We start from the raw sequence: 56288 nt of genomic DNA, 5'->3' as shown, positions 1-56288 counted from the left end.
GCAGAGATTACTGCAGCGTTGGTCAAAGAACTGCGCGAGCGCACCGGCGAAGGCATGATGGATTGCAAAAAGGCCTTGACCAAGGCCGGCGGCGACATCGAAAAAGCCATTGATGACATGCGTGCTTCGGGCGCCATCAAGGCTGCCAAGAAAGCAGGCAACGTAGCTGCTGAAGGCGCTATCGCTCTGAAAGAAGACGGTAAGTCCGCCGTTCTGCTGGAAGTGAACTCGCAGACCGACTTCCTGGCTTTGCAGGACGACTTCAAGGCATTTGTCGCATCCAGCGTTGAAAAAGCGTTCGCTGACAAACTGACTGACGTTGCTCCGCTGATCGAAGCTCAAGAAGCTGATCGCCTGGTACTGGTCGGCAAGGTTGGCGAAAACGTCAACATCCGTCGCCTGGCTCGCGTTGAAGGTGATGTTGTTGGTGGCTACCTGCACGGCAACAAAATCGGTGTTGCGGTTGTTCTGAAAGGCGGCGACGTTGAGCTGGCTAAAGACATCGCGATGCACGTAGCTGCGACCAACCCTGAATTCCTGCTGCCATCGGAAGTTTCGGCTGAAGCGGTAGAGCGTGAGAAGGGCGTGTTCCTGACCCTGAACGCTGACAAGATCGCCGGCAAGCCGGAGAACATTGTTGAAAACATGGTCAAAGGCCGTATCAGCAAGTTCCTGGCTGAAGCGAGCCTGGTTGAGCAGGCGTTCGTCAAGAACCCTGAAATCAAGGTTGGCGAACTGGCCAAGAAAGCCGGTGCTGAAATCGTTTCCTTCACCTACTTCAAGGTAGGCGAAGGCATCGAGAAGCCGGTCGACAACTTCGCTGAAGAAGTTGCTGCCCAGCTGGCCGCCGCCAAGCAATAAGACAGTTTTCAACTGTCGCCCTGAAGAGGCTGCCCGCTCACGCGCGCAGCCTCTTTTCAGATGGGGGGCCAAATTTTTAATTGGTTTCCCTTTGGAACTGGCTTACAAAGCCATGTTCCGATGGCGCTGAAGCAGCGCCAAGCTAGAGTGAACGCCAGCTGTAAACAGCTCGCAAAGAATTTTTAAAATACGCCGCAGGAGAGATTCGCAATGGCTCAGCAGGGCAGTGGTTATCAGGCTCGCTATAAACGCATTCTACTCAAGCTTAGCGGCGAGGCCCTGATGGGCTCGGAAGAGTTCGGGATCGATCCGAAAGTTCTGGATCGCATGGCACTGGAAGTCGGCCAGCTGGTTGGCATCGGTGTGCAGGTCGGTCTGGTGATCGGCGGTGGCAACCTGTTCCGCGGTGCAGCGCTGAGCGCAGCCGGCATGGATCGGGTAACTGGCGACCACATGGGCATGCTGGCCACTGTGATGAACGCCTTGGCCATGCGCGACGCGCTGGAACGTGCCAATATCTCGGCCATCGTGATGTCGGCTATTTCCATGGTAGGTGTGACTGATCATTATGATCGTCGCAAGGCCATGCGCCACCTGAACGCCAAGGAAGTGGTTATTTTCGCGGCCGGTACCGGCAATCCGTTCTTTACCACGGATTCGGCGGCATGCTTGCGTGCTATCGAAATCGATGCCGATGTCGTGCTCAAGGCGACCAAGGTCGATGGCGTCTACACTGCCGACCCATTCAAAGACCCGCATGCCGAGAAGTTCGATCATCTGACTTACGATGAAGTGCTGGATCGCAAGCTGGGTGTAATGGATCTGACAGCCATTTGCCTGTGCCGCGACCACAAGATGCCATTGCGCGTCTTTAACATGAACAAGCCCGGCGCCCTGCTGAATATCGTGCATGGCGGCGCTGAAGGGACCCTGATCGAGGAAGGCCAACAATGATCAACGAAATCAAGAAAGACGCTCAAGCGCGCATGCAGAAATCCCTGGAGTCTCTGTCCCACGCGTTTGGACAGATTCGTACCGGCAAGGCTCACCCGAGCATTCTGGGCAGCGTGATGGTGCCTTACTACGGTACCGACACCCCGTTGAGCGGCGTCGCCAACGTGACCGTCAAAGACTCCCGTACCCTGCAGGTCGTGGCGTTCGAGCGCAACATGCTCGCCGCAGTCGACAAGGCCATCCAGAGCGCCGGTTTGAACCTCAATCCGACCAACCTGGGCGAGCTGCTGCTGATCTCCATGCCGGCACTGACCGAGGAAACCCGCAAGGGCTTCACCAAGCAGGCTCGCAGTGCTGCGGAAGACGCTCGTGTTGCCGTGCGCAACATTCGTCGCGATGCGCTTGGCGACCTGAAGAAGCTGGTGAAGGACAAGGAAATCAGCGAAGACGAAGAACGTCGTGCCGCTGCCGATATCCAGAAGCTCACCGACAAGGCTGAGGCGGATATCGACGCTGCGACCAAGCAGAAAGAAGCGGACCTGATGGCCGTATAAGGGTCGCGTTTTCATGGAAAAGACTAAGCAGACTGCGCCCTTCGCGGTGCCGCGCCATGTCGCGATTATCATGGATGGTAACAACCGCTGGGCGAAAAAGCGCTTTTTGCCCGGTGTCGCCGGTCATAAGGCCGGCGTCGATGCGGTGCGTGCCGTGATCGAGGTGTGTGCCGAGGCCGGGGTCGAGGTATTGACCCTGTTCGCGTTCTCCAGCGAAAACTGGCAGCGCCCGGCCGATGAGGTCAGTGCCTTGATGGAGTTGTTCTTCAAGGCGCTGCGTCGCGAGGCCAAGCGCCTGAACGACAACAACATCAGTTTGCGCATCATTGGCGACCGTTCGCGCTTCCATCCCGAACTCCAGGCCGCCATGCGCGAGGCTGAAGCCATGACGGTGGGCGCCAATCGCCTGGTCTTGCAGATCGCCGCCAATTACGGTGGTCAGTGGGACATCGCTCAAGCCGCGCAACGCCTGGCTCGTGAAGTCCAGGCCGGGCATCTGCGTCCGGAGGACATCACGCCGGAGCTGCTGCAGACCTGTCTGTCGACGGGTGACCTGCCGCTGCCGGACCTGTGCATCCGCACCGGTGGCGAGCACCGCATCAGCAACTTCCTGCTGTGGCAGCTGGCTTACGCCGAATTGTACTTCTCCGACCTGTTCTGGCCGGACTTCAAACACGACGCCATGCGCAAAGCGCTGGCCGATTTCGCTTCGCGCCAGCGCCGCTTCGGTAAAACGAGCGAGCAGGTCGAAGCTGGAGCCCGGGCTTAATGCTTAAACAACGAATCATCACTGCACTGATCCTGCTGCCGATCGCCCTTTGCGGCTTTTTCCTGCTGGAAGGCTCCGGCTTTGCGCTGTTCATTGGCCTGGTCGTAACCCTGGGCGCATGGGAGTGGGCTCGCCTGGCGGGCTTTACCGCCCAGCCAGTTCGTGTCGGCTACGCGCTGGCCGTCGCGGTTATGCTGTTTTTCATGCATATATTGCCCGGGCTCGCGCCTTGGGTCCTGGGCGCTGCGGTGCTGTGGTGGGGCGTTGCAACCTATTTGGTGCTGACGTACCCGCGTTCGAGCGGTCATTGGTCGAGCGCCGCCTGCAAGCTGGTGATCGGCCTGCTGGTTCTCCTTCCGGCCTGGCAAGGCCTGATCCTGATCAAGCAGGAGCCTCTGGGCAACTGGCTGATCATGGCGGTGATGGTGCTGGTGTGGGGCGCGGATATCGGGGCTTATTTCTCCGGTCGAGCCTTTGGCAAGCGCAAGTTGGCGCCGCAGGTCAGTCCTGGCAAGAGCTGGGAAGGGGTCTACGGCGGCCTGGCGCTGGCGCTGGTCATTACGTTTTTCGTCGGGCTGGTTCGCGACTGGACGGTTGCAGAACTGCTCAAGGGCTTGATCGGTGCGGCGGTGATCGTATTCATCTCGGTGGTGGGCGACCTCACTGAGAGCATGTTCAAGCGCCAGTCCGGGATCAAGGACAGCAGTAACCTGCTGCCAGGTCACGGTGGGGTGCTGGATCGGATCGACAGCCTGACCGCGGCCATCCCGGTGTTTGCGGTGCTGTTGTGGATGGCGGCACCGTGAGTCGCCCACAGCAGATTACCGTGCTGGGGGCTACGGGCTCGATTGGCCTGAGCACCCTTGACGTCATTGCCCGGCACCCGGATCGCTTCCAGGTGTTTGCCCTCAGCGGGTTCACTCGTCTGAGCGAGCTGCTGGCCTTGTGTGTGCGCCATGCGCCAAGGTTTGCCGTGGTGCCTGAAGTCAACGCCGGTCGACGCCTGCAGGAAGAGTTGCGCGCGGCCGGCCTGTCGACGCAGGTATTGGTCGGCGAAGAGGGCTTGTGCCAGGTCGCAGCCGATCCGCAAGTGGATGCGGTGATGGCTGCCATCGTCGGAGCGGCAGGCTTGCGCCCGACCCTGGCGGCGGTCGAGGCCGGCAAAAAGATCCTGCTGGCTAACAAGGAAGCGCTGGTAATGTCCGGCGCCTTGTTCATGCAGGCGGTGCGCAAGAGCGGCTCGGCACTGTTGCCAATCGACAGTGAGCACAATGCGATCTTCCAATGCATGCCGCGGGATTTCGCCCAGGGCCTGGGTTCGGTCGGGGTTCGTCGTATTTTGCTCACGGCCTCCGGTGGTCCGTTCCGCCAGACGCCGCTGGCTGAGCTTCAACACGTGACGCCAGAGCAGGCCTGCGCTCATCCTAACTGGTCCATGGGGCGCAAGATTTCGGTCGATTCGGCCAGCATGATGAACAAGGGGCTTGAGCTGATCGAAGCCTGCTGGCTGTTCGACGCCAAGCCGTCCCAGGTCGAGGTGGTGATCCACTCGCAAAGTGTCATACATTCCCTGGTCGATTACATAGACGGTTCGGTGTTGGCGCAGTTGGGCAATCCCGATATGCGTACGCCGATCGCCAACGCCCTGGCCTGGCCGGAGCGCATTGACTCGGGTGTGGCGCCGCTGGACCTGTTCGCGATCGCTCGCCTGGACTTCCAGGCGCCTGATGAGGAGCGTTTCCCCTGCCTGCGCCTGGCGCGTCAGGCGGCCGAGGCCGGCAACAGTGCACCGGCCATGCTCAATGCAGCAAATGAGGTGGCGGTAGCCGCGTTTCTCGACGGAAGGATTCGTTATCTGGAAATCGCGAGTATTATCGAACAAGTGTTGAATCTTGAGCCGGTGGTTGCGGTGGAGGATCTCGATGCCGTATTTACGGCAGACGCCAAGGCTCGTGAACTGGCCGGGCAATGGCTGAGTCGCCACGGGCGCTGACACGTGTTGCAATGCGCAAGCCCATGCAGCACTGGATAGGATTGCGGAGAGAATAGATGAGCGCGCTTTACATGATTGTCGGCACCCTGATTGCGTTGGGCGTGCTGGTCACCTTCCACGAGTTCGGCCATTTCTGGGTCGCGCGTCGCTGTGGGGTTAAAGTGCTGCGTTTCTCCGTAGGCTTCGGCATGCCGTTGCTGCGTTGGCACGACAGGCAGGGTACCGAGTTCGTGGTCGCCGCCATTCCGTTGGGCGGCTACGTGAAGATGCTGGACGAGCGCGAAGGCGAAGTGCCGGTCGATCAGCTGGATCAGTCTTTCAATCGCAAGTCCGTACGCCAGCGTATCGCCATCGTGTCCGCGGGCCCGATCGCCAACTTCCTGCTGGCGATGTTTTTCTTCTGGGTGCTCGCCATGCTGGGCAGCGACCAGGTGCGCCCGGTCATCGGTGGTGTCGAGCCCGCCAGCATCGCGGCCAAGGCCGGGCTGACGGCGGGCCAGGAAATTGTTGCAATAGATGGCGAGCCGACTTCCGGCTGGGCCGCGGTTAACCTGCAGCTGGTTCGCAGGTTGGGCGAAAGCGGCGCGTTGCAGCTGGTTGTACGGGATCCGGGTTCCACCAGCGATACCCCGCGCGAGCTGGTGCTGGATAAGTGGCTCAAAGGCGCAGATGAGCCCGATCCGATTCGTTCGCTGGGCATTCGACCGTGGCGCCCGGCTCTGCCGCCGGTGTTGGCCGAACTCGACCCGAAAGGCCCGGCACAGGCTGCCGGCCTGAAGACGGGCGACCGTTTGCTGGCCCTCGATGGCAAGGCCCTCGACGACTGGCAACAAGTGGTGGATACGGTTCGCCTGCGCCCTGACAGCAAGATCGTGTTGCGGGTCGAGCGTGATGGGGCTCCAATCGACGTTCCAGTGACCCTGGCAGCTCGCGGCGAGAGCAAGGCGCCCAGCGGATACCTGGGGGCCGGGGTAAAAGCAGTCGATTGGCCACCAGAGATGATTCGCGAGATCAGTTACGGTCCGGTCGCGGCAATCGGGGAAGGGGCTCGACGTACCTGGACCATGAGCATTCTGACCCTCGATTCGCTCAAGAAAATGTTGTTCGGCGAGCTCTCGGTAAAAAACTTGAGTGGACCGATAACCATTGCTAAAGTGGCGGGCGCTTCTGCCCAGTCGGGTGTCGCTGATTTCCTGAATTTCCTTGCTTATCTGAGTATTAGCCTGGGCGTTCTGAATTTGTTGCCCATTCCAGTACTGGATGGGGGGCATTTGTTGTTTTATCTGATCGAGTGGGTGCGTGGTCGCCCCTTGTCGGATCGGGTGCAGGGTTGGGGGATACAGATCGGTATCAGTTTGGTGGTCGGGGTGATGTTACTTGCCCTGGTCAATGATTTGGGCCGTCTGTAACACTTCGCTGAATTGCGAATCTGCCGCATTTTGCGGCAGTTTGTTTATTGCCAGTTGGAATAAGAAAGGACTTCATGAAACGTCTGCTGCTAACTGCGGTTCTCACCGTATTGATGATCGCCGAAGTTCACGCCGAGTCCTTCACTATCTCTGATATTCGCGTCAATGGCCTCCAGCGGGTCTCCGCGGGTAGTGTCTTTGGTGCCTTGCCGTTGAACGTCGGCGAGCAGGCTGACGATCGTCGCCTGGTGGAATCCACTCGTGCGTTGTTCAAAACCGGTTTCTTTCAAGATATCCAGCTGGGCCGCGATGGCAACGTCCTGGTCATCACGGTAGTCGAGCGTCCGTCGGTCGCCAGTATCGAAATCGAAGGTAACAAGGCGATTTCCACTGAAGACCTGATGAAGGGCCTTAAACAGTCCGGTCTGGCCGAAGGTGAAATCTTCCAGCGCGCCACCCTTGAGGGTGTTCGTAACGAACTGCAGCGCCAGTACGTCGCTCAGGGTCGCTACTCCGCAACCGTCGACACCGAAGTGGTGTCGCAGCCGCGCAACCGCGTCGCGCTGAAGGTCAATATCAACGAGGGCACGGTTGCTGCTATCCAGCACATCAACGTGGTGGGTAACACCGTCTTCCCTGACGAAGACCTGATCGACCTGTTCGAACTCAAGACCACCAACTGGTTGTCGTTCTTCAAGAACGATGACAAGTACGCCCGTGAAAAGCTGTCCGGTGACCTGGAGCGTCTGCGTTCCTACTACCTGGACCGTGGCTACATCAACATGGACATCGCTTCGACCCAGGTGTCGATCACCCCGGACAAGAAGCACGTCTACATCACCGTCAACGTCAACGAAGGCGAGAAATACACCGTTCGTGACGTCAAGCTGAGCGGCGATCTGAAAGTCCCTGAAGACCAGGTCAAATCCCTGCTGCTGGTGCAGAAAGGCCAGGTGTTCTCGCGCAAGCTGATGACCACTACGTCGGAACTGATCACTCGCCGCCTGGGTAACGAAGGCTACACATTCGCCAACGTCAACGGTGTGCCTCAGCCGCACGATGACGACCACACGGTCGACATCACCTTCGCCGTGGACCCGGGCAAGCGCGCCTACGTCAACCGCATCAACTTCCGTGGCAACACCAAGTCCGAAGACGAAGTGCTGCGTCGTGAAATGCGCCAGATGGAAGGTGGCTGGGCTTCGACCTACCTGATCGACCAGTCCAAGACCCGTCTTGAACGCCTGGGCTTCTTCAAGGAAGTCAACGTTGAAACGCCAGCAGTACCGGGCGTCGACGATCAGGTGGACGTGAACTACAGCGTGGAAGAGCAGGCCTCCGGTTCCATCACCGCCAGTGTCGGTTTCGCCCAGAGTGCCGGTTTGATCCTCGGCGGCTCGATCACCCAGAACAACTTCCTGGGTACCGGTAACAAGGTCAGCATCGGCCTGACCCGCAGTGAATACCAGAGCCGCTATAACTTCGGTTATGTCGACCCGTACTGGACTGCTGATGGCGTGAGCCTGGGTTACAACGCTTTCTACCGCACGACCGACTATGACAATCTCGAAACTGATATCGCCAGCTATGCGGTAGACAGCCTGGGTGCCGGCGTGAGCGTGGGTTACCCGATCAGCGAGACGTCGCGCCTGACCTTCGGCCTGACCGCACAGCAGGACACGATCAAGACCGGTGTCTACACCGTTGATGAAATTTTCGACTTCGTGGACAAGGAGGGTGACAAGTACCTGAACTTCAAGGCGTCGGCCGGCTGGTCCGAGTCGACCCTGAACAAGGGCGTGCTGGCTACCCGTGGTCGTTCCCAGAGCCTGACCCTGGAAACCACTACGCCGGGCAGCGACCTGTCGTTCTTCAAGCTCGACTACCGTGGCCAGTTGTTCCAGCCGCTGAGCGAGAACTACACCATGCGCCTGCACACTGAATTGGGTTATGGCGACGGTTACGGTTCGACCGATGGCTTGCCATTCTATGAAAACTACTATGCTGGTGGTTTCAACTCGGTTCGTGGCTTCAAGGACAGCACCCTGGGTCCTCGCAGTACGCCAAGTCGTGGCACCAACCCGGGTACCGCAGAAGATCCGGACCAGGATCCACTGCCGTTCGGTGGTAACGTCCTGATCCAGGGCGGCGTGGAACTGCTGTTCCCACTGCCGTTCGTCAAGGATCAACGCTCCCTGCGGACTTCGGTCTTCTGGGACGTGGGTAACGTGTTCGACTCGCAGTGCAAGGACACTACCAATGCTGACGGCTCGGAGTCCCGCACCAAGTGCAACGACATCAGCCTGAGCAACATGGCCAGTTCCGTCGGTGTCGGTGTGACCTGGGTCACCGCACTGGGTCCGTTGAGCTTCGCTTTGGCCATGCCAGTGAAGAAACCGGATGATGCTGAGACTCAAGTGTTCCAATTCTCCCTCGGCCAGACGTTCTAAGCGTCTGACCCAAGATAACGACAATGGATTTTGTAGGAGTGCATCGTGCGTAAGTTGACTCAATTGGTTCTCCTGGCAACCGTACTGGTCGCAGGTCCGGCTTTTGCCGACATGAAAATCGCGGTCCTGAACTATCAGATGGCCTTGCTCGAATCTGACGCGGCCAAGAAGTACGCCGTGGATGCCGAGAAGAAGTTCGGTCCTCAGCTGTCCAAGCTCAAGACCCTGGAAAGCAGTGCCAAGGGCATTCAGGACCGCCTGATGGCCGGTGGCGACAAGATGCAGCAAGGCGAGCGTGAGCGCCTGGAGCTTGAGTTCAAGCAAAAGGCCCGTGATTTCCAGTTCCAGTCCAAGGAGCTGAACGAAGCCAAAGCCGTTGCTGACCGTGAAATGCTGAAGCAGCTCAAGCCAAAACTGGACAGCGCTGTGGAAGAAGTCATCAAGAAAGGTGCTTTTGACCTGGTCTTCGAGCGTGGCGCAGTGATCGATGTCAAACCTCAGTACGACATCACTCGCCAGGTTATCGAGCGCATGAATCAGCTGAAGTAATCCATGACAGCGACTATGAAGCTCGGCCAATTGGCCGAGTTCCTCGGCGCCACCCTGCGTGGCGACCCGGAGAAAGAAATTACTGGGCTAGCCACTTTGCAAGAGGCTGGCCCAGCTCAGTTGAGCTTTCTGGCAAACCCTCAGTATCGCAAGTACCTGGCTGATTGCCGGGCTGCAGCGTTGTTGCTCAAAGCCGCAGATGCGGACGGGTTTGCCGGTAACGTACTGGTGGTGCCGGATCCGTACCTGGCCTACGCGCGGATTTCCCATCTGTTCGATCCCAAGCCGAAGGCGCCTGCCGGCATTCATCCGACCGCCGTCATCGCTGCCGATGCTGTGGTTGACCCGGCAGCGAGCATCGGTGCATTCGCGGTGATCGAAAGTGCGGCGCGTATTGCCGCCGGCGTGACGGTTGGCGCACATTGCTTCATCGGGGCGCGCAGCGAAATCGGCGAAGGTGGCTGGTTGGCACCGCGAGTGACGCTGTACCACGACGTTCGCATTGGCAAACGGGTCGTGATTCAGTCGGGCGCAGTGCTGGGCGGCGAAGGTTTTGGTTTCGCCAACGAGAAAGGCGTTTGGCAGAAGATCGCCCAGATCGGCGGTGTGCTGGTCGGTGATGACGTCGAGATCGGGGTCAATACCGCGATCGACCGTGGTGCGCTCGCCGATACGGTACTTGGCAATGGCGTGAAGCTCGACAACCAGATTCAGATCGCCCACAACGTACAAATTGGCGATCACACCGCCATGGCGGCGTGCGTGGGGATCTCCGGCAGCACCAAGATCGGCAAGCATTGCATGCTCGCCGGTGGCGTGGGGCTGGTGGGGCATATCGAAATTTGCGACAACGTTTTCATCACCGGGATGACCATGGTGACCCATTCGATTACCGAAAAGGGTGCCTATTCTTCCGGTACGGCGATGCAGCCGGCAGCCGAGTGGCGCAAAAGCGCGGCACGCATCCGTCAGCTCGATGACATCGCGCGGCGTTTGCGTCAGCTGGAAAAGCGTGCAGGGGAAGTGACCCCTGACGGTAATGCTTCATCAGATGGCTGATACCATTTCCATATCAAGTGTGCACAGCCGCTAGACTGCCTCCTTGATTTGCTAGAGGGGTGCGCTTTTAGTCGCGCGCTCCCAATCTTTACATAGGCTTCCCCCCGAAATGATGGACATCAACGAGATTCGCGAATACCTGCCTCACCGTTACCCGTTCCTGCTGGTGGACCGGGTCGTGGATCTGGATGTGGAAGGCAAGCGCATTCGCGCCTACAAGAATGTCAGCATCAACGAACCGTTCTTCAACGGTCACTTCCCGGCGCACCCAATCATGCCGGGCGTACTGATCATTGAAGCAATGGCTCAGGCTGCCGGGATCCTTGGTTTCAAAATGCTCGACGTGAAACCAGCCGACGGCACCCTCTACTACTTCGTCGGTTCGGACAAACTGCGCTTCCGCCAGCCAGTGCTGCCGGGCGATCAGTTGATCCTTGAAGCCAAGTTCCTGAGCTGCAAGCGTCAGATCTGGAAGTTCGAGTGCCAGGCTTCGGTGGACGGCAAGCCAGTGTGCTCCGCTGAAATCATCTGCGCGGAACGCAAACTATGAGTTTGATTGACCCTCGCGCAATCATCGATCCGACGGCCGTACTGGCCGACGACGTCGAGGTCGGCCCTTGGTCGATCGTCGGCGCTGGTGTGGAAATCGGCGAGGGGACAGTGATCGGGCCGCATGTGATTCTCAAGGGCCCGACCCGCATTGGTAAACACAATCGCATCTACCAGTTTTCCTCGGTAGGCGAAGACACGCCGGACCTGAAATACAAGGGCGAAGAAACTCGCCTGGTGATCGGCGACCACAACGTCATTCGCGAAGGCGTGACGATTCACCGTGGGACTGTTCAGGACCGTTCGGAAACGACCCTGGGTGATCACAACCTGATCATGGCCTATGCCCATATCGGCCACGACAGTGTCATCGGCAACCACTGCATCCTGGTCAACAACACCGCGCTGGCGGGGCATGTGCATGTGGAGGACTGGGCGATCCTGTCCGGCTTCACCCTGGTGCATCAGTATTGCCATATCGGCGCCCACAGCTTTTCCGGCATGGGCACCGCCATTGGCAAGGACGTCCCGGCGTACGTCACGGTGTTCGGCAACCCGGCCGAAGCCCGCAGCATGAACTTCGAAGGCATGCGCCGCCGCGGTTTCAGTGAAGAAGCCATTCATGCCCTGCGTCGCGCCTACAAGGTCGTGTACCGCCAGGGCCTGACGGTCGAGCAGGCACTGACCGAACTGGGCGAGGCCTCGGCGCAGTTCCCGGAAGTCGCAGTGTTCCGTGACTCGATCCAGTCTTCGACCCGCGGCATAACCCGTTAATCATGGCTAACTTGCGTATCGCGCTGGTAGCGGGTGAGGCTTCCGGTGACATTCTGGGCGCGGGTCTCATGCGCGCGCTCAAGGTTCAGCACCCGGCGGTAGAGTTCATTGGCGTCGGCGGGCCGTTGATGGAGGCCGAGGGTCTCGTTTCCTACTTCCCCATGGAACGCCTGTCGGTCATGGGCCTGGTGGAAGTGCTGGGCCGTCTGCGTGAGCTGCTGGCCCGGCGCAAGAAGCTGGTCGGCGATCTCATCGCCGAGAAACCGGATGTGTTCATCGGCATCGATGCCCCGGATTTCAACCTCAATATCGAACTCAAGCTGCGTCAGGCCGGGATCAAGACCGTGCACTACGTCAGCCCTTCGGTCTGGGCCTGGCGTCAGAAGCGCGTGCTAAAGATTCGCGAAGGCTGTGACCTGATGCTCACGCTGTTCCCGTTCGAAGCCAAATTCTATGAAGAGAAGGGCGTGCCGGTGCGTTTTGTCGGGCACTCCCTGGCCGATGCGATTCCGCTTGAGGCCGATCGCGCCGCCGCGCGGGCCGAGCTCGGCTTGCCGGACGGCCCTCTGGTTGCGCTGATGCCGGGCAGTCGTGGCGGTGAAGTCGGGCGTCTTGGCGAGCTGTTCCTCGATACTGCCCAGCGCCTGCGCGCCATGCGTCCGGGTGTGCGATTTGTCATGCCGTGCGCCAGCCCGCAGCGTCGGGCCCAGCTGGAAGCGATGCTGGCCGGGCGGGATTTGCCCCTGACGCTGCTCGATGGTCAATCCCATCTTGCACTGGCCGCCTGCAACGCGGTGTTGATCGCGTCCGGAACGGCTACGCTTGAAGCGTTGTTGTACAAACGGCCCATGGTGGTGGCCTATCGCCTGGCACCGCTGACGTTCTGGATTCTCAAGCGCATGGTCAAAAGCCCCTATGTGTCTTTGCCTAACCTGCTGGCCCAGCGCCTGCTGGTGCCGGAATTGCTCCAGGATGATGCGACGGTCGAAGCCCTGGCCCAGACCTTGTCCCCCCTGATCGAAGGCGGGGAAGAGCAAACCCGCGGCTTCGACGAAATTCACCGGACCTTGCGTCTGGACGCCTCCAACCAGGCGGCAGATGCCGTGCTGAAACTGATTGGCCAAGTACAATGAGCAAGACAAGCATGCAGATGGGACTGGATTTCACCTTGGTCGCAGAAGTCGAAGAACTGGTTGCCGGCGTCGATGAAGTCGGTCGCGGTCCGCTCTGCGGGGCCGTGGTGACGGCTGCGGTAATCCTCGATCCGAACCGTCCGATCCTCGGCCTTAACGACTCGAAGAAGCTCACCGAGGCCCGTCGCGAAAAACTCTACGATGAAATCTGCGAAAAGGCTCTGAGCTGGTGCATTGCCCGGGCCGAAGTCGAGGAAATCGACGAGCTGAACATTCTTCACGCCACCATGCTGGCAATGCAGCGCGCCATCGAGGGCCTGCACATCCAGCCCAAGCTGGCGATGATCGATGGCAATCGCTGCCCGAAATTGTCCATGCGCGCCGAAGCGGTGGTGCAGGGCGACGGCAAGGTGCCTGCGATTGCAGCGGCATCGATCCTGGCCAAGGTCAGCCGCGACCGTGAAATGGCTGCTTTCGAATTGATTTACCCGGGTTACGGCATTGGCGGCCACAAAGGCTACCCGACCCCCGTTCATCTGGAAGCCCTGGCCCGCCTGGGACCAACGCCGATTCACCGGCGTTCGTTCGCCCCGGTACGCCTGGCGTATGAGGCTCGTGAGAGCCTGATCGAGAGTTAGTCGCAAGGCTGATGTTTTCGCCAAGGCCCGGTACAATCCGGGCCTTGTTGTTTTCGAGCTCACAGACAGGATCACCATGCCGGCTTCATTCGTTCATCTACGCCTGCACACTGAATACTCCCTGGTCGACGGTCTGGTGCGGATCAAACCGCTGGTCAAGACCCTGGTCGGCATGAACATGCCTGCCGTGGCGGTCACCGACCAGAACAACATGTGCTCTCTGGTCAAATTCTATAAAGCAGCCATGGGCGCAGGCATCAAGCCGATCTGCGGCGCCGACCTGTGGCTGTCCAACAAGGACCCGGACAATGCCTTGAGCAGGATCAGCCTGCTGGCGATGAACGCCGTGGGTTATCGCAACCTGACTGAACTGATCTCCCGGGGCTTCATCGACGGCCAGCGCAATGGTTCGATCATCATCGAGCGCGAGTGGGTGGCCGAGGCCAGCGAAGGCCTGATCATGTTGTCGGCGGCCAAGGAAGGCGAAATCGGCCTGGCCATGCTCAGTGGCAATCCGGCGGAAGCGGAAACCCTGGCACGGGAATGGATGGCGGTGTTCCCGGACCGCTTCTATCTGGAAATCCAGCGCACCAACCGTCCCAACGACGAAGAGCAACTGCACGGTGCCGTCGCCCTGGCCGAGAAAATCGGTGCACCGCTGGTGGCGACCAACGATGTGCGGTTCATCAAGCAGGAAGATTTTGCCGCCCACGAAACCCGGGTCTGTATCGGTGAGGGCCGGGCCCTCGACGATCCCCGGCGCTCGAAAAACTACAGCGACCAGCAGTACCTCAAAAGTGCCGAGGAAATGGCCGAGCTGTTCAGCGACATCCCCGAAGCGCTGGAAAACACCGTCGAGATCGCCCGGCGTTGCAACATCGAAGTGAAGCTGGGCAAGCACTTCCTGCCCAACTTCCCGATTCCCGATGGCATGACCATCGACGAATATTTCCGCAAGGTGTCCTTTGACGGCCTGGAAGACCGCCTCACCGTCCTGCTGCCCAGGGATACCACCGAGGACTACGAAGCCAAGCGCCAGGTGTATGTCGACCGGTTGAATTTCGAACTGGATATCATCATCCAGATGGGTTTCCCCGGTTACTTCCTGATCGTGATGGACTTCATCCAGTGGGCCAAGAGCAACGGTGTGCCGGTAGGCCCTGGCCGGGGCTCGGGTGCCGGCTCGCTGGTGGCCTATGTGCAGAAGATCACCGACCTTGATCCTCTGGAATACGACCTGCTGTTCGAACGTTTCCTCAACCCGGAACGGGTATCCATGCCCGACTTCGACGTCGACTTCTGCATGGACGGTCGTGACCGGGTCATCGAGTACGTGGCCGAGAAGTACGGACGTAACGCGGTAAGCCAGATCATCACCTTCGGCTCCATGGCCGCCAAGGCTGTGGTCCGGGACGTGGCGCGGGTGCAGGGCAAGTCCTACGGCCTGGCGGATCGTCTGTCGAAGATGATCCCGTTCGAAGTCGGCATGACCCTGGAAAAAGCCTACGAACAGGAAGAAATCCTGCGCGACTTCATCAAGGTCGATGAAGAAGCCGCAGAAATCTGGGAGATGGCGCGCAAGCTTGAAGGCGTGGTGCGTAACGTCGGCAAGCACGCCGGTGGTGTGGTTATCGCCCCGACCAAGCTCACTGACTTCTCGCCCATTTATTGCGACGAAGCCGGCGATGGCCTGGTAACCCAGTTCGACAAGGACGACGTCGAGGCCGCTGGCCTGGTGAAGTTCGACTTCCTGGGGCTACGGACCCTGACGGTCATCGACTGGGCGCTGAAAACCATCAACCGCGACCGTGCCAAGGTCGATGAAGCGCCCCTGGACATCGCCTTCATTCCGCTGGATGACAAACCGACCTACCAGTTGCTGCAAAAAGCCGAAACCACAGCGGTGTTCCAGCTTGAGTCGCGCGGCATGAAGGAGCTGATCAAGAAGCTCAAGCCCGACTGCCTCGAAGACTTGATCGCACTGGTGGCCCTGTTCCGTCCGGGGCCGTTGCAGTCAGGCATGGTTGACGACTTTATCAACCGCAAGCACGGTCGCGCGGAACTGGCGTACCCGCACTCGGACTACCAGTACGAGGGCCTCAAGCCGGTACTGGCACCGACTTACGGCATCATCCTGTATCAGGAACAGGTGATGCAGATTGCCCAGGTCATGGCTGGTTACACTTTGGGCGGGGCGGACATGCTCCGGCGCGCCATGGGCAAGAAAAAACCCGAGGAAATGGCCAAGCAGCGCGGCGGTTTCATCGAAGGTTGCGCGACCAACAATATCGATGCCGACCTGGCGGGTAACATCTTCGACCTGGTGGAGAAGTTCGCCGGTTACGGCTTCAACAAGTCTCACTCCGCAGCCTATGGCCTTGTGTCGTACCAGACCGCATGGCTGAAGACACATTACCCGGCGCCGTTCATGGCTGCGGTACTGTCGGCGGACATGCACAACACCGACAAGGTCGTGACCTTGATCGAAGAAATTCGCACCATGAAGCTGCGTCTCGACGCGCCGGATGTGAATACTTCGGAGTTCAAGTTCACGGTGAACGAAGAAGGCCGGATTATTTACGGCCTTGGTGCGATCAAGGGCGTGGGTGAGGGGCCGGTGGAAGCCATCACCGAGGCACGCCAGGATGGGCCGTTCAAGGACCTGTTCGATTTCTGCGCCCGGGTCGATCTCAAGCGCATCAACAAACGTACCCTGGACGGTTTGATCCGCAGCGGTGCGCTGGATCGCCTGGGACCGTATTTCCACGACGAGCCCAAAGCCTATCAAGCGAGCATCGACCAGAATCGTGCCGTGTTGCTCAATGCTATGGAAGGGGCTATCAAGGCGGCGGAACAGACCGCGCGCACCCACGACAGTGGCCACGCCGACCTGTTTGGTGGCCTGTTCGTCGAAGAGGATGCGGATGTTTACGCCAACCATCGCAAGGCCAAGGAACTGACCCTCAAGGAACGCCTCAAGGGCGAGAAAGATACCTTGGGCCTGTACCTCACCGGCCACCCGATCGACGAATACGAAGGCGAGATCCGCCGTTTTGCCCGCCAGCGCATCATTGACCTGAAGCCGGCACGCGATACCCAGACCGTGGCCGGCATGATCATCGCGCTGCGGGTGATGAAGAACAAAAAGGGCGACAAGATGGGGTTCATTACCCTGGACGACCGCTCCGGCCGCATTGAAGCCTCATTGTTTGCCGAGGCGTTCCATTCCGCGCAATCGTTGTTGCAGACCGACGCGATGGTGGTGGTCGAAGGCGAGGTCAGCAACGATGATTTTTCCGGCGGCCTGCGCCTGCGGGTCAAGCGGGTGATGAGCATGGAAGATGCGCGCACCAACCTGGCCGAAAGCCTGCGCCTGAAGTTGCAGACCAAGGACTTGAAGGGCGATCAGCTACGCTGGCTGGGTGAATTGTTCAAGCGCCATCGCGGCGCGTGTCCTATTACCATGGAATACACGAGCCCCGATGCCAAGGCCTTGCTGCAGTTTGGCGAGACCTGGCGAATCGACCCGGCGGATGCGTTGATTCAAGCCTTGCGTGACCAGTTCGGGCGAGACAACGTCTTCCTCCAATACCGTTGACGGCCAGGTGCCGCTCTTGCAGAAGAGAGCAGCCCTGATCTCGACCCAATTTTTAATCTCGACCTGAACGCGCCTGTCCCTTATGGTAGGGCGCGAATAGACAACCGGCCGGCCCAAGCTCACTTGGACGTCGACCCAAGACGGACGCCTATGAACCCGAATTTTCTAGATTTCGAACAGCCGATCGCCGACCTTCAAGCCAAGATCGAAGAGTTGCGCTTGGTCGGTAATGACAATTCGCTGAATATCGGCGATGAGATCTCCCGCCTTCAGGACAAGAGCAGCACCTTGACCGAGGACATCTTCGGCAAGCTGACCAGCTGGCAGATTGCACGTCTGGCGCGTCACCCGAAACGTCCATACACCCTCGATTACATCGAGCACATCTTCACCGAGTTCGATGAACTGCACGGCGACCGTCACTTTTCCGACGACGCTGCCATCGTGGGCGGCATTGCCCGTCTGGACGACCAGCCGGTGATGATCATCGGTCACCAGAAAGGCCGTGAAGTGCGCGAGAAGGTTCGCCGCAACTTCGGCATGCCGCGCCCTGAGGGCTACCGCAAGGCGTGCCGCCTGATGGAAATGGCTGAACGCTTCAAGATGCCAATCCTGACGTTCATCGATACGCCGGGCGCTTACCCGGGCATCGATGCTGAAGAGCGCAACCAGAGCGAAGCGATTGCCTGGAACCTGCGAGTCATGGCACGCCTGAAAACCCCAATCATCGCCACCGTGATCGGTGAAGGTGGTTCCGGTGGTGCACTGGCGATCGGTGTTTGCGATCAGTTGAACATGCTGCAGTATTCGACTTATGCAGTGATTTCGCCGGAAGGCTGCGCGTCGATCCTGTGGAAAACTGCCGAAAAGGCACCGGATGCTGCTGAAGCCATGGGCATCACCGCCGAGCGCCTCAAAGGCTTGGGTATCGTCGACAAGGTAATCGGCGAGCCTCTGGGCGGCGCTCACCGCGACCCGGCCACAGCGGCCGCGTCCATCCGTGCAGAGCTGAGCTCGCAACTGGCGATGTTGAAGAAGTTCGATAGCGAAGCGCTGCTGGCTCGTCGTTACGAGCGTCTGATGAGCTACGGTCTCTAAATCACGCAATACCCCTGTAGGAGCTGCCGAAGGCTGCGATCTTTTGAAAGCAACATCAAAAGATCGCAGCCTTCGGCAGCTCCTACAGGATTTGAACGATATGAGTCAGCCCATGACTGATCTGCCTGCAAGGTTGCTCCTGCACCTTACGCCCTGGCGCAATGCCGCTCGTTGGCACATCGCCTTCTCCGGCGGCCTCGACTCCACCGTCCTGCTGCACCTGCTCGCCCATCTTGCAAAAAATCACTCCCTGCCGGCGCTGAGCGCCATCCATGTCCATCACGGCCTCCAGGCTGCGGCTGACGCGTGGCCGCAGCATTGCCGGTCAGTCTGCAACGAGCTGGGTGTGCCCCTACAGGTCGTTCGGGTGCAGGTGGAACCCGGCGCCAGCCTTGAGCGCGCCGCCCGGGAAGCTCGCTATGGGGCGTTCGTGGCGGCGACTGGGGCCGACGAGTTACTGCTGACTGCCCAGCACCGCGACGATCAGGCCGAAACCCTGTTGTTTCGGTTGATCCGCGGGGCCGGGGTGCGCGGCCTGGCGGGAATGCCTTCACAGCGAACCCTGGGGCGCGGCCATCTGTTGCGTCCGTTGCTCGATGTCACTCGCAGCGAGCTTGAGTTCTACGCGGCGGAGCATCAGTTGCGCTGGATCGATGACCCTTCGAACCAGGACCGGCAGTTCTCGCGCAACTACCTGCGTCATCAGGTTTTGCCGGTCATGATCGAGCGCTGGCCGCAAGCAGTGACCACCATGGCCCGCAGCGCGGCACACCTGCGGGAAGCGCAGGACTTGCTTGATGAGCTGGCGCACATGGATCTGGCCAGCGCCCGCACGGTCAGTGTTTTCGACTGGTTGGGCGTGCCCTCGCTGGAGTTGGCAGCGCTTGCGGGACTTTCCGCCGCGCGCCAGCGCAATGCGCTGAGTGGCTGGCTTGCGGCACTCACCCAGCTGCCCGACAGCGACCATTGGTCGGGTTGGGAGAACCTGCGCGATGCCGCCCCCGATGCCCGGCCGATCTGGCGCCTGGCCCAGGGCGAATTACATCGCACGGGCGGGCGGATCTGGTGGTTGGCCGGCAGCTGGCTACGTCCGGCAACCGACGCCGTGGCCTGGAATGATCCCTCCCAGCCACTGGTGCTGCCGGATAACGGCGTGCTTAATTTCAACGGTCGGATTCCCGATGGTCCGTTGCAAATCCGCTATCGTCAGGGGGGTGAGGTCATGGCTGTGGCCGACCGAGGTCATCGCGATCTCAAGCGCCTGCTCAACGAAAGGCATGTCCCGGGGTTTGTGCGTGGCAGATTGCCGCTGCTCTACCGAGGCGAGCAATTGCTTGGGGTGGCCAACTTGCGGGACTTGAGTGGCTGCGCGCGGGACGGCTGGCATTTGCATTGGGCTCCACTAAGCGAAGATCAAGGTTTGAGCTGAAAGGGGCTTTCCGGTAGACTACGCTCCCTTCTTGATACAACTTCTGTGGATTCGCCTGAATCGCAGGAGTTGCCGATTACCAAGCAGTCTTTGCTGGGCGATTCCAAAAAATGTGTAGCGAGCAACCTACCGGTGTTTCATCTACCGGTCTGTCCCAACGCGGCGGTTTTTTTGAAAGGTGCACTGTGATTAATGCAGGTGATCGGGGGCTTCGGCCTTCCTTCGCTTTCCCCGGCGGCTCGGACCGCTTTAACGCAGACTTCTAGGGTTTTTCATGACGCGCTACATATTCGTCACGGGCGGTGTTGTTTCTTCATTGGGGAAAGGCATTGCATCGGCTTCACTGGCGGCGATCCTGGAGGCGCGGGGACTTAAGGTCACCATGCTGAAGCTGGACCCGTACATCAACGTCGACCCGGGCACCATGAGCCCGTTCCAGCACGGTGAAGTGTTCGTCACCCACGACGGCGCCGAGACCGACCTGGACCTGGGCCACTACGAGCGGTTCATCCGCACGACCATGACCCAGAACAACAACTTCACCACCGGCCGTGTCTACGAGCACGTGCTGCGCAAAGAGCGTCGTGGTGACTACCTGGGTGCAACCATCCAGGTGATCCCGCACATCACCGACGAAATCAAGCGCCGCATCATCAAGGGCGCCGGCGATGCCGACGTGGCCATGGTCGAGATCGGTGGCACCGTGGGTGACATCGAGTCGCAACCGTTCCTCGAAGCCATCCGTCAATTGCGTTTCGAAGTCGGCGCCAAGCGCGCGATGCTGATGCACCTGACGCTGGTGCCGTACATCGCCACTGCTGGCGAGACCAAGACCAAGCCAACCCAGCATTCGGTCAAGGAGCTGCGCTCCATCGGCCTGCAGCCAGACGTGCTGGTATGCCGCTCCGATCACCCGATCGACATCTCGTCGCGTCGCAAGATCGCCCAGTTCACCAACGTTGAAGAACGTGCGGTGATCGCGCTGGAAGACGCCGACACCATCTACAAGATTCCGGGCATCCTGCATTCGCAAGGCCTGGATGATTTTGTCGTCGAGCGTTTCGGCCTGCAATGTGGCGGTGCCGACCTGTCCGAGTGGGAAGCCGTGGTCGACGCCAAGCTCAACCCTGAGCATGAAGTCACCATCGCCATGGTCGGCAAGTACATGGAACTGCTGGACGCCTACAAGTCGCTGATCGAAGCGATGAGTCACGCCGGCATCAGTAACCGCACCAAGGTCAACCTGCGCTACATCGATTCCGAAGACATCGAGAACCAGGGGACTGCGCTGCTGGAAGGCGTCGATGCGATCCTCGTACCTGGCGGCTTCGGCCTGCGGGGCGTGGAAGGCAAGATTACTGCCGTTCAATTCGCTCGCGAAAACAAGGTTCCGTACCTGGGTATCTGCCTGGGCATGCAAGTGGCCGTGATCGAGTTCGCTCGTAACGTGCTGGGCTGGAAAGATGCCAACTCCACCGAGTTCGATCGTGCCAGCGGCCACCCGGTCGTGGGTCTGATCACCGAGTGGGAAGATGCCACCGGCGCCGTCGAAACCCGTACCGAAACCTCCGACCTGGGCGGCACCATGCGTCTTGGTGCGCAGGATTGCCTGCTTGAGCCGGGTTCCCTGGTGCATGATTGCTATGCCAAGGACGTGATCGTAGAGCGTCACCGTCATCGCTACGAAGTGAACAACAACCTGCTGCCGCAAATCATGGAAGCCGGTCTGAAAATCTCCGGTCGCTCCGGTGATGGCGCGTTGGTCGAAGTGGTCGAAGCTCCGGATCATCCATGGTTCGTCGCCTGCCAGTTCCACCCTGAGTTCACCTCGACGCCGCGCGACGGTCACCCGTTGTTCAGCGGTTTTGTCAAAGCTGCTTTGGCTCAACACCAGAAGAAGGCGTAAACCTGATGGCGCAGAAGATCATCCGCGTAGGCGATATCGAGATTGCCAACGACAAGCCAATGGTGCTGTTCGGTGGCATGAACGTGCTGGAAAGCCGCGACATGGCGATGCAGGTCTGCGAAGAATACGTAAAGGTCACCGAGAAACTCGGTATCCCTTACGTGTTCAAGGCCAGCTTCGACAAGGCCAACCGGTCTTCTGTGACCTCTTACCGTGGCCCGGGCCTGGAAGAGGGCATGCGCATCTTCCAGGACATCAAGCAAGCCTTTGGCGTGCCGATCATCACCGACGTCCATGAGCCTGATCAGGCTGCGGTCGTCGCTGAAGTCTGCGACATCATTCAGCTGCCGGCCTTCCTGTCGCGCCAGACCGATCTGGTCGTCGCGATGGCCAAGACCAATGCAGTGATCAACATCAAGAAAGCCCAGTTTCTCGCGCCTCAGGAAATGAAACACATCCTGAACAAGTGCGTGGAAGCAGGTAACGATCAACTGATCCTCTGCGAGCGTGGTTCGAGCTTCGGCTACAACAACCTCGTGGTCGACATGCTCGGCTTCGGCATCATGAAGCAGTTCGAATACCCGGTATTTTTCGACGTGACCCACGCGTTGCAAATGCCCGGTGGTCGTGCCGATTCCGCCGGCGGCCGCCGTGCACAGGTTCTGGATTTGGCCAAGGCGGGCATGAGCCAGTCGCTGGCGGGTCTGTTCCTCGAAGCTCACCCGGACCCGGACAACGCCAAGTGCGACGGCCCTTGCGCCTTGCGCCTGGACAAACTGGAGCCATTCCTGGCCCAGCTCAAAGCTTTGGACGAACTGGTGAAGAGTTTTCCGACGGTAGAAACCGCGTAATCCTCATTTCTCCGGTAAAGTACCGCACGATTTGTTGCTCAGGCCCTCGGGCCTGAGCCTTATCGTCCGCAAGTCTGCCCGCTGTACACCACTTGCCGACGGTAAAAGATTTCCTCTAGCTGCGTCGTTTTCGTCAACTTTGGAGTGTTTACAACAATGGCAAAAATCGTCGACATCAAAGGTCGTGAAGTTCTCGACTCCCGTGGCAATCCCACCGTGGAAGCGGATGTGCTTCTCGATAACGGCATCATCGGTAGCGCGTGCGCGCCGTCCGGTGCTTCCACTGGCTCGCGCGAAGCGCTCGAGCTGCGTGATGGCGACAAGAGCCGTTACCTGGGCAAAGGCGTTCTGAAAGCCGTCGCCAACATCAACGGTCCGATCCGTGACCTGTTGAAAGGTACAGACCCAAGCGACCAGAAAGCGCTGGATCACGCGATGATCAAGCTTGATGGCACTGAAAACAAAGGCTCCCTGGGCGCCAACGCGATCCTCGCTGTTTCCCTGGCAGCCGCCAAGGCCGCCGCACAGGACCAGGACCTGCCGCTGTACGCTCACATCGCCAACCTGAACGGTACCCCGGGTGTTTACTCCATGCCGGTTCCGATGATGAACATCATCAACGGCGGCGAGCACGCGGATAACAACGTCGACATCCAGGAATTCATGGTTCAGCCGGTCGGCGCCAAGTCTTTCTCGGAAGGCCTGCGCATGGGCACCGAGATCTTCCATCACCTCAAAGCTGTCCTGAAGGCCCGTGGCCTGAGCACTGCAGTGGGTGACGAAGGTGGTTTCGCACCGAACCTGGCTTCCAACGAAGACGCTTTGAAAGTGATCTCCGAGGCCGTGGCCAACGCCGGTTACACGTTGGGCACCGACGTGACCCTGGCTCTGGACTGCGCCGCCAGCGAGTTCTACGAAGATGGCAAGTACAACCTGTCCGGCGAAGGCCAGGTGTTCACCGCCGAAGGTTTTGCCGACTACCTCAAGGGCCTGACCGAGCGTTACCCGATCATCTCGATCGAAGACGGCCTGGACGAGTCCGACTGGGCTGGCTGGAAAATCCTCACCGACAAAATCGGCGAGAAGACCCAGCTGGTAGGTGACGACCTGTTCGTGACCAACACCAAGATCCTGAAAGAAGGCATCGATAAGAAGATTGCCAACTCTATCCTGATCAAGTTCAACCAGATCGGCACCCTGACCGAAACCCTGGAAGCCATCCAGATGGCCAAGGCCGCTGGTTACACTGCCGTGATCTCGCACCGCTCCGGCGAAACCGAAGATTCGACCATTGCCGACCTGGCCGTGGGCACTGCAGCGGGCCAGATCAAGACCGGCTCCCTGTGCCGTTCGGATCGGGTATCCAAGTACAACCAACTGCTGCGTATCGAAGAGCAGTTGAACGGCAAGGCCAAGTACAACGGTCGCAGCGAATTCCGCGGTTGATCATCTACTGATGTAAAGTCAGCGGATTGTGGTGAAAAAATCGCAACGGCGATGGATTTGCCACTAATCTGATGCCTTATCAGCACAAGCCTGGGTCTTCCAGGCTTCGTGCTATCAGATGCTTCAAGTTTTGGCATGGCTGCCTTTTTCACTGGAAACCCGATATTCGATGCGCAGTCCCAATTGGTTGTTTCTCGTCTTGCTCCTGTTGCTGGCTGGCCTGCAGTACCGCCTTTGGGTGGGTAATGGCAGCCTGGCGCAAGTGGCCGAGCTGACTCAGCAGATCGCCGATCAGCACGCTGAGAACGAAGGCTTGCTGGAACGCAATCGGGTCATGGACGCAGAAGTCAGTGAGTTGAAAAAAGGCATGGAGACCGTTGAAGAGCGGGCTCGCCATGAGTTGGGCATGGTCAAGGACGGTGAAACCCTTTACCAGTTGGCTCAATGAATTCCTCGGTACCGGCCTTCTGGGCCGTGATTCCTGCCGCGGGCGTCGGTGCCCGTATGGCCGCGGACCGTCCCAAGCAATACTTGCAACTGGGCGGGCGCACTATTCTTGAACACAGCCTTGGCTGTTTCCTTGACCATCCTGGCCTTAAGGGGTTGGTGGTCAGTCTTGCTGTTGATGATCCCTTTTGGCCCAACCTTGAATGCGCGAGCGATGCGCGCATTCAGCGAGTCGAGGGCGGTGCCGAACGTTCTGGCTCAGTGTTGAATGCCTTGTTGCATTTGCATGCGCTGGGTGCGAACGAGGAAGATTGGGTGCTGGTCCACGATGCTGCGCGGCCCAACCTGAGCCGCTACGACCTCGACAAGCTGCTAGGCGAACTGGCGGATGATCCGGTAGGTGGTCTGCTGGCGGTCCCGGCGCGCGATACGTTGAAACGGGTCGACAAGCAGGGGCGTGTGGTTGAAACCGTAGATCGCAGTGTGATCTGGCAGGCGTATACGCCGCAGATGTTTCGCCTGGGTGCACTGCATCGTGCGCTGGCTGACAGCCTGGTGGCCGATGCGGTTATCACTGACGAAGCGTCGGCGATGGAGTGGGCGGGGTTAGCGCCGCGTCTGATTGAAGGTCGCTCCGACAACCTAAAGGTTACGCGCCCCGAAGATTTGGAATGGTTGCGTCAGCGTTGGGCTCACCGGCGCTTTTGATCTTCAAGCCCTCAAACCCGATACTCCGGCCGCTTGGCCAAGCCCTCCTTCAGATAGTCCACCAGCTTGCGCACCTTCGGCGACAGATGCCGCTGCTGCGGGTACAGCGCCCACACCGCCGTGTTCGGCGGCTGATGCGCATCCAGCAGGGAAATCAGCTCGCCGTTTTTCAAATGCTCCAGCACGTAATAATCCGGCAGCTGACACAACCCGACCCCCTGTAACGCCGCGTCCAGCACCGCTTGCCCACTGTTGCAGCGCCAGTTGCCCTGCACCCGCTGGGCAAACTCCCGTCCGTTCTGCTCCAGTTGCCACAGGTCGGAACTGCCGATCAGGCAATTATGCCGGCTTAATTCAGACAGGCTGTGTGGGCGACCGTAGCGTTCCACGTAGGACGGGGAGGCGCACAGGTACATGCGCCGTGGCGCCAGGCGTGCCGCGACCAGCCGCGAATCCTGTAGACGGCCAAGACGAATGGCCAGGTCGAGGCCTTCATGCACCAAATCGAGTTGGCGGTTGCTCAGTTCGATATCAATGCGCAGTTGCGGGTAGAGCGCCATGAATCGTGTCACCAGTGGCACGATAAACCGTTCGCCGTAGGCCACCGCGCACGTCATGCGCAGCATGCCCTTGGGTTCGCTGGTCAGGTCGCCGACTGCACGCAGTGCTTCTTCGCGCCCATCCTGCAGGCGCTGGCAATGTTGCAGGAATGTCTGCCCGGCTTCAGTCAACGTTACCCGCCGGGTGCTGCGGTATAGCAGGCGGGTCTGCAGACGCTCTTCGAGGCGAACGATTTGTCGGCTGACGTGCGACGAAGAAACGCCAAGGCGTTCCGCGGCCGCTGTGAACTGACTGCATTCCGCTACGGCCACAAACTCGTCAATGCCTTCCCAGCGATTTTCGGACATGTGTGATTATCCCTGTGCAGCAATAATGTTTTGCTTTTGTCCTGATTATTCACCGTAAGTCGATGTATTACACTCCTTGTCTCGTTTATTCACTGGAGTATCTATCCCCATGATCAAGTCACGCGCCGCCGTTGCCTTCGAGGCCAGGAAACCTCTTGAGATCGTTGAAGTCGACGTCGCCATGCCCAAGGCCGGTGAAGTCCTGCTGCGCGTAGTGGCCTCCGGGGTTTGTCATACCGATGCCTACACGCTGTCCGGTGCAGACCCGGAAGGCATCTTTCCATCGATCCTGGGACACGAAGGTGGCGCAGTAGTTGAAGCCATCGGCGAAGGCGTGACGTCGGTCGCTGTCGGCGATCATGTGATTCCGCTGTATACCCCGGAATGCCGCCAGTGCAAGTTCTGCCTGTCGGGCAAGACCAACCTGTGCCAGGCCATTCGCGCCACCCAGGGCAAAGGCCTGATGCCTGACGGCACCACGCGCTTTTCCTACAAGGGGCAGGAAATTTTCCACTACATGGGGACTTCGACTTTTTCCGAGTACACCGTGCTGCCGGAAATCTCCGTCGCCAAGATCGCCAAGGAAGCACCTCTGGAGAAAGTCTGCCTGCTGGGTTGCGGGGTCACCACCGGCATTGGTGCCGTGCTCAACACCGCCAAGGTAAAACCAGGTGATACCGTGGCTATCTTCGGCCTCGGCGGGATCGGTCTGTCTGCGATCATCGGTGCGGTCAAAGCCAAGGCCGGCCGGATCATTGCCATCGATATCAACCCGGCCAAGTTTGAAATCGCCAAGCAGCTGGGCGCCACCGACTGCGTCAATCCGAAAGACTTTGACCGTCCGATCCAGGAAGTCATCGTCGACATGACCGATGGAGGCGTCGACTTTTCCTTCGAATGCATCGGCAACGTGCAACTGATGCGCGCCGCGCTTGAGTGCTGCCACAAGGGCTGGGGCGAGTCGGTGATCATCGGCGTCGCCGGTGCAGGCCAGGAAATCGCCACCCGTCCATTCCAGCTGGTGACCGGTCGAGTCTGGCGCGGGTCGGCGTTCGGTGGGGTGCGTGGTCGTACCGAGTTGCCAAGCTACGTCGAAATGGCTGAAACCGGTGAAATCCCGCTGGATACTTTCATCACCCACACCATGGGCCTGGAAGATATCAACAAGGCTTTCGACCTGATGCACGAAGGCAAGAGCATCCGTAGCGTCATCCATTTCTGAGGTGGCTCATGAGCCTGGAAAATATCTCCTGCCAGAAAAGCTTCGGCGGCTGGCACAAACGCTACCGGCATCGTTCCGATGAGCTCGGATGCGACATGGTGTTCGCCGTGTACCTGCCGCCGCAAGCGGAGCAGGGCGGCAAGCTGCCCGTGCTGTACTGGCTGTCCGGCCTGACCTGCACCGATGAGAACTTCATGCAAAAGGCCGGTGCCATGCGCATGGCCGCGGAACTGGGGTTGATCATCGTCGCCCCGGACACCAGCCCTCGCGGTCCCGATGTGCCGGCCGATCCGGACGGCGCCTGGGATTTTGGCCTGGGTGCGGGTTTTTATCTGAATGCTACCCAGGCACCCTGGTCACGGCATTACCGGATGCATGACTATGTGGTGAAGGAACTGCCGGCGTTGGTCGAGGCGCATTTCCCGGCGTCGGACAAACGCGGCATCAGCGGTCACTCCATGGGCGGCCACGGTGCGCTGGTTTGCGCGTTGCGCAACCCGGGCCGCTATCAATCGGTGTCGGCGTTTTCACCGATCAACAATCCGATGGATTGTGCATGGGGCCAAAAAGCCTTCTCCCGTTACCTGGGAGAGGATCGGTCAAAGTGGCGCGAGTGGGATGCCTGTGCACTGATTGCCGAGGCTGACGAAAAGCTGCCACTGCTGGTTGACCAAGGTGATCGCGACGACTTCCTCGCCACCCAACTCAAGCCTGAAGCCCTGCAGCAGGCGGCCAAACTGGCTGGTCATCCGCTGACGTTGCGTTTGCAACCGGGCTACGACCACAGCTATTTCTTCATCGCCAGTTTCATTGACGACCACTTGCAGCATCACGGGCGTGCTCTAAACGCCTAATATCCTGCAAAGCAGGTAGAATCACGCCCTGACAAAATTCGGGGCGTTTTTTTTATGCGTATTGGCCACGGCTATGATGTGCACCGTTTCGCTGAAGGCGATTTCATTACTCTGGGCGGCGTGCGTATTGCACACGGCTTCGGGCTGCTCGCTCACTCCGACGGTGACGTCCTGCTGCACGCCTTGAGCGATGCCTTGCTTGGCGCTGCTGCGCTGGGCGATATCGGCAAGCACTTTCCCGACACTGACCCTACATTCAAGGGCGCGGACAGCCGTGTGCTGTTGCGTCACGTCGTCGGCCTGATCCACGCCAAGGGGTGGAAAGTCGGCAACGTCGACAACACCATCGTTGCCCAGGCACCGAAAATGGCCCCGCATATCGAATCGATGCGCGCGCTTATCGCCGCCGATCTTCAAGTTGAGCCGGACCAGGTGAACGTAAAAGCCACCACTACCGAAAAGCTGGGCTTTGTCGGACGCGAAGAGGGTATCGCCGTGCATTCCGTTGCCTTGTTGTTGCGCGCATGAACGAACTGCAACTGCTTGGCCCGCGGGCCTATGGTGAGGCGCTTGGCACTGCGGTACTCAAAGCCACTGCCGAAGATTTTCAGGTCGATGAAGTGCTCGACATCCCCCTCAGTGGCGAGGGTGAACATTTATGGATCTGGGTCGAGAAGCGCGGCCTGAACACCGAGGAAGCGGCACGGCGAATCGCCAAGGCTGCGGGCGTTTCGTTACGCACCGTCAGTTACGCGGGGCTCAAGGACCGTCAGGCGCTGACTCGCCAATGGTTCAGCGTGCAATTGCCGGGCAAGGCCGATCCCGACTTGTCGGCAGCCGAAAACGACACGTTGAAAATCCTCAAGACCGGTCGCCACAAACGCAAGCTGCAACGCGGTGCTCATTCGGCCAATGGCTTCACCTTGCGCCTGACCCAGTTCGCTGGCGACAAGGCGGCGATCGAACAGCGGCTGCAGTTGATCGGCAAACAAGGTGTCCCCAATTATTTTGGTACCCAGCGTTTCGGCTTCGACGGCGGCAACGTGGTCGATGCCCGTGCCTGGGCTGCGCGCAAGGCTTTGCCGGAGCAGCGCAACGTGCGCTCGCGCCTGCTCTCAACCGCCCGCAGTTTCCTGTTCAACCAGGTATTGGCGGCGCGAGTGGCCGACGGCACCTGGCAGCGTGCCCAGGTCGGCGACCTGCTGGCTTTCACTGACAGCCGCAGCTTCTTTCCGGCTGGCGAAGCTGAATGCAGCGACCCGCGCCTGGCGATTCTTGACCTGCATCCCACAGGTCCGCAGTGGGGTGAAGGTGACTCACCGGCCGCTGGGGTTGTCCATGAACTGGAGCAGGCAATCGCCACTCGCGAAGCAGACTTGCGCGATTGGCTGGTTAACGCCGGAATGAGCCACGAACGTCGCATCCTGCGACTGCCCATTGGTGGGTTGACGTGGCATTATCCCGAGCCTGACATTCTGCAACTGGAATTCGTCCTGCCGGCTGGATGCTTCGCCACTGTATTGGTGCGCGAACTTGTCGATCTGGTGCCGGTGGGGCAGACGGACAGCCCATGCGTATTCTGATTTCTAACGACGATGGGGTAACTGCGCCCGGACTCGCCGCGCTTTATGCTGCGCTGGCCGATTACACCGAGTGCGTGGTTATCGCCCCCGACCAGGACAAAAGCGGCGCCAGCAGCTCGCTGACGCTCGACCGTCCGTTGCACCCGCAAACCCTGGCCAATGGTTTTATCAGCCTCAACGGCACGCCTACCGATTGCGTGCACCTGGGCCTCAACGGCCTGCTGGAGCGCCAGCCGGACATGGTGGTTTCGGGGATCAACCTGGGCGCCAATCTTGGGGACGACGTGCTGTATTCCGGAACGGTTGCTGCGGCTCTCGAAGGACGTTTCCTGGAGCGTCCTTCCTTCGCGTTCTCCCTGGTCTCACGGCAGACGGAGAACCTTGCCACAGCGGCTTACTTTGCGCGCAAACTGGTAGAAGCCCACGCTGACCTCGACCTGCCCCCGCGCACGGTGCTGAACGTGAACATTCCGAATTTGCCCCTGGATCACATTCGCGGCATTCAGCTGACCCGCCTCGGCCATCGCGCCCGGGCTGCGGCACCGCTGAAAGTGGTCGACCCGCGTGGCAAGTCCGGTTACTGGATTGCAGCTGCCGGGGACGCCGAAGACGGTGGCCCGGGTACGGATTTCCACGCAGTGGTGCAAGGCTATGTGTCGATCACTCCACTGCAACTGGACCGAACCTTCAATGACGCCTTCAGAAATCTTGATGGCTGGCTGGAGGGCCTGCGCTAATGGCTCGTGAGCACGACGACATTCTGCGGCGCGGCATCGGCATGACTTCCCAGCGTACCCGCGAGCGCCTGATCCAGCGTCTGTATGACGAGGGCCTCTCCAACGCCAAGGTGCTGGAGGTGATTCGCCGTACACCGCGTCATCTGTTTGTCGATGAAGCACTGGCACACCGCGCTTATGAAGACACGGCGTTGCCGATCGGCCATAACCAGACCATCTCCCAGCCTTACATGGTCGCGCGCATGAGCGAGCTTCTGCTGGAAGCGGGGCCGCTGGACAAGGTCCTCGAGATTGGCACGGGTTCGGGTTATCAGACGGCGGTGCTGGCGCAGCTGGTCGAGCGAGTGTTCTCGGTGGAACGCATCAAGGTCCTGCAGGACCGGGCCAAGGAGCGCCTGGTCGAATTGAACCTGCGCAACGTGGTGTTTCGCTGGGGGGACGGCTGGGAAGGCTGGCCGGCGCTGGCGCCCTACAACGGAATAATTGTCACGGCGGTCGCGACAGATGTACCCCAGGCGTTGCTCGACCAGTTGGCGCCGGGTGGACGCCTGGTGATCCCGGTCGGCTCGGGGGAGGTCCAGCAATTGATGCTGATCGTCCGCGAAGAACAGGGTTTTTCCAGGCATGTACTGGGTGCGGTCCGGTTCGTGCCGTTGTTGAACGGGCCGCTGGCCTGAGCATTTGTTTAAACGCGCTGAATTCTATTCGATTGCTCATGTCTTACAGCGGCAACATCGGGTTAAACAGATTCATCGTCAGTGAGCAAACGTGTGCGGTAGTTCACTAAGGTAAAGCCGGCACGGCCCGTTATACTTGCGTCATTTCCTGCCGATACTTGGCAATTCAAATTTTCAGCCACCACAAAGGGAGCGGCGGGTGAGTCTCAAAGTCATTGCGCAGCGAATCGGTATCACGAGCTTTCAGCGCCTGGTGACTGGCCTTGTCTTGAGCACCTTGCTGGTCGGATGCTCCAGCAACAAATCGAGCGACGTACGCGTCGTCGATCGCAACAACGCCGTGGCTCAACGGCCGGCAGTAACGACGGGCCAGTACGTCGTGCGACCCAAGGACACCCTGTTCTCCATCGCCTTCCGCTACGGCTGGGACTACAAGGCCCTGGCTGCGCGCAACAACATTCCGGCGCCATACACCATCCATCCGGGTCAGACGATTCGCTTCGATGGGCGCACCGGTTCAACGGCTTCAACAGTTTCCAGTTCTTCGAATTCAACGCCTTCATCGTCGAGTAAAACGACGGTTTTCAAGCGTCCGGTAAATGGCTCTGGGCCAACGACTGCAGTGGTTGTACCGTCCGTCGCGAACAAGCCGGCAGCCGCTCCACTGCCTCCGGCAGGCCCAGCCCCGACCGGCTGGGGATGGCCATCTAATGGCATTCTTATTGGAAAATTCTCTTCAAACGGGAGTTTGAATAAAGGAATTGATATCGCCGGAGATTTGGGACAGCCTGTTTTAGCTGCGTCTGATGGGACGGTGGTATACGCCGGGAGTGGCTTAAGGGGCTACGGCGAATTAGTCATCATCAAACACAGCGATACCTACGTCAGTGCCTACGGACATAACCGCAGGCTGTTGGTTCGGGAGGGGCAGCAGGTCAAGGTCGGACAGACAATTGCCGAAATGGGGTCAACGGGTACAGACCGGGTGAAATTGCATTTTGAGATTCGCCGCCAAGGTAAACCTGTAGATCCGCTGCAGTTCCTGCCACGTCGTTGATTTGTTACCAGCCTGTTCCGTCACGTAGAGGGAACAGGCTCCAGCGTTGCCAAGGATAAAGGCGTCGCTTGAGCTTGAGGTCGAACTCACCAAAGGACTATAACAATGGCTCTCAGTAAAGAAGTGCCGGAGTTTGACATCGACGATGAGGTTCTCCTGATGGAGACCGACGTCGTTGCGGATGCGATGTCGAATGATGAAGGGGCAGCTACACCTTCCGTTCGGACAAAATCCAAACACTCCACGTCGTTGAAGCAACACAAGTACATTGACTACACGCGTGCACTCGATGCCACGCAGCTGTACCTCAATGAAATCGGCTTTTCCCCTCTGTTATCCCCCGAAGAAGAAGTTCATTTTGCGCGATTGTCGCAAAGTGGGGATCCGGCTGGGCGCAAGCGCATGATTGAGAGCAACTTGCGGCTGGTGGTGAAAATCGCCCGACGCTACGTCAATCGTGGCTTGTCACTGCTGGACCTGATCGAAGAGGGCAACCTCGGACTCATTCGGGCGGTAGAGAAGTTCGACCCTGAACGCGGCTTCCGCTTTTCGACCTACGCCACCTGGTGGATTCGTCAGACCATCGAACGCGCGATAATGAACCAGACCCGGACCATCCGGTTGCCGATTCATGTGGTCAAGGAGCTGAATGTTTACTTGCGGGCAGCCCGGGAACTGACGCAAAAACTTGATCATGAACCTTCACCCGAAGAAATCGCCAACCTGCTGGAAAAACCGGTGGGCGAGGTCAAGCGCATGCTGGGCTTGAACGAGCGGGTTTCTTCGGTCGACGTCTCGCTGGGTCCGGATTCGGATAAAACCTTGCTGGACACGCTTACCGATGACCGTCCGACCGATCCCTGTGAACTGCTGCAGGACGACGACCTTTCCCAGAGCATTGATCAGTGGCTGTCCGAGCTGACCGACAAGCAACGCGAGGTGGTGATTCGCCGCTTCGGCCTGCGCGGTCACGAGAGCAGCACGCTGGAAGATGTGGGCCTGGAAATTGGCCTCACCCGTGAGCGGGTCAGGCAGATACAGGTTGAAGGTCTCAAGCGTCTTCGGGAGATCCTGGAGAAGAACGGCTTGTCGAGCGAGTCGCTGTTTCAATAAGCGCAATGCAGGCAGGCAGCGAAAAGCCCCGACTGGTTCGGGGTTTTTTGTTGGCTGGGATTTGAATCGGCGGGAGGCTCGGTTTTGCAGTCAGCTGGCGTAAGTCTTTGCTTACTCTGTTGTAAGTGTTCGTTATTTTTACAGGTAGACAGTTGGCTGTGTTCAACCAATATCCTCATTAAGTCTTTGATTTTAATAAAATAATTTTCATATGCCAGGCTGGCTGTTGATCCGATTTGGCATTTTAGAGGCGTTGCCCATGTCTGGGAAAAGTCTAGTATCGGGGTTGTGTCGACGGATAGACACGCCCCTCAGGATGAGGGGAAGGACATCGCAGGATGCGATTCATCAGGATGATGAAAAGGAAAACAGGGACTAGGGAAAAAATGTGGGCGGGTCAAACCGCCCCTTTTTTTGCCTGTAGAAAAGCAAGATCTTTTGATCTTAAAAAAAAGGCCCGTAACGGGCCTTTTCGCGAACGCGATCAGATCAACGCTCGAGGTGTTCGAGCTTGCCTGTCTTGCCATCCCATGCCGCAGAATCCGGCAGTGGATCCTTGCGTTCGGTGATGTTTGGCCAGACTTCGGCCAGCTCCATGTTCAGCTGGATGAAGTTTTCCATGCCGGCCGGGACTTCATCTTCGGAGAAGATGGCCACAGCAGGGCATTCTGGTTCGCACAGCGCGCAGTCGATGCACTCATCCGGGTGAATCACCAGGAAATTCGGGCCTTCGTAAAAGCAGTCCACCGGACAGACTTCTACGCAGTCGGTGTACTTGCACTTGATGCAGTTGTCGGTGACGACGAAGGTCATTTCTAATTTTCTCCTCAGGCGGCGGCAGCGGAGCCCCTTCACGTTGGGGTCGCCAGGTTTGGGAGCGATAGTCTGCAGGCCTGGCTGTAGCCTGCAGCATCCCAAACCGCGCGAGATTCTAACAGCTTGCAAGCAAGTGCGTTAGATCCGTGTCTTCAGTGCATAGAGCATTTCGAGCGCCTTGCGTGGCGTGAGGTCATCCAGGTCGAGTTTAGCCAGTTCATCCAGCACCGGGTGAGGGAGGCTGGCGAACATGTCGCTCTGCTGCGGCGCGCGGTTTTTACCTTTGACCGGCTTGGGCGCCTCGTGCGGCAAGGCGGTGGCTTCCAGTCGGCCAAGGTGCTCGCGGGCACGCAGAATCACCTCGCCAGGTACGCCGGCCAACTGTGCCACGGCCAGGCCATAACTCTGGCTCGCAGGCCCCGGCAGGACGTGGTGCAGGAACACGATGCGTTCGTTATGTTCGGTGGCGTTGAGGTGCACGTTGGCGACCAGGGGCTGGGCCTCGGGCAATACCGTCAGTTCGAAGTAGTGCGTAGCGAACAGGGTGTAGGCGCGCAGGAACGCCAGGCGCTCCGCCGCTGCCCACGCCAGGGACAACCCATCGAACGTACTGGTGCCGCGTCCGACTTCGTCCATCAGTACCAGGCTGCGCTCGGTGGCGTTGTGCAGGATATTCGCCGTTTCGCTCATTTCAACCATGAAGGTCGAGCGCCCGCCAGCCAGGTCATCGCTGGAGCCGATCCGCGTGAAGATGCGGTCGACCAGCGACAGCTCACAACTGGCTGCCGGAACAAAACTGCCGATATGCGCCAGCAGCACGATCAAGGCGGTCTGGCGCATGTAGGTGGATTTACCGCCCATGTTCGGACCGGTGATCACCAGCATGCGGGTGTTGTCGTCCAGGCTCAGGTCGTTGGCCACGAACGGGGTGGTCAGCACTTGCTCGACCACTGGGTGGCGACCCTGGCTGATGCGCATGCACGGCTCTTCGACGAAGCGCGGGCAGTTCAGGTCCAGGTTCAGAGCACGTTCGGCGAGGTTGCTCAGCACGTCCAGTTCGGCCAACGCCGCAGCAGTGTCCTGCAGTGGCGGCAGCTTTGATATCAGGTCTTCGAGCAATGCTTCGTACAGCATCTTCTCGCGGGCCAGCGCCCGGCTCTTGGCCGACAACGCCTTGTCCTCGAAAGCCTTGAGTTCCGGTGTGATGAAGCGTTCGGCACCCTTGAGGGTCTGGCGCCGAATGTAATCCGCTGGCGCCGACTCAGCCTGCTTGCTCGGCAGTTCGATGAAATACCCATGAATGCGGTTGTAACCCACTTTCAAGTGCGACAGGCCGGTACGGGCTTTTTCCCGCGCTTCCAGATCGATCAGGAATTGCCCGGCGTTCTCGCTCAGGGATTGCAGGTCATCAAGTTCGCTGTCATAGCCGGTTTTCAACACGCCGCCGTCACGGATAACCGCCGGCGGGTTGTCGATGATGGCTTTTTCCAGCAACGCGGCCAGTTCCGGGTAGGTGCTGGTGGTCGCGGCCAGTTGAATGATGTGTGGCGCTTCCAGTTCAGCCATCGCCACCTGCAGTTGCGGCAGCGCACCGAGCGCGTCTCGCAGGCGGGCGAGGTCGCGGGGGCGGGCGTTGCGCAGGCCGATCCGCGCCAGAATCCGCTCGATGTCGCCAATCTCCTTGAGCTGCGGTTGCAGCTGTTCGAATCGATAGGCATCAAGCAGGCAGGTGATGGACGTCTGGCGTGCCAATAGCACCTTGAGATCGCGAAGCGGACGGTTTAGCCAGCGCGTCAGCAGACGGCTACCCATGGCGGTCTGGCAGCGGTCAACCACCGATTGCAGGGTATTGTCGCGGCCACCGGCAAGGTTGGTGTCCAGTTCCAGGTTGCGCCGGCTTGCACCATCCAGCACTACCGTGTCGTCGAGGCGCTCGTGTCGCAGGCTGCGCAAGTGCGGCAGGGCGGTGCGCTGGGTTTCCTTGGCGTAGCTCAACAGGCAGCCGGCAGCGCCGATCGCCAGGGTCAGGTTTTCGCAACCGAACCCTTTCAGGTCCTGGGTGGAGAACTGCTGGCACAGGCTTTTAAACGCCGAATCACGCTCGAAATCCCACGGCGCGCGACGACGAACCCCGCGGCGCTTCTCTGCGGGCAGGTCCTTTGGCCAGTCATCCGGGATCATCAGCTCCACCGGATTGACGCGTTCCAGTTCCGCCAGCAGGTTTTCCCAGCCCTTTATTTCCAGCACGGTGAAGTTGCCGCTGGTGATATCCAGCACGGCCAGGCCAAACAGGCGCTCGTCTCCCAGCACCGCGGCAATCAGGTTGTCGCGGCGCTCATCCAGCAGCGCTTCGTCGCTCACCGTACCCGGCGTGATGATCCGCACCACCTGGCGATCCACTGGCCCTTTGCTGGTGGCCGGGTCGCCGACCTGCTCACAGATCACCACCGACTCGCCAAGCTTTACCAGTTTCGCCAGGTAACCTTCCGCCGCGTGGTAAGGAATCCCGCACATGGGGATCGCTTGTCCTGCAGACTGCCCGCGCGCGGTCAGGGTGATGTCCAGCAATTTGGCGGCTTTCTTCGCATCTTCATAGAAGATCTCGTAGAAGTCGCCCATGCGGTAGAACATCAGCTGGTCGGGGTGCTGGTTTTTCAGGCGCCAGTACTGCTGCATCATTGGCGTGTGGGAGGACAGATCGGAGAGCGCTTTATTCATCGGATATCAGGCAAATTCGTTGAAATGTGTAGGGCAAAGGAGGGACGTCGGCCCGGCTTTTCCGCGATGGGCGCAAGATTACCATGGGCAGTCCGCCCGCCGCAGGAGTGAAAGCCCTGCGATGCACTTCCATCCCCGCGCGCACCGCGCATTTCCTCACATTTTTGATGGGGGGCGCGCCTTGCAAGCGTAATCGGCTCGTGTACGGTAGTGCTTATCCCGCCCGACAAGGAGATGACCGTGAAAGAAATCACCCAGCTCGCCGCTGAACTTGGCAGACGCCTGCAGGTTCTCAATGCTCATGTCACGACGGCAGAGTCGTGCACCGGCGGCGGGATCGCCGAGGCAATTACCCGGATTCCCGGTAGTTCGGCATGGTTCGAAGCCGGTTACGTGACTTACTCCAACCGGCAGAAAACCGAGCAGCTGAATGTGCCTGTCGAGCTGTTCTCCACCGTAGGCGCGGTCAGTCGCGAGGTGGTCGAGGCCATGGTCAGGGGCGCCCAGGATAAAAGCCGGGCGACTTTTGCCGTGGCGGTCAGCGGTGTTGCCGGGCCGGATGGCGGATCTGCGAGCAAGCCGGTCGGTACGGTCTGGCTGGCCTGGGGCGTCGGGGAGCAGCTGTTCAGCGAGGTCCAGCACTTCCCGGGCAATCGCGACGAGGTCCGCCGACAAACGGTGAAGGCCGCGCTAGAGGGGCTGCTACGGCATGCCGCTTCAGAAATCTCAAATCAGGGGTAGGCGATCCTGAAGCGCTGTGGAATAATACTGTCTACTTATACAGGTGTTGGCCGTCAGGCCTTATTGATTACGTGAGGACTTTAATGGACGACAACAAGAAGAAAGCCTTGGCTGCGGCCCTGGGTCAGATCGAACGTCAATTCGGCAAGGGTGCCGTAATGCGTATGGGCGATCAAGACCGCCAGGCGATCCCGGCTATCTCTACTGGCTCTCTGGGTCTGGACATCGCGCTCGGCATTGGCGGTCTGCCTAAAGGCCGTATCGTTGAAATCTACGGTCCTGAATCCTCCGGTAAAACCACACTGACGCTGTCGGTCATCGCCCAGGCGCAAAAAGCCGGTGCCACCTGCGCATTCGTCGACGCCGAGCACGCACTCGACCCGGAGTACGCTGGCAAGTTGGGCGTCAATGTCGACGACCTGCTGGTTTCCCAGCCGGACACGGGCGAACAAGCCCTGGAAATCACCGACATGCTGGTGCGTTCCAACGCAGTTGACGTGATCATCGTTGACTCCGTGGCTGCATTGGTTCCAAAGGCCGAGATCGAAGGTGAAATGGGTGACATGCACGTTGGCCTGCAAGCCCGTCTGATGTCCCAGGCCCTGCGTAAAATCACCGGTAACATCAAGAACGCCAACTGCCTGGTTATCTTCATTAACCAGATCCGGATGAAAATCGGCGTCATGTTCGGCAGCCCGGAAACCACCACCGGTGGTAACGCGCTGAAGTTCTACGCTTCGGTTCGCCTGGACATCCGTCGTACTGGCGCGGTGAAAGAAGGTGATGAAGTCGTTGGTAGCGAAACCCGCGTCAAGGTTGTGAAGAACAAGGTGGCTTCGCCGTTCCGTCAGGCTGAATTCCAGATCCTTTACGGCAAGGGCATCTATCTCAATGGCGAGATGATCGACTTGGGCGTACTGCATGGTTTTGTCGAGAAGTCCGGTGCCTGGTATGCCTATGAAGGCACCAAGATCGGTCAGGGCAAGGCCAACTCGGCCAAGTTCCTGGCAGACAACCCGGAAATCGCGGCGAAACTTGAGAAGCAGCTGCGCGACAAACTGCTGAGTCCGGCACCAGACGTCAAAGCGTTGGCAGATCGGGTGAAAGCAGATGACCTGGTTGATGTAGATGTTTGATTGATCCGATGACCGCCGTACTCGATACACTCGTCGCAGTGCGGCGAACCGCAATGGACCTGCTCGCGCGACGCGAGCATGGTCGAGTCGAGCTGACGCGTAAGCTGCGTCAGCGCGGCGCTCTCCCTGAAATGATCGACACTGCACTCGACCGTCTGACGGAAGAGGGTTTGTTGTCCGAATCCCGTTACCTTGAAAGCTTCGTGTCCTATCGTGCCCGCTCGGGTTACGGCCCGCTGCGTATCCGTGAAGAACTGAGCCAGCGTGGCCTGCAGCTCGCCGATATCGAGCTCGCTCTGCGCGAGAGCGGGATCAGTTGGCACGATCAGCTGGAAGAAACCTGGCGGCGCAAGTTTGCCGGGCATCTACCCATCGATGCCAGGGAGCGCGCCAAGCAGGGGCGTTTCCTGAGTTATCGCGGCTATTCGATGGAAATGATCAGTCGGCTGTTCAGCGGTCGAGGGATGGACGATTAAATGAAAAAGGCCCGCCAATGATAGCGGGCCTTTTTTATTCGCATCACGTCACCTTTGAAGGTTCCCGCGTGCGCTGTTGAGCCTGGGGTTTGGGTTGTGCCCAGTTTTCCGGCAGGTTGATGTAATCCACCAGTTCGCGCAGACGTCCGTGATCCCGCGCATTGAAGGTGAACGCCAGTCGTGCCAGGTGGCTGAACTGTTCGTCGTCGTGTTCTTCGCCGCTGTAGGCGTGTTGATGGAAATGGTCGCTCAGGCACAGATCGGCGAACGCTTCCTGCATATGGTCGAGTGCCTGGTCGCTCAACCTGTGGTTCATGCGAATGATGAACTGGTGCTTGAGCCAGCGACTGGAGTGGAAGTTGCTGTAGAACTGATTGATCTGTTCCACCGCTTCTTCGGCGCTGTAGACCAGGCTGACGAGCTTCATGTCGGTGGGCAGTATGTAGCGATTTTCTGCGAGCTGATGGTGAATGAAGTCCAGCGCGCCCTGCCAGAAAGTACCGCCTGGCGCATCCAGCAGTATCACCGGCACCAGAGGGCTCTTGCCGGTCTGGATCAATGTCAGTACTTCCAGGGCTTCATCCAGGGTGCCGAAACCTCCGGGGCAGAGCACCAGCGCATTGGCCTCCTTGACGAAGAACAGCTTGCGCGTGAAGAAGAAGTGAAATGACAGCAGGTTGGTCGTGCCCCGGACGGTCGGGTTGGCGTGCTGCTCGAAGGGCAGTGTGATATTGAAGCCAAGGCTGTGTTCAAGGCCGGCGCCTTCGTGGGCTGCCGCCATTATCCCGCCACCGGCGCCCGTGATCACCATCAGGTCTGAACGCGCCAGCGCAGCGCCCAGCTCGCGAGCCATTGCGTACAGAGGGTTTTCCACAGGTGTGCGGGCAGAACCGTAAACCGTGACTTTGCGTCGTCCCTTGAACTGTTCCAGTACGCGAAAGGCGTCTTCCAGTTCGCGCAGGGCCTGCAGGGTGATCTTGGCATTCCAGCGGTTGTGGTCTTCCTGCGCCATGCGCAGCACGGTGAGGATCATGTCTCGGTAGATCGGGGAGTTCGGGCTGGCAGGTGAAACCAGGTTGAGGAGTTCTTCGACCTTGCTGGTGAGGTCGTGGCCGCTTTCTGCAAAATGACGGCTAAGGAGGTCATTCGGTTGGTAAGGCATTCAACTTCTCCTTGCGTGCGGGCTCTGGTTTTTTTCGGTGAATGAAAAAAACGTTCGCAACTTCAAAAATCCATGACGGGCGGCTCCTTCCCGGCCCAAAGATGTAGTGGTGATTACTCTAAATCTAGTCCTTGGCGAGGATTCGCGCTGACTTGATCATTGCGCCGCAAAGTCTTTCATGGCAATCGCTTATTAACGATTCGAGAAGTGATTTCACCACTCGTCTGAACCTGATCCGAGAGTTCAGCGCTCTGATTTACTTACTAACAGGCGTGACGCGACCGTTTTGCGCAAGGGCAAGACGCACGGTACAGGTAACTCAAAGGATTTATCGCGCAATTGGGGCGAAAGGGCAGGGAGGCGGGAAGCTATGACCAAGGTCATTCTGGAAATCGATACGCAGCTGTATCGATTGCTCAAGGTATCAGCCGAGACCAACCATTTGAGTCTCGAGGAAGAGTGCTGCCGGCGTCTTGCAGGTGGCCAGCGTCGTTCGCGTTACTTGCAGGCCCTTATAGCGGAATTGCGCGCCGAGGACGAACAGCGACGCGCTAATTGCCGATGATCACTTTTTCTTCTGATTGACTTTCGGGCAATCCGATTCCTGGAAACGCTCGCTGGCGACCGGACGGTTGGTCTTAACCTCGGTGAATTCGTAACGCATGATCGCGCCTTTGGCCATCAGCTTGCGAAAGCCCGGGTTGTTGCAGACGGTGGAGCCCAGCTGGAAATAAACAGCCTTCGGGTCGGCGCGCATCTTGTCGGCGTGAGTGCTCTGCACGCTCAGGTGGTTGATCAGCTCTTTGCCTTCAACGGTGTAACCCTGATCGAGAATGTCTTCATTGATTGCCCGCGGAGTGCCGACGCTGCTTTGAGCGGCAACGTTTTGCAGCATTTTGCTCAGTTCCATGTCTTTCAAGGAAGCGGCCTGGGCGTTGAAGGACGACGCCAGCAAAATGGCAGCGGTAGGAACGATAAAGCGCAGCATGAAACTCTCCTGGTTCAGTGACTGGTGGTTCGACCCGTCACATGACTGTGCGTTCAGTGGCGGCGAATTATAGGGGACGAGGCCTGGACGGTACAGGCTTGCGCGGGCTGCTCTGATAAACTGCCACTACTTTATGCCCAGCCGAGTGTTGTTCGTGTCGATAATCCCTTCTGCCCCTCTCTTTGCGGCGAATGCCGTTGCCCTTTTGCGCGATCAGCGTGAGGAAGAGGGCATCAAGCCGATACAGGCCCGGGGCTGGAGGGCCACTCGCTGCCGCGCCTGTCGCGTGATCGAAAGCCACTGCCTGTGTGCCTGGCGCCCGCAGGTCGATGCGCGCTCCGGCGTGTGCCTGATCATGACCAACAAGGAAGTCTTCAAGCCCAGCAACACCGGGTGGCTGATTGCCGACGTGGTGCGCGACAACCATGCATTCATCTGGTCACGTACTGAAACCGACCCGAAGTTGCTGGCGTTGCTGCGCGACCCGCAATGGCAACCGTATCTGGTGTTTCCGGGCGAGTATGTCGAGCCTGAGCGGGTAACGAACACCGTCGAGGTCGATAGCGCCAAGCGCCCACTGTTCATTCTATTGGACGCGACCTGGACCGAGGCGCGGAAGATCTTCCGTAAAAGCCCGTACTTTGATGCGCTCCCGATCCTCAGCCTGCTGCCCGAGAAACTGTCACGCTATCGCCTGCGCCGGTCGACGCGTAGCGAACATTTGTGTACGGCCGAAGTGGCGGCGCTGTGTCTGGATCTGGCCGGCGATGTGGCGGCCGCATCGGCACTGGACGCTTATTTCGACGTGTTCAGCCAGCACTACCTCGATGCCAAGCACCAGCTGGACATGAATGTTTCTACCCCCGCACATGCCGAGCTGATGCCCTTCGTGCAGAACGGTTCTGCTGCCTTGGGCTGATTGTCGCCCATACTGTAAAGATCTGTACTGGCCATGTACCTTGACCACCCCGGTTTCGCTGGGCATGCTTGGCGCCGATTGGGGCGCGGCCAAGGTTTGAGACGCCGTTTTAGCTTGTGATTGGCGTTGAACGTGCCCTGTTGGTGCAGCTCCGTGGCTGTACCTCGAGTTGTTTGAAAAACAGGATCATTTGAAAAATGGCCACATACGAAATCCTGATTGCCGATGACCACCCACTGTTCCGTAGCGCATTGCATCAGGCGTTGACCCTGGGCCTGGGCCCCGAAGTCCGGCTGGTGGAGGTGGCGAGTATTGCCGAACTGGAGACCCGCCTGGACGAAAAGTCCGACTGGGACCTGGTTCTGCTCGACTTGAACATGCCAGGCGCTTACGGATTTTCCGGCCTGGTGCTGTTGCGCGGGCAATACCCGCAGATTCCGGTGGTGATGGTGTCGGCCCAGGAAGAGGCCTCGATCATGGTCAAGTCTCGCGAGTTCGGGGCCAGTGGCTTCATTCCCAAGTCCAGCGACCTGAGCGTCATTCAAAAGGCCGTCAGGGCGGTATTGGACGGCGATGTGTTCTGGCCCCCGCAGGCCTTTGAGGCGGTCAGTGTCTCCGCCGAAGCCAAGGCGGCAAGCGAAGGCCTGGCCAGCCTCACGCCCCAGCAGTTCCGGGTGTTGACCATGGTGTGTGAAGGTTTGCTGAACAAACAGATCGCTTATGAACTGAGCGTCTCGGAAGCCACCATCAAGGCACATGTCACCGCCATCTTTCGCAAGCTGAATGTGCGCACTCGCACCCAGGCGGCGTTGCTCTTGCAACAACTTGAGTCAATTTCGAGCCATTAAACCCGGCTCGTTCACGCTTTTTTGACTTTCACTGGTCTAGCTTTCCCACTCCTTTTTGGTGCAGTTGCTAACTCTATGTCTCCTTTCAAAGGCCAGACCGGCCTCAAACGCATCCTCAACGCTTCGGGTTATTCACTGGATGGGCTGCGCGCGGCCTTCACCGGTGAGGCGGCATTCCGCCAGTTGGTGCTGCTTAACGTCATTCTGATACCGCTGTCGTTCTTTTTGAATGTCAGCCGGGTGGAACAGGCGTTGTTGATCGCCGTTTGCCTGCTGGCGCTGATCGTCGAACTGCTCAATTCCGCCGTGGAAGCGGCCATTGACCGCATCTCGCTTGAATTGCACCCGCTGTCCAAGAATGCCAAGGACATGGGCAGCGCCGCGCAGTTCGTGGCACTGACCATGATCGCGCTGGTCTGGGCAGTCATTCTGCTTTAAGCAATGGTGGGCAGGACGATCTCGTCGCTGCGCTGGACCCCGGCGGTGAAGGCGCGGCACAGGTCGAGGAACTCGCGCATCGCCGAGGTCTGGTATTTCTGTTTGTGCCAGATGAAATAGAACTGTCGCGCCAGGTCCAGATCCGGGGTTTCCACCGCTACCAGGCTGCCGCGCCGGAATGCATCACGCAGTGCCAGCCTCGAGATGCAGCCAATTCCCAGGCCTGACTCGACCGCGCGCTTGATCGCTTCGGTGTGTTCCAGTTCCAGGCGGATATTCAGCGCACTGCGATGATGTCGCATGGCCTGGTCAAACGTCAGGCGCGTGCCGGAGCCCTGTTCCCGAAGGATCCAGGCTTCTTGCGACAGCTCGTCCATGCTCGCCGTACCGCGTATGGCCAAAGGATGCTGGGGCGCACAGAACACCACCAATTCATCCTCGACCCAGCTCTGCACTTCGATGTCCGGGTGGCTGCAGTCGCCTTCGATTAGACCCAGATCAATTTCATAGTGCGCGACCTGTTGCACGATGTTGGCAGTGTTCTGCACATGCAGCTTCACCTGGCTTTCAGGATGACGCTGCATGAAGCTGCCAATCAGCAGGGTGGCCAGGTAATTGCCGATGGTCAGGGTGGCGCCGACTGCCAGGGAGCCGAAACCGGACTTGCCGTTGAGCAGGTCTTCGATTTCCTTGGCCTGGTCGAGCAGGGCCACAGCCTGGGGCAGCAGCTGTTTGCCGAGGGCATTGAGGCTCAGCCGTTTACCCGCGCGGTCGAACAGCTGGCAGCTGGACTGGCGCTCCAGTTCGGTGATCGAAGTGCTTGCCGCCGATTGTGAGAGGTTGAGCAGTCCCGCAGCACGGGATACGCTTTCCTGCTGGGCGACAGCGACGAAGACTTGCAGTTGACGGAGAGTAAATCGCATATCTATATAACCGATAACCCTTATCTTAATAATCCATTTAACAGATATTGTCGCTGCCATTAGAATGCGATGCAATTGCGCACATCACCGGCGCAGGCAAAATCTCCAGGAGTCCCCCGTACATGAGCAACATGAACCACGAGCGTGTCCTCAGTGTTCATCACTGGAACGACACTCTGTTCAGCTTCAAGTGCACCCGCGACCCGGGTCTGCGCTTCGAAAACGGTCAGTTCGTGATGATCGGCCTGCAACAGCCCAACGGCCGGCCGCTCATGCGCGCTTACTCGATCGCCAGCCCGAACTGGGAAGAGCATCTCGAGTTCTTCAGCATCAAGGTGCCTGATGGCCCGCTGACTTCCCAGTTGCAGCACCTGAAGGAAGGCGACGAGATCATCATCAGCAAGAAGCCTACCGGCACGCTGGTACTCGATGATTTGAAACCGGGCAAGCACCTGTACCTGCTCAGCACCGGTACCGGTCTGGCGCCATTCATGAGCGTCATCCAGGATCCGGAAACCTACGAGCGTTTCGAGAAAGTGATCCTGTGCCACGGCGTACGTTACGTCAATGAAGTCGCTTACCGCGAATTCATCACCGAGCACTTGCCGCAGAACGAGTTTTTCGGCGAGGCCCTGCGTGACAAGTTGATCTACTACCCGACCGTGACCCGCGAGCCATTCGAAAACGAAGGTCGCCTGACCGACTTGATGCGCAGCGGCAAGTTGTTCAGCGATATCGGCCTGCCGCCGATCAACCCGCAGGACGACCGCGCCATGCTGTGCGGCAGCCCGAGCATGCTCGACGAGACCAGCGAAGTGTTGAACAGCTTCGGCCTGAAGGTTTCGCCGCGGATGCGCGAGCCGGGTGATTACCTGATCGAGCGTGCGTTCGTCGAGAAGTAAGCCATTCGCATCACTAAAATGCCCCCATAGCCTGCTCAGGCAATGGGGGCATTTTTATGTCCGACAATTTCAGGTAGGAGCTGCCGAAGGCTGCGATCTTTTGCTCTTGAAATTCGGGAAAGAAGATCAAGGTCAAAAGATCGCGGCCTTCGGCAGCTCCTACAAGTTGGATGCGGGTATGACTTCGAGCACGCGGATCACGCCCGCCTCGGGGTAATGCCAGCGCACATCCACATCCCAGAACTGCGCGCCATATTCCCTCTGTGGTGCAGGTGTCTGGTACGCCGGGCGCGGATCCTGTGCCAGACACTGTTCGATAAGCTCGACCAGGGGCTCCTCAAGCCGCTGAGCGTGGCCATGGGCCTGCTGCAGCGCCGAATCCACCCACTGCACGGCAATCAGAGGCGGCGCAGCGCTGGCGATGCTGTTGGAGGCCGTGTCGATGATGTCGGCGTAAGGCACGTAAGGTTTTATGTCGAGAATCGGCGTGCCATCGAGCAAATCGATGCCGGATATCCACAGGCGATCGGCTTCGACCTTGTCCAGCTTGACCACTGACTGGCCAATGCCATTGGGTCGATGCGTCGCGCGCGTGGCGAAAACCCCCATGGATTTGTTGCCGCCCAGACGAGGCGGGCGGACTTTCAGCCGTGGCTTGTCTTCCAGCGCCTGGTGGAACAGGAACAGCAGCCACACGTGGCTGACCTGCTCCAGGCCCTGCACGGCCTCACCCTGATCGAATGGCGCCACCAACTCCAATACGCCGCGTGCGGCAGGAGCCAGTTGCGGTTGGCGCGGGATGGCGAACTTCTCCTTGAAACAGGAGCGCACGAAACCAATAGGGGAAACGCTGTAGGTCATGGGGTGGGGTCGAGGCGGGAATGGGTAGGCATGATAACCCGATCAACCTTTTAACCGGTGGCGCCAGGCAGTTCGTCATCGCCGGCAAGCCTTGCTCCCACAGAACCTGTGGGAGCGGGCGAGCAAGTTTTGCTCCCGCCTTGCAATTATTGCGGGCGCACGCGCAGGGTCAGGCCCTTGAGGAAGTTGCGCAGCAACTGGTCGCCGCACGGGCGGTAGTTGGTGTGGCCGAACTTGCGGAACAGTGCGCTCAGCTCAGGCTTGGACACCGGGAACTCGGCAGCCTTGAGGATGGCGTGCATGTCGTCTTCTTTCAGTTCGAAGGCCACGCGCAGTTTCTTCAGGATGATGTTGTTGGTGACCGGCGTTTCGATCGGCTGTGGCGGACGGCTTTCGTCTTTACCGCGCTTGAAGATCACCAGGCCATCGAGGAAATGCGCCATGACTTCATCCGGGCAACGAACGAAGCCTTCTTCGTCTTCCTCTTTCTTGTCCAGATAAGTCAGCAGATCTTCCAGGCTCACGTCCATGCCGCCGAGCTTGATGATCTCGATGACTTTCTTGTCGCTGATGTCGAGCATGTAGCGCACGCTGCGCAGTACGTCGTTGTGGATCATGGTGTGCAGTCCTGATATTCAGCAGTGGGCGCCGCTCAAATCGCGGCGCCGAAATGTAGGGCGGCGTGAAAAGCCTAGAACTTCTCTTTGCCGGACAGGTAGCGCCATTGCCCCAATGGCACTTTGCCAATGGACACTCCGCCGATGCGGATGCGACGGATGGCAACGACCTTCAGGCCAACGGCCTGGCAGAACAGGGCGATCACGCCTGGTTGTGGATTTTTCATCGCAAACCGCAGGCGATTCTCGTTCTGCCAGCTGGCCTTCACCGGCGGCAGCTCCTTACCTTTGTAGGTCAGGCCGTGGTTGAGGCGGTTAAGGCCGTGAGCAACCATGTCGCCTTCAACCTCGACCACATACTCTTGCTCGATCTTGGCGGAGTCGGCCGTCAGCTTGCGCAGGATTTTCCAGTCCTGGGTGAACACCAGCAGGCCGCTGGCATTGGCCTGCAGGTCGGTGCTGGCGGTCAGGCGCAGGAAGTGGCCCTTGAGCGGGCGTTTGCTGAAGCGGTGTTCTTCGCTCAGGGTATCGGCGCTGATGGTGCCCATGGCCGTTTCCGCGTCCATGCCCGCCGGGACGTTGAACAGAATGGTCACCGGCTCCGGCGCAGTGGCCTTGGCTTCGGGGTCGAGCTCGACTTTCTGGGTGTCGACCTTGAATTGCGGCTCGTCGATGACTTCACCGTCCACGGTGACCCAGCCGCCCTCGATGAACAGCTCAGCCTCCCGACGGGAGCAGCCGACGAGTTCGATGAGGCGTTTGGAGAGACGAATCGGGTCAGTCATGACAGGGCCGTAACAAAAAAGGGGTGGGCATTGTACCTGCTGGGCGCCGGTTAATCGCGGGTCCATTTCAATACGGTTCAATTTCCCTTGGGAGCTGGCTTGCCAGCGATTGCATCACTCGGTCCATCTGACACATCGCAGCGCCTGCATCGCTGGCAAGCCAGCTCCCACAGGAATTTTATGGCGTCAGGCATGTTGTGAGCGTTGCTGGTCTTGGCGCAAGCGCATATGCAGTAACGGATAAGGCTGCCCCATCCCGTCATGCTCGGTGCGACCGACGACCTCGAAGCCCTGCTTGAAATAAAACCCCAGCGCCTGCGGGTTCTGTTCGTTGACGTCCAGTTCATAGGCGTTCAGGTGTTCCATGGCATAACGCAACAACTGCTTGCCCAGGCCCTGGCCGCGGTGAACCGGGTCGATGAAGAGCATTTCGATCTTGCCCCCAGCGACCCCGGCAAACCCGGTGATGCGCTGCTGGGCGTCCTTGGTGCAGATCAGCATGACTGCATCCAGGTAGCGGGTCAGCACCAGGTTCTTCAGCAGTTCGATGTAGCTTTGCGGCAGAAAGTCATGGGTGGCGCGCACCGAGTCTTCCCAGACCTTTGTGAGTTCTGTGTAGTCACTGAGTTTCGGTGTATGAATGACCGAATGATGGCGCATGGCCTGTTGCCTCTTGCGGAGTAAACGTAACGAATCCTTTCATCACAAACGATAGACGTAAAAAAGCCCCGCATCTCGTCACAAGAGCAGGGCTTTTACATCTTTCGCTTTAGATCTGTTCAGCCCAAAGGTCGTATTCGTCGGCGTCGGTCACTTTGCACCAGACCTTGTCGCCCGGCTTCAGGTTGCTGCCGTTGTCGATGAATACGTTGCCGTCGATTTCCGGGGCATCGAAGAAACAGCGGCCGACGGCGCCTTGCTCGTCGACTTCATCGACCAGTACTTCGATTTCGCGGCCGACGCGCATTTGCAGGCGAGCCGAGCTGATGGCTTGCTGATGCGCCATGAAGCGGTCCCAACGATCCTGCTTGATGTCGTCGGGCACGATCTCCAGGTCCATGTCGTTGGCCGGAGCGCCGTCGACCGGCGAGTACTGGAAGCAGCCAACGCGATCGAGCTGGGCTTCTGTCAGCCAGTTCAGCAGGTACTGGAAGTCTTCTTCGGTTTCGCCAGGGAAGCCGACGATGAAGGTCGAGCGGATGATCAGGTCCGGGCAGATCTCGCGCCAGTTCTTGATGCGCGCCAGGGTCTTGTCTTCGAAGGCCGGGCGTTTCATCGACTTCAGGACTTTCGGGCTGGCGTGCTGGAACGGGATGTCCAGGTACGGCAGGATTTTCCCGGCTGCCATCAGCGGAATCAGCTCGTCGACGTGCGGGTATGGGTAAACGTAGTGCAGGCGGACCCACACGCCCATGGAGCCGAGGGCTTCGCACAGTTCGGTCATGCGGGTCTTGACCGGGGCGCCGTTCCAGAAACCGGTGCGGTACTTCACGTCGACGCCGTAGGCGCTGGTGTCTTGCGAGATCACCAGCAGCTCCTTGACGCCGGCCTTGACCAGCCGCTGGGCTTCGTCGAGCACATCACCGATGGGACGGCTGACCAGCTTGCCGCGCATCGACGGGATGATGCAGAAGCTGCAGCTGTGATTGCAGCCTTCGGAAATCTTCAGGTAGGCGTAGTGGCGCGGGGTCAGTTTGATCCCTTGTGGCGGCACCAGGTCGATCAGCGGGTTGTGGTCCTGGCGCGGCGGCACGGCGTCGTGCACGGCGTTGACCACTTGTTCGTACTGCTGTGGACCGGTCACCGACAGCACGCTTGGGTGAATACTGCGAATGTTGCCTTCTTCGACGCCCATGCAGCCGGTCACGATAACCTTGCCGTTTTCCTTGATGGCTTCGCCAATCACTTCCAGGGATTCGGCCTTGGCCGAGTCAATGAAGCCACAGGTGTTGACCACCACCACGTCGGCGTCCTGATAAGTGGACACCACGTCATAACCTTCCATGCGCAGCTGGGTAAGGATGCGCTCGGAGTCGACCAATGCTTTGGGGCAACCCAGGGATACGAAGCCAACTTTTGGATTGGCCGGCGCAGGAGTGGTGGACATGTCTAACCTCGGTATTTGTGACGACTGCGCCCGGTAGGGCGAGGCGGCTGACGGACGCTTTGTGGCGTCTCTGATCAAAAAGTGCGCAATTCTAGCGATGGGACGCGCGCTTGACCAGCTTTATGCAGGGAAATGCGACGAGTGCTGCGCTATGCTTCGCGCCTTGATGCTTTACCGATTACTTACAGTCAAGAAAACGTCTGTAACGTGAAGTAAAACAGCGCATGCTCAGGGCAGAGCATAGTGCTTCTTATCAGTAGTCCAGGTCTGAGTAGCAGGAGTTTTGGATGGGGCAGGCAAGTAGTCAGGCGGCGGGCGCCGAGCATTCGGCAGCAAAGCCGATCGGCATGCTGGTCGCGGCGGTCGGGGTGGTTTACGGCGATATCGGCACGAGTCCGCTGTACACCCTTAAAGAAGTGTTCTCCGGTGGCTATGGTGTGCCGGTCAACCACGACGGGGTGTTGGGCATCCTGGCGCTGATTTTCTGGTCGCTGATCTGGGTGGTCTCGATCAAATACATGATGTTCGTGCTGCGCGCCGACAACCAGGGCGAGGGCGGGATCATGGCGCTGACGGCCCTGGCCCGGCGCGCCGCAGCCGGGCATGCCAGGTTGCGCAGCCTGTTGGTGGTCTGTGGCCTGATCGGCGCGGCGCTGTTCTACGGCGACAGCATGATCACCCCGGCGATTTCCGTGCTGTCGGCGATCGAAGGCCTTGGGCTGGCTTTCGACGGCATCGACCACTGGGTGGTGCCGCTGTCATTGGTAGTGCTGGTGGGGTTGTTCCTGATTCAGCGGCACGGTACGGCGCGCATCGGCATTCTGTTCGGGCCGATCATGGTCACCTGGTTCCTGGTGCTCGGCGCCCTGGGTGTCCACGGCATCTTGCAGCACCCCGAAGTGCTGCAGGCAATGAACCCGGTGTGGGGCGTGCGCTTCTTTATCGTGCATCCGGGCATGGGCGTGGCGATCCTCGGTGCCGTGGTACTGGCCTTGACCGGTGCCGAAGCCTTGTACGCCGACATGGGGCATTTTGGTCGCAAGCCTATCGCCCGCGCCTGGTTCATCCTGGTGTTGCCGGCTTTGGTGCTGAACTACTTCGGCCAGGGTGCCTTGCTGCTTGGCGATCCTGAAGCCGCTCGCAACCCTTTCTATCTACTGGCGCCAAGCTGGGCGTTGATCCCGTTAGTGGGCTTGTCGACCCTGGCCACCGTAATCGCTTCCCAGGCAGTGATTTCCGGCGCGTTCTCCCTGACCCGCCAGGCGATCCAGCTGGGTTACATCCCGCGCATGCACATCCAGCACACCTCCAGCGCCGAACAGGGCCAGATCTACATCGGCGCTGTGAACTGGTCGTTGATGGTCGGCGTGATCCTGCTGGTGCTTGGCTTTGAGTCCTCTGGTGCGCTGGCCTCGGCGTATGGCGTGGCCGTAACCGGCACCATGTTGATGACGACCATTCTGGTGGCGGCGGTGATTCTGCTGTTGTGGAAATGGCCGCCGGTGCTCGCCGTGCCGCTGTTGTTTGGCTTCCTCCTGGTGGATGGTCTGTACTTCGCGGCCAACGTGCCGAAAATCGTCCAGGGCGGGGCGTTCCCGGTCATTGCCGGTATCGCCCTGTTCGTGCTGATGACCACCTGGAAGCGCGGCAAGCAGTTGCTGGTGGAGCGCTTGGAAGAGGGCGGCCTGCCGCTGCCGATCTTTATCAGCAGCATCAGCGTGCAGCCACCGCACCGGGTCCAGGGCACGGCCGTGTTCCTGACGGCCCGCCCGGACGCCGTACCCCATGCGCTATTGCACAACCTGCTGCACAACCAGGTGCTGCATGAGCAAGTGGTGCTGCTGACCGTGGTCTACGAGGATATCCCGCGGGTGCCGCCGAGCAGACGCTTTGAGGTGGAGTCCCACGGTGAGGGGTTCTTCCGGGTCATCCTGCACTTTGGCTTCGTCGACGAGCCGGACGTGCCGCAAGCGCTGAAGCTGTGCCATCTCGATGACCTCGACTTCAGCCCGATGCGTACCACTTACTTCCTCAGCCGCGAGACGGTGATCGCCTCCAAACTCGAAGGCATGGCCCGCTGGCGCGAGGCGCTGTTCGCATTCATGTTGCAGAACGCCAATGGCAATTTGCGGTTTTTCAATCTGCCGTTGAATCGGGTGATTGAGTTGGGGACGCAGGTGGAGATGTAAGGGCATACAAGAATACTGTGGGATTGGTGCAAATAAAAAAGCCCCCGCCACTGTGAAGTGGCGGGGGCTTTTTTGTGGGGGCTGGATTACTCCTCAGCCACCTTGTCCTTGCTCTGGCGCTTCTCGATCACGTCCACCAGCTGCTGAGCCAGTTTCGGATAGTTCTCGTCAAAGTGATGCCCGCCCGGCAATTTCAACGCCTCCCCCACGGCCGTCTTGTCGGTGCAGCCGCTTTCATCGGCCTCCTCTTCACCGTAGATGCAGACCACTTTCGGCGCTGGCAACTTAGCCATCTCCGGGCCCGTGGCGGCTTCCTTGCCGGCGTTGCCCAGCCACCCCTCGACTTCGATCTCGAAGCTACCGGTGCGGGCGAAGGCCAGCAGGATGATTGCGTCGACGCGTTGCTGCTCGGCGGGCTCCAGGCGGTTGTAGATCGCGGGCAGCACATCGGCGCCAAATGAGTAGCCGGTCAGGACGAAGCGCTTGGTGCCCCATTTCTGCCGGTAGTGCTGCATCAGCTCAGCCAGGTCCAGCGCGCTTTGCTCAGGGCTTTTGTGCTGCCAGTAGTAGCGCAGGGTGTCGATGCCGACCACCGGGTAACCGATTTTCGCCATTTCACCCGCTACGTCACGGTCCAGGTCTCGCCAGCCGCCGTCACCGGAGAGGAACAGGGTGACGGTGTCGTTGGCCTGGCCTGCCGGCACTTCGACGACCGGTATCTGCAAGCCGCCAGCGGCCTTGTCGCCGCCGACCAGGATCTTGCGCAGCTCGTTGTTCAGGACCTGCGGCAGGTTGATGTCGTAGTCGCTGATGCTGGTTTCGGCATTCGGCTGGTCACGTACGAAGCCGGCGCTGGTGTCGTCCGGGTTATCGTTCCAGGCTGCCAGCCAGCGACCGTGCGCTGCGCTTTTTGGCAGCAGGTGGGTGCAGCCGGGTTTTTCCAGGGCCAGGTCCACGGAGACGGCCTGCGCCTTGTCGTCTTTCTGTTCGGACAACCAGCGCCAGGCCAGCACCGCGCCGGGACCGATGCCGCTGACCAGCGTTGCCGGACCGTGGAGCTCGCGCAGGCCCGATTGCAACGCGCGGCTTTGCAGCAGGCAGTCTTTAGGCAGGATCACCTGGACGATCTGCGCCGAGCCGGTACGGCTCAGGGTCAGCAATTGCTTGTCACTGAGCTTTTGGTCCTCATTCACTGCGACCAGCACCTGGGCGCGGGGCGAGGTGCCGGGAGTGACCCGGGTCATCGCCGTGCCGTCGGCTGGCTTGAACGATTCGAGGGTCGGTTCCGGGGCCGGGCGCTTGAGGTACCAGTAACCGCCACCGAGAATCAGGGCCAGCACTACCAGTGTGGCCAGTACATACCGCAGGGAGCGTTGAATCATCAGCGTTTCACCAATCCAGTCAAGCCGCCCGCAATCAGGGCGGCAGTGTCGGCCAGGGCTACCAGCGGATCGAGTCCGGCGGGCACGGCCATATAACGGGGTTCCCAGTCAGGCTGGAACTTGTCTTTGAAGCGGCGCAAGCCTTGGAAGTTGTAGAGCTGCTCACCACGGCGGAAAACCATCGAGCCCAGGCGCTGGGTCAATGGTGCGCCGCGACGGGGTTGCAGCCCCGACAGCGGCACCATGCCCAGGCTGAAGCGCGCGTATCCGTGACTCTTATAATGTTGAATCAGGCCGACCATCATGAATTCCATGGTCAGCTTTGGCGCTTCCGGGTGCGCTCGCATCAGGTCGAGGCTGGCCAGGTCGTGGCCGAATGTCTCGAGCAGATTGGCGAATGCCACCGGGCGGCCTTCGAAGCGGATCACCGCGATGCGGAAATGCTTGAGGTAGTCCTCGCTGAAACGGCCGAGGGAGAAGCCTTTTTCGCGAACGTTCTTGCCGGTCAGCCAGGCATCGGAGATCACCTTGAGCTCATCCATCGGCGCCTGTCCCGGTTCGAAGATCTCCAGCGACAGGCCGTCGCGGGTGCCACGGTTCCAGGTGTAGCGCAGGTCCTTCATCTCCTTGCCCTTGGCTTCCAGGTCGAAGTGCTGCAGATCGACCCGGGCTTCCTCGCCCAGCTTGATCGCGGTCAGGCCGATGTCCATGTAGTACGGCAGGTTTTCGGCGCGTACCTGATAGAACACAGGGCGGGCGTGGTGAATGTCGCACAGGTCGCGGAACTGCCAGATCATTTCGGCCCGTTGCTGGGCCGGTCCAATAGGGTCGTACAAGGCCACCAGGCTGCGGCCACGGCGGGCGTACATCAAGAAAGCCTGCTCGTCGGGGTGGAACAGCAGCGCCTTGTCACCCGTCAGGGCGAGGCCACCGTCCGGTTGAGCGGAAGCCATGAGGATCTTTACCGCCCGGTCCAGCTCGTCAGGCGTCGGCAGGTGGATGACCGGGCGTGCGGTGCGCAGCAGCCAGGTCAGCGACACCACCACCAGCAGTACGGCGGCGCCGAGTAGCGAGCGCAGGCCCCGGGGAGCGTCAGCGTCAAGGGTGAACTGCCACCAGAGTTGATGGCTGTAAGGCACATCCTGGTAGGCAAACAGCAGCAGCCAGATGGATGCACCCAGCACGCACAGGCTCGACACCAGATACAGCGGCGAGAACGGCAGCTCGGTCAGGCGGCTCGGCCGATAGAACGAACGACGGAATACGCCAAGCAGGCTGGCGGTCAGGGTCAACAGGCAGGCTTCTTCCCAGTCAAAGCCCTTGAGCAGGGAGAGCAGGGCGCCTACGAGCAACAGAATGGTGGTCAGCATCCAGGCGGCCGACAGGCGCCGCCGCAGGCCCTGGGCGAGCAGCAGGCAGAGCACGCCGATCAGGCTGGCGCCGAAGTGCGAAGCGTCGACCAGGCGATGGGGGATCAGAAAGCCGATGTGCTCCAGGCGGGTGTCGATTTCCGGCGTCACACCGGAAAACAGCAGCACCACGCCGGACAGGAACACCAGCACCGCCAGGATCGGCGCAGCCAGGCCGGAGGCTGCGCGCAGGGACTGACGGGATTGAAACAGGCGCTGTCCTTCGTTGATCAGCAGGAACACGCAAGCGACCAGCAATGGCAACACCACATAAATCAGCCGATACAGCAGCAGTGCGGCCGCCAGCGGTGCAGCGCCAAGCTTGTCGGCGAAGGCGGCCAGCAGGATTGCTTCGAATACGCCGACCCCGCCGGGCACATGGCTGAGCACCCCGGCAGCCAGCGCCAGCAGGTAGACCAACAGGAAGGCGCCGAAGGGCGGCGCTTCTGGCAACAGCAGGTACAGCACGGTAGCGGCCGCGGCGACATCCAGTGCGGTGATGATCAATTGCAGGAACGTCAGGCGCCGCCCCGGCAGACGCAAGGTGCGGCGCCCGGCCTTGACCAGCAGGTTGTCCGCATAAGGTTGTTCGGGCAGGCGGCGGCGGTAAATGCCGATGGCCAGGACGCTGAACAGTAGCAACACTGCCACGGACACCGCGCCCAGCCAAATCTCGGACAAGCCCAGGGCAGTCGCGGCAGCGGGCAGGTCGCTGAGGGTTGCCAGGGCCGCAAGGGGCGGCAGGGCGCAGCCCAGCGAGAGGCTGGCGAACAGGGTCATGCGCGCCACTTCCGTGGCACCCAGGCCATGCCGTGCATATAGACGGTAGCGCACCGAGCCGCCAGAGAGCATCGACAGGCCGATGGCATTGCCGATCGCAAATGCGGTGAAGCCACCCAGGGCGAGAATTCGCGGTGCCAGCGTCACGCCGGCATAACGGCTGGCCGACCATTCGTAGCCCAACAGAATGATAAAGCCGACCACCGTCGCCGCCAGTGCACCCAGCAAGGCAGGTTTTGGTACCTGGAGAATCGAGTCGTGCAGAGCGTCCAGATCCAGTTCGCTCAACAGATGACGACAGGCAATCAGCGCGATGGCGAACAGCAACAAGGTCACTGCCAGGCCGATTGGCTGGCGGTACTTGCTGATCAGGTCCAGCAGGCGCAAACGCCCGGGCTTGATCGGTTGTGTCGCTGTGACGGAGTCTTGTGGATCAGACGAATTGGCGCGCATCAATCACCTCTTGGATTGTGCGCGACAGGATGGGGGTATCCAGCCAAGTTACCAATCCCTGTAGAAAAAAATAATCACAAATATTAACGCCACTCACCCTCAACAGGTGAAGGCACGCCATGGGCCTGTGCGGTAAACGCCTCGGACCAGCATAGACCTAACTCAAGGCTGGAGTGAAACCAATCGGCCCGTCACAAGGTGACAGATCATTGTTGCGAAAGGACTTTTTCGACAGGCACAAAAAAGGCCACTCTTTCGAGTAGCCTTTTTTGATGTTTGGTTGCGGGAGCCGGATTTGAACCGACGACCTTC

General features: G+C 59.5%; 52 protein-coding genes (1 of these 52 running past the window's edge). 39 read left to right on the top strand and 13 right to left on the bottom strand.

The window, feature by feature from the left end; genetic code table 11:
* The 22 genes from tsf to ispD form a co-directional block, all read left to right on the top strand.
* Positions 1–861, top strand: the 3' portion of a protein-coding gene (gene tsf, locus AAEZ05_RS26010; RefSeq protein WP_028622556.1) for a translation elongation factor Ts. 3 nt of this gene lie to the left of the window's left edge; the window shows 861 of its 864 coding nt (coding positions 4–864); its start codon lies off the left edge, out of view; the stop codon is at positions 859–861.
* 210 nt (positions 862–1071) lie between these two features.
* Positions 1072–1815 (top strand): UMP kinase, encoded by a 744-nt coding sequence (gene pyrH / locus AAEZ05_RS26005; protein ID WP_003172271.1) that lies wholly within the window; start codon positions 1072–1074, stop codon positions 1813–1815.
* On the top strand, positions 1812–2369 hold the full coding sequence (frr, locus tag AAEZ05_RS26000) for a ribosome recycling factor (RefSeq protein WP_045060130.1): 558 nt from the start codon (positions 1812–1814) through the stop codon (positions 2367–2369). Before pyrH ends, frr begins: the two co-directional genes overlap by 4 nt.
* Before the next feature lie 13 nt (positions 2370–2382).
* A complete protein-coding gene (uppS, locus tag AAEZ05_RS25995) occupies positions 2383–3138 on the top strand; it encodes a polyprenyl diphosphate synthase (protein ID WP_045060131.1) in 756 nt (251 codons plus the stop codon).
* A complete protein-coding gene (locus tag AAEZ05_RS25990; RefSeq protein ID WP_045060132.1) occupies positions 3138–3944 on the top strand; it encodes a phosphatidate cytidylyltransferase in 807 nt (268 codons plus the stop codon). Before uppS ends, AAEZ05_RS25990 begins: the two co-directional genes overlap by 1 nt.
* Positions 3941–5131 (top strand): 1-deoxy-D-xylulose-5-phosphate reductoisomerase, encoded by a 1191-nt coding sequence (gene ispC, locus AAEZ05_RS25985; protein WP_350649453.1) that lies wholly within the window; start codon positions 3941–3943, stop codon positions 5129–5131. Before AAEZ05_RS25990 ends, ispC begins: the two co-directional genes overlap by 4 nt.
* A gap of 56 nt (positions 5132–5187) precedes the next feature.
* Entirely contained in the window at positions 5188–6540 is a 1353-nt protein-coding gene (rseP, locus tag AAEZ05_RS25980; RefSeq protein WP_045060133.1) for a sigma E protease regulator RseP, read from the top strand.
* 74 nt (positions 6541–6614) lie between these two features.
* The gene (gene bamA / locus AAEZ05_RS25975; protein ID WP_045060134.1) at positions 6615–8990 is read left to right on the top strand and encodes an outer membrane protein assembly factor BamA; all 2376 of its coding nucleotides are present in this window, start codon (positions 6615–6617) and stop codon (positions 8988–8990) included.
* 45 nt (positions 8991–9035) lie between these two features.
* On the top strand, positions 9036–9539 hold the full coding sequence (locus AAEZ05_RS25970) for an OmpH/Skp family outer membrane protein (protein WP_010462812.1): 504 nt from the start codon (positions 9036–9038) through the stop codon (positions 9537–9539).
* A 3-nt stretch (positions 9540–9542) separates the two neighbouring features.
* Positions 9543–10598, top strand: a complete 1056-nt coding sequence (gene lpxD, locus AAEZ05_RS25965; protein WP_122837696.1) for a UDP-3-O-(3-hydroxymyristoyl)glucosamine N-acyltransferase — start codon at positions 9543–9545, stop codon at positions 10596–10598.
* 109 nt (positions 10599–10707) lie between these two features.
* The gene (fabZ, locus tag AAEZ05_RS25960; RefSeq protein ID WP_007907157.1) at positions 10708–11148 is read left to right on the top strand and encodes a 3-hydroxyacyl-ACP dehydratase FabZ; all 441 of its coding nucleotides are present in this window, start codon (positions 10708–10710) and stop codon (positions 11146–11148) included.
* Positions 11145–11921, top strand: a complete 777-nt coding sequence (gene lpxA, locus AAEZ05_RS25955; RefSeq protein WP_045060136.1) for an acyl-ACP--UDP-N-acetylglucosamine O-acyltransferase — start codon at positions 11145–11147, stop codon at positions 11919–11921. The genes fabZ and lpxA overlap by 4 nt, the downstream gene beginning before the upstream one ends.
* Positions 11922–11923: 2 nt before the next feature.
* Positions 11924–13054, top strand: coding sequence for a lipid-A-disaccharide synthase (lpxB, locus tag AAEZ05_RS25950; RefSeq protein ID WP_045060137.1), 1131 nt, complete (start codon positions 11924–11926; stop codon positions 13052–13054).
* 11 nt (positions 13055–13065) lie between these two features.
* Positions 13066–13692 carry a ribonuclease HII gene (gene rnhB, locus AAEZ05_RS25945; protein ID WP_045060138.1) on the top strand — a complete coding sequence of 209 codons (627 nt, stop codon included), beginning with the start codon at positions 13066–13068 and terminating at the stop codon, positions 13690–13692.
* A 76-nt stretch (positions 13693–13768) separates the two neighbouring features.
* The gene (gene dnaE / locus AAEZ05_RS25940; RefSeq protein WP_045060139.1) at positions 13769–17290 is read left to right on the top strand and encodes a DNA polymerase III subunit alpha; all 3522 of its coding nucleotides are present in this window, start codon (positions 13769–13771) and stop codon (positions 17288–17290) included.
* A gap of 150 nt (positions 17291–17440) precedes the next feature.
* Positions 17441–18388 carry an acetyl-CoA carboxylase carboxyltransferase subunit alpha gene (locus AAEZ05_RS25935; RefSeq protein WP_045060140.1) on the top strand — a complete coding sequence of 316 codons (948 nt, stop codon included), beginning with the start codon at positions 17441–17443 and terminating at the stop codon, positions 18386–18388.
* A gap of 100 nt (positions 18389–18488) precedes the next feature.
* Positions 18489–19817, top strand: coding sequence for a tRNA lysidine(34) synthetase TilS (gene tilS, locus AAEZ05_RS25930; RefSeq protein WP_045060141.1), 1329 nt, complete (start codon positions 18489–18491; stop codon positions 19815–19817).
* 274 nt (positions 19818–20091) lie between these two features.
* Positions 20092–21723, top strand: a complete 1632-nt coding sequence (gene pyrG, locus AAEZ05_RS25925; RefSeq protein ID WP_028622541.1) for a CTP synthase — start codon at positions 20092–20094, stop codon at positions 21721–21723.
* 5 nt (positions 21724–21728) lie between these two features.
* On the top strand, positions 21729–22574 hold the full coding sequence (gene kdsA / locus AAEZ05_RS25920) for a 3-deoxy-8-phosphooctulonate synthase (protein ID WP_016985082.1): 846 nt from the start codon (positions 21729–21731) through the stop codon (positions 22572–22574).
* 156 nt (positions 22575–22730) lie between these two features.
* The gene (gene eno / locus AAEZ05_RS25915; RefSeq protein WP_045060142.1) at positions 22731–24020 is read left to right on the top strand and encodes a phosphopyruvate hydratase; all 1290 of its coding nucleotides are present in this window, start codon (positions 22731–22733) and stop codon (positions 24018–24020) included.
* A 169-nt stretch (positions 24021–24189) separates the two neighbouring features.
* Complete coding sequence (gene ftsB / locus AAEZ05_RS25910) at positions 24190–24468, top strand: cell division protein FtsB (protein ID WP_008028992.1); 279 nt, start codon at positions 24190–24192, stop codon at positions 24466–24468.
* Positions 24465–25175 (top strand): 2-C-methyl-D-erythritol 4-phosphate cytidylyltransferase, encoded by a 711-nt coding sequence (gene ispD, locus AAEZ05_RS25905; RefSeq protein WP_350649449.1) that lies wholly within the window; start codon positions 24465–24467, stop codon positions 25173–25175. The genes ftsB and ispD overlap by 4 nt, the downstream gene beginning before the upstream one ends.
* Positions 25176–25186: 11 nt before the next feature.
* Here ispD and AAEZ05_RS25900 read toward each other — a convergent pair whose 3' ends face one another.
* The gene (locus tag AAEZ05_RS25900; protein WP_045060144.1) at positions 25187–26083 is read right to left on the bottom strand and encodes a LysR family transcriptional regulator; all 897 of its coding nucleotides are present in this window, start codon (positions 26081–26083) and stop codon (positions 25187–25189) included.
* A 109-nt stretch (positions 26084–26192) separates the two neighbouring features.
* On the opposite strand from AAEZ05_RS25900, the gene AAEZ05_RS25895 reads away from it, so the two are divergent.
* The 8 genes from AAEZ05_RS25895 to rpoS all read left to right on the top strand — a co-directional run bounded on the left by AAEZ05_RS25895 (position 26193) and on the right by rpoS (position 33326).
* Positions 26193–27305, top strand: a complete 1113-nt coding sequence (locus AAEZ05_RS25895) for an S-(hydroxymethyl)glutathione dehydrogenase/class III alcohol dehydrogenase (RefSeq protein WP_045060145.1) — start codon at positions 26193–26195, stop codon at positions 27303–27305.
* 8 nt (positions 27306–27313) lie between these two features.
* Positions 27314–28159, top strand: a complete 846-nt coding sequence (gene fghA / locus AAEZ05_RS25890; RefSeq protein WP_350600700.1) for an S-formylglutathione hydrolase — start codon at positions 27314–27316, stop codon at positions 28157–28159.
* Positions 28160–28213: 54 nt separating this feature from the next.
* A complete protein-coding gene (gene ispF, locus AAEZ05_RS25885) occupies positions 28214–28687 on the top strand; it encodes a 2-C-methyl-D-erythritol 2,4-cyclodiphosphate synthase (protein ID WP_045060147.1) in 474 nt (157 codons plus the stop codon).
* Positions 28684–29742, top strand: coding sequence for a tRNA pseudouridine(13) synthase TruD (gene truD, locus AAEZ05_RS25880; RefSeq protein WP_045060148.1), 1059 nt, complete (start codon positions 28684–28686; stop codon positions 29740–29742). Before ispF ends, truD begins: the two co-directional genes overlap by 4 nt.
* Positions 29730–30479 carry a 5'/3'-nucleotidase SurE gene (gene surE / locus AAEZ05_RS25875; RefSeq protein WP_045060149.1) on the top strand — a complete coding sequence of 250 codons (750 nt, stop codon included), beginning with the start codon at positions 29730–29732 and terminating at the stop codon, positions 30477–30479. Before truD ends, surE begins: the two co-directional genes overlap by 13 nt.
* A gap of 41 nt (positions 30480–30520) precedes the next feature.
* Entirely contained in the window at positions 30521–31156 is a 636-nt protein-coding gene (locus AAEZ05_RS25870; protein ID WP_177328563.1) for a protein-L-isoaspartate(D-aspartate) O-methyltransferase, read from the top strand.
* Between the two features lie 199 nt (positions 31157–31355).
* A complete protein-coding gene (locus AAEZ05_RS25865) occupies positions 31356–32213 on the top strand; it encodes a peptidoglycan DD-metalloendopeptidase family protein (protein WP_350600703.1) in 858 nt (285 codons plus the stop codon).
* Positions 32214–32318: 105 nt separating this feature from the next.
* On the top strand, positions 32319–33326 hold the full coding sequence (rpoS, locus tag AAEZ05_RS25860; protein ID WP_045060152.1) for an RNA polymerase sigma factor RpoS: 1008 nt from the start codon (positions 32319–32321) through the stop codon (positions 33324–33326).
* Between the two features lie 489 nt (positions 33327–33815).
* On the opposite strand, the gene fdxA is transcribed toward rpoS, so the two are convergent.
* Together fdxA and mutS are read right to left on the bottom strand one after the other, a co-directional pair.
* Positions 33816–34139 (bottom strand): ferredoxin FdxA, encoded by a 324-nt coding sequence (fdxA, locus tag AAEZ05_RS25855; protein WP_045057548.1) that lies wholly within the window; start codon positions 34137–34139, stop codon positions 33816–33818.
* Between the two features lie 141 nt (positions 34140–34280).
* A complete protein-coding gene (mutS, locus tag AAEZ05_RS25850; protein WP_045057549.1) occupies positions 34281–36860 on the bottom strand; it encodes a DNA mismatch repair protein MutS in 2580 nt (859 codons plus the stop codon).
* 240 nt (positions 36861–37100) lie between these two features.
* Between mutS and AAEZ05_RS25845 the strand changes: the two genes are divergently transcribed.
* The 3 genes from AAEZ05_RS25845 (at position 37101) to recX (ending at position 39213) form a co-directional block, all read left to right on the top strand.
* On the top strand, positions 37101–37601 hold the full coding sequence (locus AAEZ05_RS25845; protein ID WP_045057558.1) for a CinA family protein: 501 nt from the start codon (positions 37101–37103) through the stop codon (positions 37599–37601).
* 83 nt (positions 37602–37684) lie between these two features.
* Positions 37685–38737, top strand: coding sequence for a recombinase RecA (recA, locus tag AAEZ05_RS25840; RefSeq protein WP_045057550.1), 1053 nt, complete (start codon positions 37685–37687; stop codon positions 38735–38737).
* 8 nt (positions 38738–38745) lie between these two features.
* Positions 38746–39213 (top strand): recombination regulator RecX, encoded by a 468-nt coding sequence (recX, locus tag AAEZ05_RS25835; RefSeq protein WP_350649447.1) that lies wholly within the window; start codon positions 38746–38748, stop codon positions 39211–39213.
* Positions 39214–39256: 43 nt separating this feature from the next.
* On the opposite strand, the gene AAEZ05_RS25830 is transcribed toward recX, so the two are convergent.
* Positions 39257–40375: an LOG family protein gene (locus AAEZ05_RS25830; protein ID WP_045057552.1), complete on the bottom strand. Its 1119-nt coding sequence runs from the start codon at positions 40373–40375 to the stop codon at positions 39257–39259.
* A gap of 370 nt (positions 40376–40745) precedes the next feature.
* Here AAEZ05_RS25830 and AAEZ05_RS25825 point away from each other — a divergent pair, with 370 nt between their 5' ends.
* Positions 40746–40940, top strand: coding sequence for a hypothetical protein (locus AAEZ05_RS25825; protein WP_045057553.1), 195 nt, complete (start codon positions 40746–40748; stop codon positions 40938–40940).
* Here AAEZ05_RS25825 and AAEZ05_RS25820 read toward each other — a convergent pair whose 3' ends face one another.
* Positions 40941–41363 (bottom strand): quorum-sensing-regulated virulence factor family protein, encoded by a 423-nt coding sequence (locus tag AAEZ05_RS25820; RefSeq protein WP_045057554.1) that lies wholly within the window; start codon positions 41361–41363, stop codon positions 40941–40943.
* 160 nt (positions 41364–41523) lie between these two features.
* Between AAEZ05_RS25820 and AAEZ05_RS25815 the strand changes: the two genes are divergently transcribed.
* The 3 genes from AAEZ05_RS25815 to AAEZ05_RS25805 all read left to right on the top strand — a co-directional run bounded on the left by AAEZ05_RS25815 (position 41524) and on the right by AAEZ05_RS25805 (position 43568).
* The gene (locus AAEZ05_RS25815) at positions 41524–42282 is read left to right on the top strand and encodes a tRNA-uridine aminocarboxypropyltransferase (RefSeq protein WP_236695818.1); all 759 of its coding nucleotides are present in this window, start codon (positions 41524–41526) and stop codon (positions 42280–42282) included.
* A 197-nt stretch (positions 42283–42479) separates the two neighbouring features.
* Positions 42480–43130 (top strand): response regulator transcription factor ErdR, encoded by a 651-nt coding sequence (gene erdR / locus AAEZ05_RS25810; protein ID WP_045057556.1) that lies wholly within the window; start codon positions 42480–42482, stop codon positions 43128–43130.
* Positions 43131–43205: 75 nt separating this feature from the next.
* Positions 43206–43568 carry a diacylglycerol kinase gene (locus tag AAEZ05_RS25805; RefSeq protein WP_034149863.1) on the top strand — a complete coding sequence of 121 codons (363 nt, stop codon included), beginning with the start codon at positions 43206–43208 and terminating at the stop codon, positions 43566–43568.
* Here the strand turns inward: AAEZ05_RS25805 and AAEZ05_RS25800 are convergent.
* Complete coding sequence (locus AAEZ05_RS25800; RefSeq protein WP_045057557.1) at positions 43565–44491, bottom strand: LysR family transcriptional regulator; 927 nt, start codon at positions 44489–44491, stop codon at positions 43565–43567. The genes AAEZ05_RS25805 and AAEZ05_RS25800 overlap by 4 nt on opposite strands.
* Before the next feature lie 122 nt (positions 44492–44613).
* On the opposite strand from AAEZ05_RS25800, the gene fpr reads away from it, so the two are divergent.
* Positions 44614–45393 (top strand): ferredoxin-NADP reductase, encoded by a 780-nt coding sequence (gene fpr, locus AAEZ05_RS25795; RefSeq protein WP_003443014.1) that lies wholly within the window; start codon positions 44614–44616, stop codon positions 45391–45393.
* Between the two features lie 159 nt (positions 45394–45552).
* On the opposite strand, the gene tsaA is transcribed toward fpr, so the two are convergent.
* The 5 genes from tsaA to rimO all read right to left on the bottom strand — a co-directional run bounded on the left by tsaA (position 45553) and on the right by rimO (position 49763).
* A complete protein-coding gene (gene tsaA, locus AAEZ05_RS25790; RefSeq protein WP_045061505.1) occupies positions 45553–46254 on the bottom strand; it encodes a tRNA (N6-threonylcarbamoyladenosine(37)-N6)-methyltransferase TrmO in 702 nt (233 codons plus the stop codon).
* A gap of 146 nt (positions 46255–46400) precedes the next feature.
* Positions 46401–46871 (bottom strand): YehS family protein, encoded by a 471-nt coding sequence (locus AAEZ05_RS25785; protein WP_122837713.1) that lies wholly within the window; start codon positions 46869–46871, stop codon positions 46401–46403.
* A gap of 74 nt (positions 46872–46945) precedes the next feature.
* A complete protein-coding gene (locus tag AAEZ05_RS25780) occupies positions 46946–47656 on the bottom strand; it encodes an rRNA pseudouridine synthase (protein WP_045061503.1) in 711 nt (236 codons plus the stop codon).
* Positions 47657–47842: 186 nt separating this feature from the next.
* Complete coding sequence (locus tag AAEZ05_RS25775) at positions 47843–48316, bottom strand: GNAT family N-acetyltransferase (protein ID WP_045061502.1); 474 nt, start codon at positions 48314–48316, stop codon at positions 47843–47845.
* Between the two features lie 109 nt (positions 48317–48425).
* Positions 48426–49763, bottom strand: a complete 1338-nt coding sequence (gene rimO / locus AAEZ05_RS25770) for a 30S ribosomal protein S12 methylthiotransferase RimO (RefSeq protein WP_045061501.1) — start codon at positions 49761–49763, stop codon at positions 48426–48428.
* Positions 49764–50050: 287 nt separating this feature from the next.
* Here rimO and AAEZ05_RS25765 point away from each other — a divergent pair, with 287 nt between their 5' ends.
* Entirely contained in the window at positions 50051–51952 is a 1902-nt protein-coding gene (locus AAEZ05_RS25765; protein ID WP_350649443.1) for a potassium transporter Kup, read from the top strand.
* An 86-nt stretch (positions 51953–52038) separates the two neighbouring features.
* On the opposite strand, the gene AAEZ05_RS25760 is transcribed toward AAEZ05_RS25765, so the two are convergent.
* Both AAEZ05_RS25760 and mprF read right to left on the bottom strand, forming a co-directional pair.
* Positions 52039–53334 carry a virulence factor family protein gene (locus AAEZ05_RS25760; protein WP_045060758.1) on the bottom strand — a complete coding sequence of 432 codons (1296 nt, stop codon included), beginning with the start codon at positions 53332–53334 and terminating at the stop codon, positions 52039–52041.
* Complete coding sequence (mprF, locus tag AAEZ05_RS25755; RefSeq protein WP_045060757.1) at positions 53334–55976, bottom strand: bifunctional lysylphosphatidylglycerol flippase/synthetase MprF; 2643 nt, start codon at positions 55974–55976, stop codon at positions 53334–53336. Before mprF ends, AAEZ05_RS25760 begins: the two co-directional genes overlap by 1 nt.
* Positions 55977–56288: the final 312 nt, after the last annotated feature.

Origin of the sequence: Pseudomonas sp. HY13-MNA-CIBAN-0226, assembly GCF_040310305.1 — a bacterium.
Lineage (GTDB): Bacteria > Pseudomonadota > Gammaproteobacteria > Pseudomonadales > Pseudomonadaceae > Aquipseudomonas > Aquipseudomonas gregormendelii.
The sequence above is the reverse complement of the archived record's forward strand: the minus strand, read 5'-3'. Positions and strand labels throughout refer to the sequence as shown.

Excerpts from the sequence above, each read along its gene's own strand:
- uppS (WP_045060131.1), top strand. The coding sequence starts at position 2,383 with ATGGAAAAGACTAAGCAGACTGCGCCCTTCGCGGTGCCGCGCCATGTC.
- lpxB (WP_045060137.1), top strand. The coding sequence starts at position 11,924 with ATGGCTAACTTGCGTATCGCGCTGGTAGCGGGTGAGGCTTCCGGTGAC.
- tsaA (WP_045061505.1), bottom strand. The coding sequence starts at position 46,254 with ATGACCTACAGCGTTTCCCCTATTGGTTTCGTGCGCTCCTGTTTCAAG.
- kdsA (WP_016985082.1), top strand. The coding sequence starts at position 21,729 with ATGGCGCAGAAGATCATCCGCGTAGGCGATATCGAGATTGCCAACGAC.
- AAEZ05_RS25870 (WP_177328563.1), top strand. The coding sequence starts at position 30,521 with ATGACTTCCCAGCGTACCCGCGAGCGCCTGATCCAGCGTCTGTATGAC.
- AAEZ05_RS25895 (WP_045060145.1), top strand. The coding sequence starts at position 26,193 with ATGATCAAGTCACGCGCCGCCGTTGCCTTCGAGGCCAGGAAACCTCTT.
- rnhB (WP_045060138.1), top strand. The coding sequence starts at position 13,066 with ATGCAGATGGGACTGGATTTCACCTTGGTCGCAGAAGTCGAAGAACTG.
- AAEZ05_RS25805 (WP_034149863.1), top strand. The coding sequence starts at position 43,206 with ATGTCTCCTTTCAAAGGCCAGACCGGCCTCAAACGCATCCTCAACGCT.
- pyrH (WP_003172271.1), top strand. The coding sequence starts at position 1,072 with ATGGCTCAGCAGGGCAGTGGTTATCAGGCTCGCTATAAACGCATTCTA.
- lpxA (WP_045060136.1), top strand. The coding sequence starts at position 11,145 with ATGAGTTTGATTGACCCTCGCGCAATCATCGATCCGACGGCCGTACTG.
- AAEZ05_RS25775 (WP_045061502.1), bottom strand. The coding sequence starts at position 48,316 with ATGCGCCATCATTCGGTCATTCATACACCGAAACTCAGTGACTACACA.
- ispF (WP_045060147.1), top strand. The coding sequence starts at position 28,214 with ATGCGTATTGGCCACGGCTATGATGTGCACCGTTTCGCTGAAGGCGAT.
- AAEZ05_RS25990 (WP_045060132.1), top strand. The coding sequence starts at position 3,138 with ATGCTTAAACAACGAATCATCACTGCACTGATCCTGCTGCCGATCGCC.
- recX (WP_350649447.1), top strand. The coding sequence starts at position 38,746 with ATGACCGCCGTACTCGATACACTCGTCGCAGTGCGGCGAACCGCAATG.
- AAEZ05_RS25935 (WP_045060140.1), top strand. The coding sequence starts at position 17,441 with ATGAACCCGAATTTTCTAGATTTCGAACAGCCGATCGCCGACCTTCAA.
- truD (WP_045060148.1), top strand. The coding sequence starts at position 28,684 with ATGAACGAACTGCAACTGCTTGGCCCGCGGGCCTATGGTGAGGCGCTT.
- AAEZ05_RS25800 (WP_045057557.1), bottom strand. The coding sequence starts at position 44,491 with ATGCGATTTACTCTCCGTCAACTGCAAGTCTTCGTCGCTGTCGCCCAG.
- ftsB (WP_008028992.1), top strand. The coding sequence starts at position 24,190 with ATGCGCAGTCCCAATTGGTTGTTTCTCGTCTTGCTCCTGTTGCTGGCT.
- fghA (WP_350600700.1), top strand. The coding sequence starts at position 27,314 with ATGAGCCTGGAAAATATCTCCTGCCAGAAAAGCTTCGGCGGCTGGCAC.
- pyrG (WP_028622541.1), top strand. The coding sequence starts at position 20,092 with ATGACGCGCTACATATTCGTCACGGGCGGTGTTGTTTCTTCATTGGGG.
- AAEZ05_RS25765 (WP_350649443.1), top strand. The coding sequence starts at position 50,051 with ATGGGGCAGGCAAGTAGTCAGGCGGCGGGCGCCGAGCATTCGGCAGCA.
- mprF (WP_045060757.1), bottom strand. The coding sequence starts at position 55,976 with ATGCGCGCCAATTCGTCTGATCCACAAGACTCCGTCACAGCGACACAA.
- AAEZ05_RS25760 (WP_045060758.1), bottom strand. The coding sequence starts at position 53,334 with ATGATTCAACGCTCCCTGCGGTATGTACTGGCCACACTGGTAGTGCTG.
- surE (WP_045060149.1), top strand. The coding sequence starts at position 29,730 with ATGCGTATTCTGATTTCTAACGACGATGGGGTAACTGCGCCCGGACTC.
- tilS (WP_045060141.1), top strand. The coding sequence starts at position 18,489 with ATGAGTCAGCCCATGACTGATCTGCCTGCAAGGTTGCTCCTGCACCTT.
- dnaE (WP_045060139.1), top strand. The coding sequence starts at position 13,769 with ATGCCGGCTTCATTCGTTCATCTACGCCTGCACACTGAATACTCCCTG.
- frr (WP_045060130.1), top strand. The coding sequence starts at position 1,812 with ATGATCAACGAAATCAAGAAAGACGCTCAAGCGCGCATGCAGAAATCC.
- bamA (WP_045060134.1), top strand. The coding sequence starts at position 6,615 with ATGAAACGTCTGCTGCTAACTGCGGTTCTCACCGTATTGATGATCGCC.
- erdR (WP_045057556.1), top strand. The coding sequence starts at position 42,480 with ATGGCCACATACGAAATCCTGATTGCCGATGACCACCCACTGTTCCGT.
- rpoS (WP_045060152.1), top strand. The coding sequence starts at position 32,319 with ATGGCTCTCAGTAAAGAAGTGCCGGAGTTTGACATCGACGATGAGGTT.
- rimO (WP_045061501.1), bottom strand. The coding sequence starts at position 49,763 with ATGTCCACCACTCCTGCGCCGGCCAATCCAAAAGTTGGCTTCGTATCC.
- fdxA (WP_045057548.1), bottom strand. The coding sequence starts at position 34,139 with ATGACCTTCGTCGTCACCGACAACTGCATCAAGTGCAAGTACACCGAC.
- AAEZ05_RS25785 (WP_122837713.1), bottom strand. The coding sequence starts at position 46,871 with ATGATCCACAACGACGTACTGCGCAGCGTGCGCTACATGCTCGACATC.
- eno (WP_045060142.1), top strand. The coding sequence starts at position 22,731 with ATGGCAAAAATCGTCGACATCAAAGGTCGTGAAGTTCTCGACTCCCGT.
- AAEZ05_RS25830 (WP_045057552.1), bottom strand. The coding sequence starts at position 40,375 with ATGCCTTACCAACCGAATGACCTCCTTAGCCGTCATTTTGCAGAAAGC.
- AAEZ05_RS25825 (WP_045057553.1), top strand. The coding sequence starts at position 40,746 with ATGACCAAGGTCATTCTGGAAATCGATACGCAGCTGTATCGATTGCTC.
- AAEZ05_RS25900 (WP_045060144.1), bottom strand. The coding sequence starts at position 26,083 with ATGTCCGAAAATCGCTGGGAAGGCATTGACGAGTTTGTGGCCGTAGCG.
- rseP (WP_045060133.1), top strand. The coding sequence starts at position 5,188 with ATGAGCGCGCTTTACATGATTGTCGGCACCCTGATTGCGTTGGGCGTG.
- AAEZ05_RS25780 (WP_045061503.1), bottom strand. The coding sequence starts at position 47,656 with ATGACTGACCCGATTCGTCTCTCCAAACGCCTCATCGAACTCGTCGGC.
- fpr (WP_003443014.1), top strand. The coding sequence starts at position 44,614 with ATGAGCAACATGAACCACGAGCGTGTCCTCAGTGTTCATCACTGGAAC.
- AAEZ05_RS25820 (WP_045057554.1), bottom strand. The coding sequence starts at position 41,363 with ATGCTGCGCTTTATCGTTCCTACCGCTGCCATTTTGCTGGCGTCGTCC.
- fabZ (WP_007907157.1), top strand. The coding sequence starts at position 10,708 with ATGATGGACATCAACGAGATTCGCGAATACCTGCCTCACCGTTACCCG.
- lpxD (WP_122837696.1), top strand. The coding sequence starts at position 9,543 with ATGACAGCGACTATGAAGCTCGGCCAATTGGCCGAGTTCCTCGGCGCC.
- mutS (WP_045057549.1), bottom strand. The coding sequence starts at position 36,860 with ATGAATAAAGCGCTCTCCGATCTGTCCTCCCACACGCCAATGATGCAG.
- recA (WP_045057550.1), top strand. The coding sequence starts at position 37,685 with ATGGACGACAACAAGAAGAAAGCCTTGGCTGCGGCCCTGGGTCAGATC.
- ispD (WP_350649449.1), top strand. The coding sequence starts at position 24,465 with ATGAATTCCTCGGTACCGGCCTTCTGGGCCGTGATTCCTGCCGCGGGC.